Annotated in this window: 48 protein-coding genes; 16 read left to right on the top strand and 32 right to left on the bottom strand. The window is 64.8% G+C overall.

The window, feature by feature from the left end:
* From Q0D45_RS02905 to Q0D45_RS02895, 3 genes are all read right to left on the bottom strand, one after another.
* Nucleotides 1–888: FAD-binding protein (locus tag Q0D45_RS02905; RefSeq protein WP_293388250.1), on the bottom strand; the 888-nt coding region annotated here is incomplete at its 3' end.
* A gap of 61 nt (nt 889–949) precedes the next feature.
* Nucleotides 950–2,491, bottom strand: a complete 1,542-nt coding sequence (locus tag Q0D45_RS02900; RefSeq protein ID WP_293388247.1) for an FAD-binding oxidoreductase — start codon at nt 2,489–2,491, stop codon at nt 950–952.
* 72 nt (nt 2,492–2,563) lie between these two features.
* Nucleotides 2,564–3,604, bottom strand: coding sequence for a molybdopterin-dependent oxidoreductase (locus Q0D45_RS02895; RefSeq protein WP_293388244.1), 1,041 nt, complete (start codon nt 3,602–3,604; stop codon nt 2,564–2,566).
* Nucleotides 3,605–3,727: 123 nt separating this feature from the next.
* Here Q0D45_RS02895 and gshB point away from each other — a divergent pair, with 123 nt between their 5' ends.
* From gshB to Q0D45_RS02830, 13 genes are all read left to right on the top strand, one after another.
* Nucleotides 3,728–4,681: a glutathione synthase gene (gene gshB / locus Q0D45_RS02890; protein ID WP_366946325.1), complete on the top strand. Its 954-nt coding sequence runs from the start codon at nt 3,728–3,730 to the stop codon at nt 4,679–4,681.
* Nucleotides 4,682–4,827: 146 nt separating this feature from the next.
* Entirely contained in the window at nt 4,828–5,388 is a 561-nt protein-coding gene (locus Q0D45_RS02885) for a YqgE/AlgH family protein (RefSeq protein WP_022976097.1), read from the top strand.
* On the top strand, nt 5,381–5,902 hold the full coding sequence (gene ruvX / locus Q0D45_RS02880) for a Holliday junction resolvase RuvX (RefSeq protein WP_293388236.1): 522 nt from the start codon (nt 5,381–5,383) through the stop codon (nt 5,900–5,902). The genes Q0D45_RS02885 and ruvX overlap by 8 nt, the downstream gene beginning before the upstream one ends.
* Nucleotides 5,899–6,876 carry an aspartate carbamoyltransferase catalytic subunit gene (locus Q0D45_RS02875; protein ID WP_293388232.1) on the top strand — a complete coding sequence of 326 codons (978 nt, stop codon included), beginning with the start codon at nt 5,899–5,901 and terminating at the stop codon, nt 6,874–6,876. The genes ruvX and Q0D45_RS02875 overlap by 4 nt, the downstream gene beginning before the upstream one ends.
* The gene (locus tag Q0D45_RS02870; protein WP_293388230.1) at nt 6,873–8,129 is read left to right on the top strand and encodes a dihydroorotase; all 1,257 of its coding nucleotides are present in this window, start codon (nt 6,873–6,875) and stop codon (nt 8,127–8,129) included. Before Q0D45_RS02875 ends, Q0D45_RS02870 begins: the two co-directional genes overlap by 4 nt.
* Nucleotides 8,130–8,270: 141 nt before the next feature.
* Nucleotides 8,271–9,947 (top strand): phosphoenolpyruvate carboxykinase (ATP), encoded by a 1,677-nt coding sequence (locus tag Q0D45_RS02865; protein ID WP_293388227.1) that lies wholly within the window; start codon nt 8,271–8,273, stop codon nt 9,945–9,947.
* Between the two features lie 198 nt (nt 9,948–10,145).
* The gene (locus tag Q0D45_RS02860; RefSeq protein ID WP_293388224.1) at nt 10,146–10,730 is read left to right on the top strand and encodes a GspH/FimT family pseudopilin; all 585 of its coding nucleotides are present in this window, start codon (nt 10,146–10,148) and stop codon (nt 10,728–10,730) included.
* Nucleotides 10,702–11,178, top strand: a complete 477-nt coding sequence (pilV, locus tag Q0D45_RS02855) for a type IV pilus modification protein PilV (protein ID WP_293388221.1) — start codon at nt 10,702–10,704, stop codon at nt 11,176–11,178. The genes Q0D45_RS02860 and pilV overlap by 29 nt, the downstream gene beginning before the upstream one ends.
* A 25-nt stretch (nt 11,179–11,203) precedes the next feature.
* The gene (locus Q0D45_RS02850) at nt 11,204–12,298 is read left to right on the top strand and encodes a PilW family protein (RefSeq protein WP_293388218.1); all 1,095 of its coding nucleotides are present in this window, start codon (nt 11,204–11,206) and stop codon (nt 12,296–12,298) included.
* Nucleotides 12,295–12,885 carry a PilX N-terminal domain-containing pilus assembly protein gene (locus tag Q0D45_RS02845; protein WP_293388215.1) on the top strand — a complete coding sequence of 197 codons (591 nt, stop codon included), beginning with the start codon at nt 12,295–12,297 and terminating at the stop codon, nt 12,883–12,885. The genes Q0D45_RS02850 and Q0D45_RS02845 overlap by 4 nt, the downstream gene beginning before the upstream one ends.
* A gap of 19 nt (nt 12,886–12,904) precedes the next feature.
* The gene (locus Q0D45_RS02840; protein ID WP_293388212.1) at nt 12,905–16,075 is read left to right on the top strand and encodes a PilC/PilY family type IV pilus protein; all 3,171 of its coding nucleotides are present in this window, start codon (nt 12,905–12,907) and stop codon (nt 16,073–16,075) included.
* The gene (locus Q0D45_RS02835) at nt 16,072–16,476 is read left to right on the top strand and encodes a type IV pilin protein (protein WP_293388209.1); all 405 of its coding nucleotides are present in this window, start codon (nt 16,072–16,074) and stop codon (nt 16,474–16,476) included. The genes Q0D45_RS02840 and Q0D45_RS02835 overlap by 4 nt, the downstream gene beginning before the upstream one ends.
* A 212-nt stretch (nt 16,477–16,688) precedes the next feature.
* Nucleotides 16,689–17,216, top strand: a complete 528-nt coding sequence (locus Q0D45_RS02830; protein ID WP_293388206.1) for a hypothetical protein — start codon at nt 16,689–16,691, stop codon at nt 17,214–17,216.
* On the opposite strand, the gene glmU is transcribed toward Q0D45_RS02830, so the two are convergent.
* From glmU to Q0D45_RS02725, 21 genes are all read right to left on the bottom strand, one after another.
* Nucleotides 17,158–18,534, bottom strand: a complete 1,377-nt coding sequence (glmU, locus tag Q0D45_RS02825) for a bifunctional UDP-N-acetylglucosamine diphosphorylase/glucosamine-1-phosphate N-acetyltransferase GlmU (protein ID WP_293388203.1) — start codon at nt 18,532–18,534, stop codon at nt 17,158–17,160. The two genes, Q0D45_RS02830 and glmU, sit on opposite strands and share 59 nt — an antisense overlap.
* Before the next feature lie 130 nt (nt 18,535–18,664).
* Complete coding sequence (locus Q0D45_RS02820; protein WP_366946324.1) at nt 18,665–20,170, bottom strand: SulP family inorganic anion transporter; 1,506 nt, start codon at nt 20,168–20,170, stop codon at nt 18,665–18,667.
* A gap of 47 nt (nt 20,171–20,217) precedes the next feature.
* Nucleotides 20,218–20,967 (bottom strand): carbonic anhydrase, encoded by a 750-nt coding sequence (locus Q0D45_RS02815; RefSeq protein WP_366946323.1) that lies wholly within the window; start codon nt 20,965–20,967, stop codon nt 20,218–20,220.
* Between the two features lie 181 nt (nt 20,968–21,148).
* Nucleotides 21,149–21,625: a hypothetical protein gene (locus Q0D45_RS02810; RefSeq protein ID WP_293388194.1), complete on the bottom strand. Its 477-nt coding sequence runs from the start codon at nt 21,623–21,625 to the stop codon at nt 21,149–21,151.
* Nucleotides 21,626–21,880: 255 nt separating this feature from the next.
* Nucleotides 21,881–22,300, bottom strand: a complete 420-nt coding sequence (locus tag Q0D45_RS02805) for a F0F1 ATP synthase subunit epsilon (RefSeq protein WP_293388191.1) — start codon at nt 22,298–22,300, stop codon at nt 21,881–21,883.
* A gap of 91 nt (nt 22,301–22,391) precedes the next feature.
* The gene (gene atpD / locus Q0D45_RS02800) at nt 22,392–23,801 is read right to left on the bottom strand and encodes a F0F1 ATP synthase subunit beta (RefSeq protein ID WP_293388188.1); all 1,410 of its coding nucleotides are present in this window, start codon (nt 23,799–23,801) and stop codon (nt 22,392–22,394) included.
* A 48-nt stretch (nt 23,802–23,849) separates the two neighbouring features.
* The gene (atpG, locus tag Q0D45_RS02795; RefSeq protein ID WP_293388185.1) at nt 23,850–24,713 is read right to left on the bottom strand and encodes a F0F1 ATP synthase subunit gamma; all 864 of its coding nucleotides are present in this window, start codon (nt 24,711–24,713) and stop codon (nt 23,850–23,852) included.
* 38 nt (nt 24,714–24,751) lie between these two features.
* Nucleotides 24,752–26,305 (bottom strand): F0F1 ATP synthase subunit alpha, encoded by a 1,554-nt coding sequence (atpA, locus tag Q0D45_RS02790; protein WP_293388182.1) that lies wholly within the window; start codon nt 26,303–26,305, stop codon nt 24,752–24,754.
* Between the two features lie 84 nt (nt 26,306–26,389).
* Nucleotides 26,390–26,926 (bottom strand): F0F1 ATP synthase subunit delta, encoded by a 537-nt coding sequence (locus Q0D45_RS02785; RefSeq protein WP_293388180.1) that lies wholly within the window; start codon nt 26,924–26,926, stop codon nt 26,390–26,392.
* Entirely contained in the window at nt 26,926–27,399 is a 474-nt protein-coding gene (locus tag Q0D45_RS02780; protein ID WP_293388178.1) for a F0F1 ATP synthase subunit B, read from the bottom strand. Before Q0D45_RS02780 ends, Q0D45_RS02785 begins: the two co-directional genes overlap by 1 nt.
* A gap of 48 nt (nt 27,400–27,447) precedes the next feature.
* The gene (gene atpE / locus Q0D45_RS02775) at nt 27,448–27,723 is read right to left on the bottom strand and encodes a F0F1 ATP synthase subunit C (RefSeq protein WP_293388177.1); all 276 of its coding nucleotides are present in this window, start codon (nt 27,721–27,723) and stop codon (nt 27,448–27,450) included.
* Between the two features lie 98 nt (nt 27,724–27,821).
* The gene (gene atpB, locus Q0D45_RS02770) at nt 27,822–28,631 is read right to left on the bottom strand and encodes a F0F1 ATP synthase subunit A (protein ID WP_022976123.1); all 810 of its coding nucleotides are present in this window, start codon (nt 28,629–28,631) and stop codon (nt 27,822–27,824) included.
* A complete protein-coding gene (locus tag Q0D45_RS02765; protein WP_293388172.1) occupies nt 28,631–28,978 on the bottom strand; it encodes an ATP synthase subunit I in 348 nt (115 codons plus the stop codon). The genes atpB and Q0D45_RS02765 overlap by 1 nt, the downstream gene beginning before the upstream one ends.
* Before the next feature lie 325 nt (nt 28,979–29,303).
* Nucleotides 29,304–30,089 carry an SDR family oxidoreductase gene (locus Q0D45_RS02760; protein WP_293388169.1) on the bottom strand — a complete coding sequence of 262 codons (786 nt, stop codon included), beginning with the start codon at nt 30,087–30,089 and terminating at the stop codon, nt 29,304–29,306.
* Nucleotides 30,090–30,202: 113 nt separating this feature from the next.
* Entirely contained in the window at nt 30,203–31,048 is an 846-nt protein-coding gene (locus tag Q0D45_RS02755) for a ParB/RepB/Spo0J family partition protein (protein WP_293388166.1), read from the bottom strand.
* Nucleotides 31,049–31,840: a ParA family protein gene (locus Q0D45_RS02750; protein ID WP_293388163.1), complete on the bottom strand. Its 792-nt coding sequence runs from the start codon at nt 31,838–31,840 to the stop codon at nt 31,049–31,051. It lies immediately after the preceding gene.
* A gap of 35 nt (nt 31,841–31,875) precedes the next feature.
* Nucleotides 31,876–32,544: a 16S rRNA (guanine(527)-N(7))-methyltransferase RsmG gene (rsmG, locus tag Q0D45_RS02745; RefSeq protein WP_293388160.1), complete on the bottom strand. Its 669-nt coding sequence runs from the start codon at nt 32,542–32,544 to the stop codon at nt 31,876–31,878.
* 127 nt (nt 32,545–32,671) lie between these two features.
* The gene (locus Q0D45_RS02740; protein WP_293388157.1) at nt 32,672–33,124 is read right to left on the bottom strand and encodes a CoA-binding protein; all 453 of its coding nucleotides are present in this window, start codon (nt 33,122–33,124) and stop codon (nt 32,672–32,674) included.
* Nucleotides 33,125–33,138: 14 nt separating this feature from the next.
* Nucleotides 33,139–33,840 carry a response regulator transcription factor gene (locus Q0D45_RS02735; protein ID WP_366946322.1) on the bottom strand — a complete coding sequence of 234 codons (702 nt, stop codon included), beginning with the start codon at nt 33,838–33,840 and terminating at the stop codon, nt 33,139–33,141.
* A gap of 126 nt (nt 33,841–33,966) precedes the next feature.
* On the bottom strand, nt 33,967–37,275 hold the full coding sequence (locus Q0D45_RS02730) for a response regulator (protein ID WP_293388154.1): 3,309 nt from the start codon (nt 37,273–37,275) through the stop codon (nt 33,967–33,969).
* A 98-nt stretch (nt 37,276–37,373) separates the two neighbouring features.
* Nucleotides 37,374–39,317: a CocE/NonD family hydrolase gene (locus tag Q0D45_RS02725; RefSeq protein WP_293388151.1), complete on the bottom strand. Its 1,944-nt coding sequence runs from the start codon at nt 39,315–39,317 to the stop codon at nt 37,374–37,376.
* Nucleotides 39,318–39,592: 275 nt separating this feature from the next.
* On the opposite strand from Q0D45_RS02725, the gene Q0D45_RS02720 reads away from it, so the two are divergent.
* A complete protein-coding gene (locus Q0D45_RS02720) occupies nt 39,593–40,936 on the top strand; it encodes a choice-of-anchor Q domain-containing protein (protein ID WP_293388148.1) in 1,344 nt (447 codons plus the stop codon).
* A gap of 54 nt (nt 40,937–40,990) precedes the next feature.
* Here Q0D45_RS02720 and Q0D45_RS02715 read toward each other — a convergent pair whose 3' ends face one another.
* The 6 genes from Q0D45_RS02715 to gshA form a co-directional block, all read right to left on the bottom strand.
* A complete protein-coding gene (locus tag Q0D45_RS02715) occupies nt 40,991–43,087 on the bottom strand; it encodes a prolyl oligopeptidase family serine peptidase (protein ID WP_293388145.1) in 2,097 nt (698 codons plus the stop codon).
* Nucleotides 43,088–43,217: 130 nt separating this feature from the next.
* The gene (locus Q0D45_RS02710; protein ID WP_293388142.1) at nt 43,218–44,213 is read right to left on the bottom strand and encodes a hypothetical protein; all 996 of its coding nucleotides are present in this window, start codon (nt 44,211–44,213) and stop codon (nt 43,218–43,220) included.
* A 138-nt stretch (nt 44,214–44,351) separates the two neighbouring features.
* The gene (locus Q0D45_RS02705) at nt 44,352–45,242 is read right to left on the bottom strand and encodes a DMT family transporter (RefSeq protein WP_293388139.1); all 891 of its coding nucleotides are present in this window, start codon (nt 45,240–45,242) and stop codon (nt 44,352–44,354) included.
* 59 nt (nt 45,243–45,301) lie between these two features.
* Nucleotides 45,302–46,006, bottom strand: a complete 705-nt coding sequence (locus Q0D45_RS02700; protein ID WP_293388136.1) for an acetoacetate decarboxylase family protein — start codon at nt 46,004–46,006, stop codon at nt 45,302–45,304.
* 9 nt (nt 46,007–46,015) lie between these two features.
* Nucleotides 46,016–46,222, bottom strand: a complete 207-nt coding sequence (locus Q0D45_RS02695; protein ID WP_293388133.1) for a hypothetical protein — start codon at nt 46,220–46,222, stop codon at nt 46,016–46,018.
* Nucleotides 46,223–46,251: 29 nt separating this feature from the next.
* The gene (gene gshA, locus Q0D45_RS02690; RefSeq protein ID WP_293388130.1) at nt 46,252–47,580 is read right to left on the bottom strand and encodes a glutamate--cysteine ligase; all 1,329 of its coding nucleotides are present in this window, start codon (nt 47,578–47,580) and stop codon (nt 46,252–46,254) included.
* A gap of 210 nt (nt 47,581–47,790) precedes the next feature.
* Here gshA and Q0D45_RS02685 point away from each other — a divergent pair, with 210 nt between their 5' ends.
* Together Q0D45_RS02685 and Q0D45_RS02680 are read left to right on the top strand one after the other, a co-directional pair.
* On the top strand, nt 47,791–48,681 hold the full coding sequence (locus Q0D45_RS02685; RefSeq protein WP_293388127.1) for a DnaJ C-terminal domain-containing protein: 891 nt from the start codon (nt 47,791–47,793) through the stop codon (nt 48,679–48,681).
* Between the two features lie 119 nt (nt 48,682–48,800).
* Entirely contained in the window at nt 48,801–49,592 is a 792-nt protein-coding gene (locus Q0D45_RS02680) for a peptidoglycan DD-metalloendopeptidase family protein (RefSeq protein WP_293388124.1), read from the top strand.
* On the opposite strand, the gene Q0D45_RS02675 is transcribed toward Q0D45_RS02680, so the two are convergent.
* Nucleotides 49,589–51,064 carry an amidase gene (locus Q0D45_RS02675; protein WP_293388121.1) on the bottom strand — a complete coding sequence of 492 codons (1,476 nt, stop codon included), beginning with the start codon at nt 51,062–51,064 and terminating at the stop codon, nt 49,589–49,591. The genes Q0D45_RS02680 and Q0D45_RS02675 overlap by 4 nt on opposite strands.
* A gap of 69 nt (nt 51,065–51,133) precedes the next feature.
* Complete coding sequence (locus Q0D45_RS02670; RefSeq protein ID WP_293388119.1) at nt 51,134–51,478, bottom strand: DMT family protein; 345 nt, start codon at nt 51,476–51,478, stop codon at nt 51,134–51,136.
* Nucleotides 51,479–51,499 lie beyond the last annotated feature (21 nt).

Here is a 51,499-nt window from a genome sequence, read left to right as displayed (position 1 = left end):
CACTTCTTCCGGCGTGCCATCGCTTTCGGCGAGCAGGATTGCTTCGGCATCGAGTGGGTAACCGGCGTGGACGAAGTCCTCGACGGCAGCAATCGCCAGCTTGTCCATCATCTCCAGCCCGGCCGGAATGATGCCGGCGGCGATGATCGCGGCAACGCCCTGCCCGGCCTGCTCGACACTGGCGAAGCAGGCCATCACCACGCGCGCCAGCTGCGGACGCGGCAACAGCTTGACGGTGACTTCGGTGACCACGCCAAGCAGACCTTCGGAGCCGACCAGCAGCGCCATCAGGTCATAGCCCGGAGCATCCGGTGCTACGCCGCCCAGTTCCAGCAGCTCGCCATCGGCCATCAGCACGCGCGCGGCGACGACGTTGTGCACGGTCAGCCCGTACTTCAGGCAGTGCACGCCGCCGGAGTTCTCGGCGACATTGCCGCCGATCGAGCAGGCGATCTGGCTCGACGGATCGGGCGCGTAGTACAGGCCGTGCGGTGCCGCCGCTTCGCTGATCGCAAGATTGCGAACGCCGGGCTGCACGCGTGCGATGCGCGCCAGCGGGTCAAGCTCGACGATGCGATTCAGCCGCGCCAGCGACAGCAGCACGCCGCCTTCTTCCGGCAGCGCGCCACCGGCCAGCCCGGTGCCATGACCGCGAGCGACCACCGGCACGCCACGCGCATGACAGATGCGCAGCACGGCGGCGACCTGAGCTTCGTCGATCGGCAGCGCAACGCACAGCGGCAGCCGCCGATACATCGACAGGCCATCGCATTCATAGGGCCGCATCTGCTCGACCGTGGTCAGCAGCGCGCCTTTCGGCAGCACGGCCACCAGCGCGGCGAACAGCGCTGCGGAATCAATCGGAAGGTCGCGAGTCGGCGCGTTCATCGCCGGAGTCTAGCCGGCTGCTGCAACAAACCAAATATGAACGGAAAGCAGTTGGAACCGCTTACCCAACCAACTGCCGATCCAGTGCGAAGCTGCGCGGACTCAAGGTGCCGGCCGGATCATGGCGGTGCTTCGCGGCGATCAGCGCAGCACGTACTTCGGCGGGTGCGCGGGCGATGAACTCATCGCCCCACTTGGTGCCGACGCCGTGCTCGGCGCTGAAGGTGCCGCCGAAGTCCTGGGTCACGTCGAAGACGATCTTGACCAGCGCCTTGGCGTGCTGTGCGACCGGCGCGTCCTTAGAACCGAGGATGTGCAGATGCGCGCCACCGACGCCGGCGTGACCGAAGGCGATCAGCGCCATGTCCGGGTACTCGGCTTTCAGCTCGGCTTCCAGCACCTTGAGGTAATCGCCGAACACCGCAACCGGCGTCGCCGTATCGAAGCTCAGGCGACCTCCGCCGAGTGCGCGCATGCGGGCATTGCTGGCTTCGGTGATCGAGTGGCGGATTTCCTTCAGCGCCTTCAGCGGCGCGTAGCCGATCTGGTCCTCGGGCAGCGACACAGCGTCGGCCAGAAACTCATAGAGCATGCCGGCGAGATCGATGTGCGCCTTGTGCGATTTCACCTGCAGCAGCAGGTAGTAAGGCGCATCGTGACGGGCCAGCGGTGAGCGGAAGGCATCGCCTTTCAGATCGCGGACCAGTTCCAGCGCTGGCTTGCCGATGAATTCGAACTCCTCGACATCGTCACCGAACAGCGCACGCGCAGCGGCATGAATACGCATGGCCGCCGGCATGTCGGCGACCGGAATCAGTGCGGCTTCGCGCTGGCCGGGAATGGCATAGGCGCGGATCTTCGCGCGGGTGATCACGCCGAGCACGCCCTGGGTGCCGATCAGGCCCCACTCCGGGCGCGGCTGCGCCGAGTTGATCGCCAGCAAGTCCTCGGGCACCGCTTTCCAGGCCGGCGCATCGCTGAGCACCTCGCGACCGTCGCCCGAGTAGCCAAAGGCCTGGATCGCCAGATGCGCAGCGGTGCCGTAGCAGACCGCATTGGCGCCGGCCGAGGCATTGGCGATGCAGCCGCCGACGCTGGCGGCGCTCGACGAACCCATCTCCATCGGCCACATCAGGTTGAGCGGCGCCAGCAGCAGATTGACCGAGTCGACCGCCATGCCGGCCTGCACTTCGAGCACCGCATCCGCGCAAGGTGGCGCGCCGATGCCGCGCCACCAGGCGGCCAGCGCATCGGCATGCGCGGCCGGTGCGGCGCGTTCACCGAAGCGGAATACCTCGCCATCCGGCGTCGTGAAGCTCAGCGGCTGATCGAGCTTTTCCAGGCTCAAGACCACTTCGCCATCCGGACGCTGCGCTTCAACGAGACCGGTGCGGCCGGCGCTGATCACCAGCTTCACGCCATTGGCGCTGCAGGTGGCCAGCAGGCTGGCGACTTCGGCCTCGCTCTGCGGCACCACCAGACCACTGGCCTTGCCCGGTTCGCCGCGCTCGGGAATCTCGTAGCGGCGTAGGCGATCGGGATCGACCGTGCAATGTGGGCCGAGCAACGCGGGAAGTGCAGCGGAGGAAACGGCAGCGGTCATGGCAGCGAAATCACGGGCAGCGCGGCGGATTGGCCGGCGGGCATTGTAACGGCCGCGCTGGTGACGCTGACCTCAGAGCAGACGCACGCCCTGCTCGATCAGATACGCCGCCTGCGTTTCCAGCAGGCCCTGCGGGTTTTCGACCACCAGGCCATCGACCTGCGCCGCCAGCCGCTTGCCGTTGGCGAAGTCGCGGAAGAAGCGCGTTGCCGACAGCGCGACATCGATCATTCGAGCGCCCCTGAGATCGGCCCCGGCGAAGCTCGCGCCTTCGAGATCGGCAGCCGTGAAATCGGCATTGCGCAGGTCCGCGCCTTCGAGGTTCGACAGGCTCAGATTCGCGCCGCGCAGATTCACGCCGGCCAACCTGGCATTGCGGAACGAACAGGCCTTGGCCTGGATGCCGGACAGTTCGAGCGTTCGCGGCTGCCAGCCGCCGAGCCGGGCTTTCAGCAGCACGGTGTCACGCCAGCTTGTGAAATCCGTCGCCTCGCGAAACTGCGCAACGGTTTCCGCCGACGAGATGCGCGCTTCGTCGAAGCGCTGCTCGAGCCGGAAATCCGCCTCGTTGTGATAGGCACTGACCCGCTCCCAGTAACCGGGCCGGTCCTCGGCCAGCAGCTCGATCGCGACCAGCCACTTGAGGCTCTTGTAGAAGTAACGACCGGGCGTGACCGTGCGCAGCGGCCCGCCGTGCTCGGCCGACAGCGGCCCGCCATCGATCTCGTGGACCAGCCAGGTGTCTGCCAGCGCCAACGCCAGCGGCAACGAGGTGTCGTGTGCGCGATGGCTGTGGGCGATGAAGCGCACGTATCGGGCTTCGTCAGTAACGCCGGCCGCCGCCAGCACTTCGGTCAATGGCCAGCCGCGAAAGGCCAGAGCGCGTCGCGACCAGCCGGTGACGCAATGGATGTCGGCAACGCGCAGTTGCGATGGCCGCGCCAGCAATTCGGCGAACGTCACCGTCAGCGGCCGCGCGACACAGCCAGAGATGACGACCCGGCAGGTCTCGGGGCTCAAACCGGGCGCAGGCATCTGCTCGCCGACCAGCGGGAACTTGTCGGTCAGAGCCTGGCCAGGCGGCAGGACGAAATCATCGGCAGATCGACTCACCGGCGAATTATTGCGGCAAGCGCGCAAAGTCGCCGCAATCCTTCGGAGGGGGGCCATCCGTTACCATCTGCCGCCGGCCGCCGCATGGCGCCCCATGAACTCGAATCGCGCATGAAAACCCCGATCAAAACCCTCGGCATCGTCATGGACCCGATCGGGTCGATCAAACCCTACAAGGACACCACGCTGGCGCTGATGCTGGCAGCGCAGGCGCGCGGCTGGGCGCTGCGCTATTTCGAGCAGGGCGATCTCTGGCTGCGCGATGGCATCGCCTGGGGCCGCACGCGCGCAGTGACCGTGTTCGACGACAAGAAGCACTGGTTCGATTTCACCTCCGAGCCGGAAGTCGTGCGGCTCGGGGACCTGACCGCGATGCTGATGCGCAAGGACCCGCCATTCGACATGGAATTCGTCGCGACGACGTACATGCTCGAGCGTGCCGAAGCGCAGGGCGCGCTGGTGGTCAATCGTCCGGCCTCCTTGCGCGACTGCAACGAGAAAGCCTTCACTGCCTGGTTCCCGGAACTGTGCCCGCCGACGCTGTTCTCGCGCGACGACAAGACCCTGCGCGCCTTCCATGCCGAGCATCACGATGTCATCTACAAGCCGCTCGACGGCATGGGCGGCAGCGGCATCTTTCGCATCGGCGCCGACGCCATGAACCTCGGCAGCGTCATCGAACAGCTCAGCGACAACGGCCGGCGGACCATCGTCGCCCAGCGCTATCTGCCGGCGATCGTCGATGGCGATACCCGGGTGCTGGTGGTCGACGGCGTGCCGGTGCCGTTCGGGCTGGCGCGCATTCCGCAAGGCAGCGAAACGCGCGGCAATCTGGCGGCCGGCGGCAAGGGCGAGCCGCGGCCGCTGACGGCGGCGCAGAAGCGGATTGCCGAAACCGTCGGCCCGGAACTGGTGCGCCGCGGCCTGCTGTTCGTCGGGCTCGACGTCATCGGCGAAAGCCTGACCGAGATCAACGTCACCAGCCCCACCTGCGCGCGCGAGATCGACGCCGCGTTCGGCACCGACATCGGCGGCCTGCTGATCGACGCCATCGAGCGCCGTCTGACACCTCCGTAGGGCGGGCCATGCCCGCCGCCGCTTTCGACGATTCACCGCGTCGGCGGCCAAGGGCCGCCCTACCTTTGAACGACAGTCTCCGGGTGAGAAAAGCTTTACGCTTCGAGTGCTTGTCAGCCCCGACCATCGAACCCGATACTGCCCACATGGCCGACGAAAGCTACTTCAGCAACCAGTTTCTCGTGGCGATGCCCGGCCTCGATGACGACAACTTCCGGCATTCGGTGACCCTGCTCTGCGAACACTCGGAAAAGGGCGCGCTGGGTCTGGTCGTCAATCGGCCGACCGATCTGCGGCTGTCCGACATGCTCGACCAGATCGGCGTCGATCACGAAGCGATGCCGGGCGACCCGATCGTCTTCTGGGGCGGGCCGGTGCAGCCGGAGCGCGGCTTCGTGGTGCACACCGCGCCGGGCGGCTGGGATTCGACGCTGAAAGTCGACGAAAACCTTTACATCACCACGTCGCGCGATGTGCTCGGCGCGATCGGCCGCGGCGAAGGCCCGAGCGATTATCTGGTGCTGCTCGGTTACGCCGGCTGGGGTGAAGGCCAGCTGGAAACCGAGGTGCTGGCCAATTCCTGGCTCAATGCCCCGGTCGAACAGCGCGTGCTGTTCGCCACGCCGGCCGCCGAACGCTGGATCGCCGCGACCCGGCTGATCGGCGTCGACATCAGCCATCTCGCGAGCCGCGCCGGACATGCATGAACCGAACGGCGGCGCCCCGACCCCAAGCCCAGCCAAGACCCGCGTCTATCTGGGCTTCGATTACGGCCTGAAGCGCATCGGCATGGCGGTCGGCGACGACCTCACCCGCCTCGCCCGGCCGCTGCCGGTGGTCGCCAACGGCCGCGAGCCGGACTGGATCGCGATCGGCAAGCTGATCAAGGAATGGCGGCCGGATGTGGTGATCGTCGGCTTGCCGGTCGATATGGATGGCGCCGATCAGGCGATCACCGGGCCGGCGCGCAACTTCGCCCAGGAACTCGGCAGCCGTTACGGGCTGCCGATGTTCCTGGTCGACGAGCGCCTGTCGTCGCGCGCCGCCGACGACGAAATCCGCTCGGCTCGCGCCGATGGCCGCAAGAAGCATCGCGTGCAGAAAGGCGAGCGCGATGGCGTGGCCGCGCGGCTGATCCTGGAGCAATACCTGTCCGACTGCGGCCGCTCGACGCCAGCCGCATCGGCACCGTCCGAAATTCCCAAGGCCGAGGCCTCATGACGCATCCGCTGCAACTGACGCCCGATGGGCGTCTGCGCCACCTGCTGACCGTGGAAGGCCTGTCACGGCCTTTGCTGACCGACATTCTCGACCAGGCCGAGCGCTACGCCGGCCAACCGAGCAGCAATCGCGGCAGTCGTGGTCTCAAGGTGCCGCTGCTGCACGGCAAGACCGTGGTCAATCTGTTCTTCGAAGCTTCGACGCGCACCCGGATGACCTTCGAGCTGGCCGCCAAGCGGCTGTCGGCCGACGTGCTGAATCTGCAGATCGCGGCCAGCAGCACGTCGAAGGGTGAAACGCTGCTCGACACGCTGAAGACCATGGAAGCGATGCAGGTCGACATGTTCGTGATCCGTCACGAAGCCTCGGGTGCTGCGCATTTCTTCGCCCAGCACGCCGCGCCCGAAGTCGCGATCCTGAACGCCGGCGACGGCCGCCATGCGCATCCGACGCAGGCCCTGCTCGATGTGTTCACGATCCGCCGCCACCGGCCGGATTTCGAGAACCTGACCGTCGCCATCGTCGGCGACATCCTGCACTCGCGCGTCGCCCGCTCGGACATCCACGCGCTGCGCATCCTGGGTGCGAAGGAAATCAGAGTCGTCGGCCCGCGCACCCTGATTCCGGCCGGCATCGAAGCGATGGGCGTGACCGTGCACAACGATATCGACAGCGGCCTGGCCGACGCCGACGTGGTGATCCTGCTGCGCCTGCAGAAGGAACGGATGGTCGGCGCCTTCCTGCCTTCGACCGGCGAATTCCACCGCGATTTCGGCCTGACCAAGGCCCGTCTCGCCAAGCTCAAGCCGGAAGTGCTGGTGATGCATCCGGGGCCGATCAATCGCGGCGTCGAGATCGAGGGCGATGTCGCTTATGGCGAGCGTTCGCTGATTCTCGAGCAGGTCGAGCACGGTATTGCCGTGCGCATGGCGGTCATGGGGATGATCCTCGGCGACCAGGGAGACGCCGCATGAGCGCCTTCTTGAACAACTTGCTGATCCGCAACGCCCGCCTGCTCGATCCACTCGCCGGCACTGACAGCGTCGGTGACTTAGCGATTCGCGACGGCCTGATCGTCAGCGTCGACAGCGGCCCGTTCGAGGAAACCTTCGACGCCGCAGGCCGCTGGCTGATCCCGGGCATCGTCGATCTCTGCGCGCGAATGCGCGAACCGGGCGCGACGCAGAAAGGCACGATGCGCTCGGAAACCCATGCCGCGCTGGCATCGGGCATCACCGCCGTCTGCCTGCCACCGGACACCTCGCCGGTGATCGACAACACGGCGATGGTCAACCGCGTCAACCGCATCGCCAAGAAAGCGGCCGGTGCCTATGTGCACATGCTCGGCGCCTTGACCAAGGGCCTCGGCGGCGAAGCGCTGGCCGAGATCAGTGCGCTGAAAGCCGCCGGCTGCGTCGGCGTATCGAACGGCCTGAATCCGGTCGCCAGTCCGCTGGTCGCGCGCCGTGCGCTGGAATATGCGGCCAGCCTCGGCATGACCGTGCACGTGGTGCCGCTCGATGCAGCACTCGCCAACCACGGCTGCGCGCATGAAGGCGCGATCGCGACGCGTCTCGGCCTGGCGGCGATTCCGGTCGCCGCCGAAGCCTTGGCGATGCGGCAGTGGATTTCGCTGGTCGAGGACACGGGCGCGCGAGTGCATTTCGGGCGCCTGTCGAGCGCCCGCGCGGTGGAACTTCTAGCTTCGGCGAAACGTCTCGGCCTGCCGGTGACGGCCGATGTCGCAGCCCATCAATTGTTCATGACCGATGCCGATCTCGAAGGCTTCAACGCGATGGCCCACGTCATTCCGCCGCTGCGCGCGGCGAGCGATCGCGATGCGCTGCGGGCAGCCGTAGGCAGCGGCCTGATCGATGCGATCTGCTCCGATCACCAGCCGCACGAGCTGGATGCCAAGACCAATCCGCTGCCGCAGACCGAGCCGGGCATCTCGGCGCTGGAAACCCTGCTGCCGCTGAGTCTGCGTCTGGTCGAAGCCGGCCTGCTGACGCCGCTGTCCCTGGCCGCGCGTCTGGCCGGCAGTCCGGCACAGATCCTGGGGCTTTCTCAGGGCGGTTTCGCACTCGGCGCACGCGCCGATCTCTGCCTGATCGATCCGACCGAGGAATGGCGTCTGGACGGCCGCAACATGCTCAGTGCCGGCCGCAATACGCCGTTCATTGGCGAGACATTCAGCGGCCGCGCCATCAGGGTCTGGCGAGGATAGATCTGAGTATTGGGCTTCCCCCGGTCAAAATCACCCGTGTGATACGGATTGGTTCCGGTTTCCGTAAAATGTATCGATTCCGAGTCAGCCTTCTGCGCTGCCGGTGACCCTTCCCCTGCGAAAAAGTGGTAACGAAAACCAATGGATGATCAGAAAAGCGCCGCGACGAGCTTCCAGGCTGACCTCGAGAAGCTGTTCGGTCTCAAGTCCGTCACCTACAAGTACGAGCTGAGCAAGGAACAACTGTTCCATGAGGCGATCGCCAACGATCGTGGTCGGGTTTCTCGCGATGGCCCCTCGGATGCCCAGAAGGCGTTTCCGACCAAGCTCGGCGTTGCCGGCCCGCTGGTTTTCTACACCGATCCGGATTGCACCGGCCGCCGTACCAAGGACACGTTCGCCGTGAAGTGGCCGGAAGTGGCCGACGAGATCTGGTTCAAGGCCGATCTCACGCCGTACGACCCGGCCAAGTACGAAGGCTTGCTGAAGCGGGTCGTCGCCCATCTGAACGACAAGAAGGCGACCTTGTACGTCAAGGACCTGTTCATGGGTTCGGACGCCGATTTCGCAGTGCCGTACCGCTTCGTCGGCGAGTACGCGACCCATGCGTTCTTCTGCGACAACATGTTCCCGAAGAACCTGCCAGGCGTGAAGGACATCGATGCCCGCCGCTGGACCATGCTCAACGTGCCGAGCTTCGTCTGCGAGCCGGAGCGTGACGGCAGTCGCTCGGAAGCGGCCGTGATCATCGACACCAAGAACCAGATCTGCATCGTCGCCGGCCGCGCCGACTATTGCGGCGTCAACAAGAAGACCATCTTCACCGTCGGCAACTACCTGCTGCCGAAGCAGGGCCGCCTGAGCATGCATTGCTCGGCGAACGTCGGTGCCAAGGGCGACGGCGCCATCCTGTTTGGTCTCTCGGGTACCGGCAAGACAACGCTTTCGGCCGATGCTTCGCGCCGCCTGATCGGCGACGACGAAACCATCTGGTCCGACAACGGCCTGTGCAATCTCGAAGGCGGCTGCTACGCCAAGCTGATCAATCTCGACAAGTCCGCCGAGCCGGTCATTGCCGAAGCCCTGAGCAAGCCGGGCACCATCATCGAAAACGTGCCACCGCTGCCGGGCAAGACGATGGCCGAATGTCATCCGGACGAACTCGATCTGAACGACGGCTCGCTGGCCGAAAACACCCGCTTCAGCTATCCGCTGAGCGTGGTGCCGAACGTCATGCCGAACGGCCAGGGCCCGCACCCGGAAACCATCGTGCTGCTGACCGCCGATGCCTTCGGCGTGCTGCCGCCGATCTCGATCCTGGAGCCGGAAGACGTGATGTATCACTTCGTCTCGGGCTTCACGGCACGCGTGGCCGGCACCGAAGTCGGCGTCACCGAACCGCAGCCGACCTTCTCGGCCTGCTTCGGCGGCCCGTTCATGGCCCACAAGCCGAACGTCTACGCCAAGCTGCTCGCCGAAAAGATGACCAAGCACAAGGCGCGCTGCATCCTGCTGAACACTGGCTGGAGCGGCGGCCAGTACGGCACCGGCAAGCGCATGAGCCTGAAGGTGACCCGCGCGCTGCTCAACGCGGCCCTGAACGGTGAACTGGACGGCGTCGAAACCGAAACCCAGCCGATCCTCAACCTGAAGATGCCGAAGTCCTGCCCGGGCGTTGATGCCGCGATCCTCAATCCGCGCAACACCTGGACCGACAAGGAAGGCTACGACGCCACGGCGACCAAGCTGCGCGACATGTTCCGCAAGAACTTCGAGACCAAGGGCTTCGCCGCCTTCGGCATCGAACCGCGCATCTGAGCTTCGACTCGCGGTAAAAAGAACCCGGCCTGGTGCCGGGTTTTTTATTGATCTGGGCATCGACTGGCCCACTCGAACGAGACCAGGCACCACTCGTCAGTCTCTGGAAATTCACATCTAAAGGTTCATTGCAAGCTGCCGTTATTGCCTATGGCCGACGCACCGATTGCCGGGCGCCGCCATTTCCAGGACGCCGCCATGCCCCGAACCGAGAGTCGAACCAAGCGTCGAATCGCCCGCCGATCCGCCCGCGGTTTCTCGCTGCCGGAGATGATGACCACGCTGGCGATCGTCGCGATCACCGGCACCCTGGCAGCACCGGCGGTTGGCGATCTGATGCTCGGCAACCGCATGGCGACCGAAGCGAACACGCTGATCAGTGCGCTGAATTTCGCCCGCAGCGAGGCCGTCGGTGCCGCGCGGGTGGTGTCGCTGTGTCCGTATCGGGTGGTCGTCGGCGCTACCGACGTCAACGCCCGCTACCAGTGCGCCGACAGCCTGAACTGGTCCGGTGGCTGGATGGTAGTGCGGGCGACGGTCGATGAAGCCGGCACGGCCAGCGGCGGTCAGCAGGTGCTGAAGCTGTTCGGTTCGCTGGACCCCGGCGATGCGCTGACCGGCAGCGCCAACCGCATCAGCTATCTGCCGACCGGCTTCCTCGCCGATGCCAGCGAACCGAGCTTCCGCCTGCGGCCGTCGGCTTGCACCGAGGACCAGCAGCGCAACATCACGCTCAGTCTGCAGGGACACCCCTATGTCGCGATTTCGCCCTGCACGGCCTGAATCGCCGACATTTTCAGCCGCGCGACTTCAGCGCGGCGCCGGGCTGATCGAGATCCTGATCGCCGTCGTGCTGCTGTCGATCGGCCTGCTTGGCCTAGCGTCGCTGCAGGTGCTGAGCCTGCAGCACAGCAGCAGCGCGGCGTTGCGGACCGAAGCCGTGGGCCAGTCCTACGATCTGCTCGACCGCATGCGCGCGAACCGCGCTCAGGCAATCGGCGGCCGCTACAACCTCGCCTTTGGCGACGCCCCCAGCGCGGCCGATCTCGCGGCCACCGATCTGGCCAGCTGGAAGGCGGCGCTCGATGCTGCGCTGCCAGCTGGCGACGGCCAGGTGTTCGTCGAAGCGCAGGTGGTGACCATCACCGTGCGCTGGCAGGAACCGGGACGATCAGGCACTGGCGCCGGCAATGACGGCAGCGGCGTGGTCAATCTCCGCACCCAGCTGTGAACGCGCTGTGACTGGGCGGCGCCCGATGCGGAAGCTGGCCGGCCTGGGGCTGATCGAAGTGATGATCGCGATGGTCATCGGCCTGGTCTTGCTCGCCGGCATCTACCGCGTCTATCTGACCACCGCGCGCACCTCGGTCACCACCGAATCGCTGGCGGCGCGCCAGGAGGCGATCCGCTACATCAGCGAACGCATCGGCCAGGACGTGCGCATGGCCGGCTATCGCGGCTGCCTGAGCGATACCGGCGAGATCCGCAACGCGCTGAACCCGAATCCGGCCACCGCCGGCAGTGGGCGCACCGAGTTCACCCATAGCGATTTCCGTTACCGCTATGACCGCTACGCCGAAGGCTTCGATGCCACCGCCAGCGGCTGGTCGCCGGCACTGCCGAGCAGCCTGACCAACGTCGTGGCCGGCACCGATGTGCTGACCGTGCGCGCCAGCCTTGCCGCCGATGTCTTCGTGATCCAGGACATGACCAGCACCTCGGCCGATCTGCGGATCAATCCGCTGAGCCCAGCACCGCTGGCGGCCGGCAACATCGTGATGGTCGCCGATTGCTCGGGTGCTGCGATCTTCCAGCTCAGCGGCTACACGGTGGCCAGCAGCAACAATTCGCTGGGCGTGCCGGTGAGCTATGGCAACGTCGTTCACAACGCGATCAGCTCGCCGGCACCCGGCAACTGGACGCAGGACCTCGGCCGCAAGTTCAGCGCCGGCGCGCAGCTGATCCGCATCGGCACGGTCAGCTACCTGATTCGCAACAGCGCCCGCGGCAGCGGCCCGGCGCTGTGGCGGGTGGTCGACGATCAGGCCCAGACACAAGCACAAGAAATCGCTGAAGGTGTGGAAAACCTGCAGGTGCTGTACGGCGACGATAGCGACGGCGACCGGGTTCCCGATGTCTATCGCCCGGCCAGCGCCTTCTCCGGCAGCGACGCCTGGCGCCGCGTGGTCAGCGTGCGCGTGGCGCTGCTGGTGGCCGGCAGCAACCGTCGCGCCGGCGCCAATGATCCTCACGTCTACGATCTGCTCGGCGTCAGCGTCGGCCCGTTCAGCGATGGCCGCCTGCGCCGGGTCGTGACCTTGACTCTGGCGCTGCGAAATCGTCTGCCATGAGCAGGCTTGCGAAACCGCGTGGTGAGCAGGGCGTGGTGCTGATGGTCGGCCTCGTGGTGCTGGTGGTGCTGTCACTGCTGGCGGTCGGCTCGATGCGCGCCACCACGCTCGAAGAGCGGATGAGCCACAACAGCCAGGATCGCCAGATCGCCTTCCAGGTGGCCGAAGCGGCACTGCGCGAAGCCGAACTGACACTGACCCAACCGATGCTGCCGGCCTTCGTCGCCATCACCAGCCCGTCCGCCGACGGTTTCTATCTGCCCGATCCGCCCAACCCGGATGCGCCGAGCGTGGCCTACAAGCCGATGTGGCAGCGCACCTCTGCCGATGCAGCGTATCCGTCGTGGCGGCCGGCCTCGGTGACCAGCGATGCACCGCCAGCGCCGATCGATCTCGCCCGCGGTGAATACCTGATCGAGCAGCTCGAAGTGATCGACGAACCCGCGCCCGGCGAAAGCCTGCAGGCAGACGCCACCGAGGATCGCCGCGAACGGATCATCTATCGAATCAGCGCCCGCGCCTGGGGTGCCAATGCGGCTGCGGAACCAGCGCCGGTGGTGTTGCTGCAGTCGACGTTCAAGCGCTGAGCGCCCAGGCCGATAACTCATGACCATGCGTGCCTCCATCGTCCGTTGCACCACCGTCGCCCTGCTCGTCATCAGCGGTTCCGCGCAGGCGGTCATCCCGCTGTCGAATGCGCCGCTGTTCCTGTCCACTCCCGTATCGCCGAACGTGATGCTGCTGTTCGACAACTCCGGCAGCATGGAAAACATCATCTGGGCCGACGGCTACAACCCGTCGACCATCTACGCCGACTGGAGCCCGCGTACCTGCGGCAACAACAGCAACACCCAGTGCTGGACCGCCACCGATGGCAATGTCGGCATGAGCGACATCAAGGTCGGCGGCTGCTCCAGCGGCCGCCTCGAGGGTCGGCCGAGCGGTACCGGCACGCGCAAATGCCTGAGCCTGCCGACACCGTCCGGCGCCAATACCCGCTACACCGGCAACTACCTGAACTACCTGTTCGCGACCTACGCGAGCAACAGCAATCTCACCACCGGCACGATTCCGAACGAGACCCGGCTGAGCGCGGCGAAAAATGTGGCGACCGGCATCGTCAACGCCAATCCGACCTTGCGCTGGGGCCTGGCGCGCTTCAATCCACCCATCAGCGGTGGCGATCAGGGCCCGGGCGGCAAGATCGTCGCCAACTGCGGCAGCACGCCAGCCACGGTCACCAGCGCCATCAATGCGCTGGCCGCCAACAGCAACACGCCGCTGGCCGAAACCTTCTACGAGATCACCCGCTATTTCCGCGGACTGACTTCGTACTACAACACCGGCACCTACACGAGCCCGGTGCAGTACCGCTGCCAGAAGAACTTCGTCATCGTCGTCACCGACGGCTTCCCGACCTACGACAGCACGTTCCCGACCAACGACCCGGACGATCTCGCCAACAGCTTCCTGAGCCTGCCGAACTGGGATGGCAAGGCGCCGTCGACGACCTCGACCACCTATCCGTTCTTCCCGCGCTACTCAGACGGCTTTCGCGGCCAGAGCGGCACCAGCGAAAGCCAGGAAGCCTGGACGCTGTATCTCGACGATCTGGCCAAGTTCGCCTACGACACTGATCTGAAGAAATCCGGCAACGATCTCACTGGCGTCAGCTACGAAGATGCGACGTTCAAGACCCAGCGCATCCAGACTTATTCGATCGGCCTGGCGATCAACAACCAGATGCTGCAGGACGCCGCCGAGTACGGACAGGGCAAGTCGTACACGGCAAACAACGCATCGCAGTTGCAGATCGCGCTGCAGAACGCACTCAACGACATCGCCGCGCGAACCAGCGCAGCCGCATCGATTGCGACCAATTCCACGCGCCTGACCGCCGATACCGCGATCTACCAGGCGCGTTTCGCCACTGGCGACTGGAGCGGCCAGTTGCTGGCGCTGCCGGTACGGCTAGACGGCACCGTCGGCACGCCGATCTGGGACGCCGCCCTGCGCCTGCCGGCCGCCGCGAGTCGCAATATCCTGACCTACGACCCGACCCGTTCCCTCGGCAATCGTGGCCGCAGTTTCCTCTGGACCCAGCTGAACAGCACGCAGATCGCGGCGCTGAACAAGGACGGCGCCGGCACCACCGACAACAACGGCCAGAACCGCCTCGGCTGGCTGCGCGGCGATCGCAGCAATGAGGGTGACGTTGCCCCCGCACTGCGCCGCCGCAGCGCCACGACCGTGCTCGGCGACATCGTCAATTCCGATCCCGCTTTCGCCGGCCAGCAGGACTACGGCTACGCGCGCCTGCCGGGCACCGAAGGCACCAGCTACACGGCGTTCCGCGACAGCGCTGCCTACAAGGCCCGCCCGACGATGGTCTATGTCGGCGCCAACGACGGCATGCTGCATGGCTTCCGCGCCACCGACGGCGTCGAGCAACTGGCCTACGTGCCGGACGCCGTCTACAGCGGCCTGAGTGCGGTGAGCGATCAGGCCTGGAACCAGAACCATCGCTATCTCGTCGACGGCGCCGTGCGCCTGCTCGATGCCCGAGTCAACGGCAACTGGAAAACAGTGTTGCTCGGCACGCTGGGCGGCGGCGGCCAATCGGTGTTCGCGCTGGACGTGACCGATCCCACCAGCTTCGGCACCAGCAACGTCCTGTGGGAGTTCACGCCGAGCAGCGATGTCGACATGGGCTACTCGTATCCGCAAGCGGCGATCGTGCGGCTGGCCAACGACCAGTGGGCGGCGCTGATCGCCAACGGCTACAACAGCACCAATGGCAAGGCCGTGCTGTATCTGGTCAAGCTCGACGACGGCAGCGTGATCCGCAAATTCGACACCGGTGTCGGCAGCGACAACGGCATGTCGGCGCCGATCCCGGTCGATGTCGACGGCGATCGGGTCACCGATCTGATCTACGCCGGCGATCTGAAAGGCAACCTGTGGAAGATCGACCTGCGCGGCACCAACCCGGCGGCCTGGGATTTCGCCTTCAAGAGCGGCACCACGCCGGTGCCGCTGTATCGCGCCTGCAGCGCCGACCCCTGCACCACCAGCAATCGCCAGCCGATCACCGCCCGGGCAGAAGTCGGCATCCATCCGGACGGCGGCTATCTCGTCTACTTCGGCACCGGTTCGTACTTCCGCAGCGACTACAACACCGCCGGCACGGTCGGCAACACGTTCTACGCGATCCGCGATGCCGACAACGGCAGCGCGCCACCGAGCAGCCGGGCTTCGCTGCTCGGCCAGCAGGTGATCGCCACCGTGACGCAGGCTTTCGGCAGCCAGACCGAGAAGGTCCGTGCCACCACCAACAACACGCCGACCGCCAGCCAGCTCGGCTGGTATCTGAACCTGCCGGATGCCGGCGAGCGTCAGGTGTCGACGCCGATCCTCCGCGGCGGCGCGGTGATCTTCACTACGCTGATCCCGAACACCGCCGCCTGCGGCTTCGGCGGCGACAGCTACCTGATGGAGATCGACGCGGTCAGCGGCTCACGACGCGCCACCACGCCGTTCGATCTCAACCGCGACACCGCGTTCAACAGCGAGGACCAGATCGTGGTCGGTGGCGTGCGGATGGCGGTCAGTGGCCGGCAATCGAAGGAGGGCATCATCAAGACGCCGGCGATCATCACCACCGGCGCCTTCGAGGTGAAGCTGGCCAGCGGCACCACCGGCGGCATCGACACCACCATCGAGCCGCCGCCCAGCTTCGAGCCCGGTGGCCGGCTGTCGTGGAGGCAGATGCGATGAAGCGCAAGCAAAGCGGCTTCACGCTGATCGAGCTGATGGTGGTGGTCACGGTGATCGCGCTGCTCGCGATGATTGCCCTGCCCAGCTACCAGAACAGCGTGCGCAAGAGCCGGCGTACCGATGCCCGGATCGCGCTGACCGAACTGGCCCAGACGCTGGAGCGCTGCCAGACCCAGTTCGGCCGCTACGACGATTCCGCCTGCGTGATCACCAGCCCGCAGGACAGCGCCGACCATCGCTACAGCGTTACCGTGGCTCGCGACGCGAGCAGCTACACCCTGAGCGCGACCGCTCAAGGCGTGCAGGCCGATGACCTGGCCTGCCGCAGCCTCAGCCTGAACCAACTGGCCGAACGCAGCGCCGTCGATAGCAGTGGTGTGGTGACCAGCGCCTGCTGGTAGCCCCGCCCCACGCCATCCGTCATTCCCGCGCAGGCGGGACCGATTCGCCGGGAGCGAATCGGAGCGTAAGCCTGCGCAAGCAGGTTGAGCGCAGGGATGCGCTCAACAATCCAGTTTTGGCCTCAGCGCGCCACCTCAGAACTGGATACCCGCCTGCGCGGGCATGACGGAATTTATCAATCCCATCAGCCGAAAAACGTTCTAATTCGCGGATGGTCACGCCCTGCTCCGCCCTGCCCGATCACGCCCTCGCCGACCTGCTCGGCCCCTGGGGCTTGAGCATCGTCTGGCTGCCAGCCGACGCCACGATTCCCGGCAGCTACTGGGGCGAGCCGGAAGCTGGTCTGGTCGGCGCGCAGCTCTATCTGCGGCCGGACACGCCTGTGCATTCGGCGCTCCACGAAGCCTGTCACTGGATCTGCATGGACGACGCCCGCCGCGCCGGCCTGCACACCGATGCCGGCGGCACCGACACCGAGGAAAACGCGGTCTGCTATCTGCAGTGCCTGCTGGCCGAGCAGCTGCGCGGCTACTCACGTGCTCGGGTATTCCTCGACATGGATGCCTGGGGCTACAGCTTCATCCTCGGCTCGGCAGCGGCCTGGTTTGCAGGCGATGTCGACGACGCGCGGCGCTGGTTGCTCGCCAATCGCCTGATCGACGACGACGACCGCGTGCAGCTCAACCCTTGGTCGGCCGCTTCCAGCCCGGCAACGAACGCTGCTCTCGCGAACGGTTGATGGTCAGCTGATCGGCCGGCGCGTCCTTGGCGATCGTCGAACCGGCGGCGATGTAGGCGCCACGGCCGATGGTCACCGGCGCGACCAGTTGGCTGTCGGTGCCGATGAAGGCGTCATCGCCGATCGTCGTCGTGAACTTGTTGGCGCCATCGTAGTTGCAGGTGATCACGCCGGCACCGATGTTGACCCGCGCGCCGACCACCGCATCGCCGACATAGGCCAGATGGTTGGCCTTGGAACCAGCGCCGACCGTGGTCTTCTTCAGCTCGACGAAATTGCCGATGTGCACGCCGTCACCGAGCACGGTGCCGGGCCTGAGCCGCGCATAGGGGCCGATGATGCAGGCGCGGCCTGCGCTCGCTTCATGGAGCACCGAGAAGGCATCGATGCGGGTGCCGGCGGCGATGCTGACATCGCGCAGCAGGCAGTACGGGCCGATCTGCACGTCATCACCGAGTTCGACCTTGCCTTCCAGCACGCAGCCGACATCGATGCGCACGTCGCGGCCGATGCTCAAGCTGCCGCGCAGATCGAAGCGCGCCGGATCAGCCAGATACAGACCGTCGCGCTGCAGGCGCTCGACGTTGCGGCGCTGGAAGGCGCGCTCGGCGCGCGCCAGCTGCAACGGGTCGTTGACGCCTTCAACTTCCTCACTGGCAGCCGCACTGACCGTGCGCACGACGATGCCGTCCTTGGCCGCAAGGCTGACGACATCGGTCAGGTAGTACTCCCCGTTGGCGTTGTCATTGCCGACATGGCTCAGCCAGCGGCGCAGCCGGCGCGCAGACGCTGCCATCAAGCCGGTATTGACCTCGCGAATCTGGCGCTGCTCCGGTGTGGCGTCTTTCTCTTCGACGATGCCGGTAACCCGCCCGGCGGCGTCGCGCAGGATACGGCCGTAGCCGCGCGGCTGATCGAGGGTGACGGTGACCAGTGCGAAGCCATCCTTCGCGGCCGTGATCAGCGCCGCCACCGTTTCCGCCGTGATCAGCGGCACGTCGCCATAAAGCACGACGACCAGCGCGGTATCCGGCACCTCCGGCATCGCCTGGGAGACTGCATGCGCGGTGCCGAGCTGCTTCTGTTGCAACACGGAGCGCGGCGGTTCTGCCGAGCGCGAGGCCAGCCAGGCGCTGACTTTCTCGGCGCCATGACCGAGCACGATGTGCGACAAAACGATGCCGGCGGACGCTGCGGCATCGAGCACGTGGCCGAGCATCGGCTGGCCGCCAACCGGGTGCAGCACCTTCGGCAGTGCGCTTTTCATGCGCGTACCCTGGCCTGCGGCGAGAACGATGGCGTGGACTCTGTCTGTCATGGCATGAACGCTGGAATTCAGCGGCGATGATAAGGCCATTGCAAGGGCCACAAAAAAGCCCGCCACGCGAATCGCGAGGCGGGCCAGAGTTGATCAGCCGGTCTCGAAAGACCCGCCGATCAGCCGGTTTTCAAGCCGTGACCTGAACCAGTTCGCGGCGCTCGTCGCCACCTTCGGAACGGCTCTTCAGCAGTTCCCAGTCGACCAGCAGCGCGGAACCGTTGACCGGCGCCATGCGCGCCCAATCCTGCAACAGCACCAGTACCGCGTAATCGACGTGACGCAGACGTTCGATGTCCAAACTCAGCTCGGTGCCTGGTTCGATCTCGTCGAGAATCTTCACGATCCACGGAATGTTCAGGAAGGTGGCGAAGCCGACCATGCGCAAGGTCTTCTGGTTCGGCTGATTGCCGGCCTTGAGATTCAGGTGCAGCCGTGCCGAACGCAGTGCCAGGCGCAGCAGCGCGAAGCCGATACCGACCATCACGCCCATCAGCAGATCGGTGGCCACGATCACCAACGCAGTGACCGCGTAAACGGCGACATTGCCGCGACCGAACTCGGCCAGTTCCCTGACCTGCGAAGGCTTGACCATCTTGAAGCCGGTGTAGACCAGGATGCCGGCCAGTGCTGCAACCGGAGCCATGCGCAACAGCCACGGCAGCAGCAGCACGAAGGCGAGAATCCAGGCGCCGTGCAGGATCGTCGACAGCCGCGAAGTTGCACCTGCCTGCACGTTCGCCGCGCTGCGCACGATCACGCCGGTCATCGGCAGTGCGCCCATCAGGCCGCAGAGCGCGTTGCCAACGCCCTGCGCTGCCAGCTCGCGGCTGTACTTGGTGCGCGGGCCGTTGTGCATGCGATCAACTGCGGCGGCTGACAACAAGGTTTCGGCACTGGCAATGAACGCGAAGGCGAATGCCGAAACCAGCAGCGTCGGCTTGGAGAACAGCAGCATCGCGTCCTTCGGCAGCACCCAGTCGATCCCCGCGACCAGATTGTCCGGCAGCGCGACTCGGTTGATCGGCAACTGCATCAGTTCGGCGATCGCCGTCGCCGCGACGATTGCGAACAGCACGCCGGGGAACAGCCTCAGTTGCTTCGGCCGCAGCTTGTCCCAGGCCAGGATCATCGCGATCGTTGCCAGACCCAGCAGCGCCGCCTGGGCCCCTGCGCCGTTGGTGATCGAGTTGAAGATCAGCTTCGGTGCCGCGAAGAAGTTCTGGAAACCGGTTGGCAGCGGCTTGGCATCGAACATCACGTGGAACTGCGAGGCGATGATCAGCACGCCGATGCCGGCGAGCATGCCGTTGACCACCGCCGGCGACACCATGCGGAACCACATGCCGAGGCCGGTGATACCGGCCACGACCTGGATCAGTCCGGCCAGCAACACCACCGGGCCGAGTGCCACGATGCCGTGTGTCTGCACCAGTTCGAACACCAGCACCGCCAAGCCGGCAGCCGGACCGCTGACCAGCAGCGGCGAACCGGCAATGGCGCCGACGGCGAGGCCGCCGATGATGCCGCTGATCAGGCCTGCCGCTGGCGGCACGCCGGACGCGATCGCGATGCCCATGCACAGCGGCACGGCGACCAGGAACACCACGATCGACGCCAGGAAGTCAGCGAACAGATTGCCGCTGCGGGCTGGGCTGCTCGCCGCCGTGTTCGGAACGGCGCTCACAGATCGGTTCCGGCATAGACCACGGCGCGAATGCCATTGGCGCGCGAGGCCGCCGTCGATGGGCGCCGCTTGCCCTCGGCAAGCGCATCGGCTGCCGCCACCGGAAGCTTTGCGGTGATGGTGTCATCCTGAATTTCCAGGGTGACGAACTTGCGCTCATCCGGATCGAAAACCCGGATGTCGGCCGTTTCAATGTCGTAGATCCAGCCATGAATGCCGAGCTTGCCGGACGCGATGCGGGCGGCGACCGACGGATGGGTCCGCAGGTGGTCCAGCTGGGCAATGACGTTTTCTTCGGTCAGTGCGTACAGACGGGAGGCGTTGCTGTCGAGCGTGTAGTTCTCATCGAGCACATGCTTGGCCACTTCGGCGTGGCGCAGCCAGGCCGCGACAGCCTGCATCTCGCTGACGCTGGCCGGATTCAGCGTTGCCTTCATCGCGCCGCAATCGGAATGGCCGCAGATGACGATGTCCTTCACGCCGAGCGCCACAACGGCGTATTCGATCGCCGCCGACACGCCGCCGGTGAACTGCGCATACGGCGGCACGATGTTGCCGACGTTGCGAACCACGAACAGCTGGCCCGGATCGCTTGAGGTGAAGTACTCCGGCACCACGCGCGAATCCGCACAGGTGATCACCAGCGTGTGCGGCGCCTGGGCCGAAGCCAGCTTTTTGAACAGGCGCTGCTTAGTCGGATACGTGACCTTGCGAAACAACTCGAAACCCTTGATCAGCTTTTCCATCTCGTCACCTTGAATGTCGTCGGCCGAGACTGCAGCGCGCATCTTCGATGCGGACACAGTTTGCTCGACACGTTGGAATATCGGATTGCACTACTTGCTCGATCCTCATGCGGCATCACGCCGCTTACGGATGGGCTCTGGAGACTTCTGGCAACCGCTCAAAACGCGGTTGCCGGTGGACTCAGGCTTGGAGCAAACGCCCCTGCACCCCGATCCGGATGTCCGGGGGGCGGAAGGTTTCCGACGACATGCGCGTGATGGCGCCAAAGTCCCTGTTGCGGGGAACGCGGCCAACCGCAGGTTGCAGCAGATGCGTGAACTCACGCAGGAAGAACAGCTTGATGTCATGCGTTTCGTCGAGGGCCACCAGGGCCATGACGTCGGCTTCGCATTCATCGCCTTCACTACCGGCAGAGCAGTCGACAGCTTCGTCGTCGACCTGCACGGCAAGCGCTTTCGCTGCCGCGAGATCCACAGATTTCGCCGCAGCCATGATTGCCGCAGCCTCGGAGCCGGGCACGCGCGGGTTGTCCTGAATCGCCGATACCGATTGCGCCACCCAAGTCACCGTGCACATCGCGAACACGAACAAAGACACAATCCGCATGGCGCGGGTCGCGACGAGTCGTCGGATGGTGGGGAACAGGGACGGTTGCATCGCTCTGGTTTCGGTTACCTGTGCTTACGACATTGGAGAACGCAAAAAGTGCGCCCTCGGTTGCTTAACCGCTCAATAGACCATCACTGAGCCTATGTTTACGGCCTTGCCGCTTCACTTTCAAGACAATCCTAGCGCCTGATCGACCAGCGGCTGCGCGCGAAGGCTGTGGGGCAACTCTGGGGCGATTCGGAAACACCATGAAAAACGCCGACTCGGAGTCGGCGTCATTTTCCAGCAGCGTTCTCGCCTGGATCAGTGCGTCGACTTCTTGATCTTGGTCAGGAAATCGGCAAGCGCGACAGCCTGAATCAGCTCGGCCTGGGCTTTCGCCAGATCGACATCGCTCTTGGCGTTCGACAGCTTTTCTTCGGCACGACGCTTCGCTTCAGTTGCCAGCGCTTCGTCGCAGTCCTTGGCACGGATGGCGGTATCGGCGAGCACGGTCACGAGGTGCGGCTGCACTTCGAGAATGCCGCCGCCGACGAAGAACGCCTGCTCGCTGCCGTCGGCTTGCTTGACACGCACTGCGCCCGGCTTCAGACGGGTCAGCAGGGGTGCATGACGCGGCGCAATGCCGACTTCGCCCATTTCTGCCGGGGCGAACACCATCGATGCCTGACCGTGGTGGATCTGGCCTTCGGCGGAAACGATGTCGATTTCAATGGTTGCCATATGCAGTGCTCAGTGGCTCGTGATCAGTGGCTAGTAAAAGCAGCGGCTGTTTCAACTGGCCACTGGCCACCAGCCACTGACCACTGCTTCATCACAGCTTCTTGGATTTCTCGACCGCTTCGTCGATGGTGCCGACCATGTAGAACGCCTGCTCCGGCAGCGCGTCATGCTTGCCGTCGACGATTTCGCGGAAGCCGCGGATCGTTTCCTTGAGCGACACGTACTTGCCCGGCGAGCCGGTGAACACTTCGGCAACGTGGAAGGGCTGCGACAGGAAGCGCTGGATCTTGCGCGCGCGGCTGACGGCCTGCTTGTCGGTTTCCGACAGTTCGTCCATGCCGAGAATCGCGATGATGTCCTTCAGTTCCTTGTAGCGCTGCAGCACGCCCTGCACGTCGCGGGCGGTGTTGTAGTGCTCCGAACCGACGACATCCGGATCGAGCTGGCGCGACGTGGAATCGAGCGGATCGACGGCCGGGTAGATACCGAGCGACGCGATGTCACGCGACAGCACGACCGTGGCATCGAGATGCGCGAAGGTGGTTGCCGGGGACGGATCGGTAAGATCGTCGGCCGGCACGTAGACGGCCTGGATCGAGGTGATCGAGCCGGTCTTGGTCGAGGTGATGCGCTCCTGCAGGGCGCCCATTTCCTCAGCGAGCGTCGGCTGATAACCCACGGCCGACGGCATGCGGCCGAGCAGTGCCGACACTTCGGTACCGGCCAGCGTGTAGCGGTAGATGTTGTCGACGAAGAACAGCACGTCGCGGCCTTCGTCGCGGAAGTACTCGGCCATGGTCAGGCCCGAGAGCGCGACGCGCAGGCGGTTGCCCGGCGGCTCGTTCATCTGGCCGTAGACCATCGCGACCTTCGATTCCGGCAGGTTGTCGCGAACGATGACCTTGGAATCCGACATCTCGTGATAGAAGTCGTTGCCTTCGCGAGTACGCTCACCGACGCCGGCGAACACCGACAGACCCGAGTGTTCCTTGGCGATGTTGTTGATCAGTTCGAGCATGTTGACGGTCTTGCCGACGCCGGCACCGCCGAACAGACCGACCTTGCCGCCCTTCGCGAACGGGCAGAGCAGATCGATGACCTTGATGCCGGTCTCGAGCAGTTCGGTCGAGCCGGACTGGTCTTCGTAGCTCGGCGCATCGCGGTGGATCGGCCAGTGGTGCTCGGATTCGACAGGACCGACTTCGTCGATCGGCTCGCCGAGCACGTTCATGATGCGGCCGAGCGTGGCACGACCCACCGGCACCGAAATCGGCGCCTGCGTGTTGGTCGCGATCAGGCCACGCTTCAGGCCGTCCGAGGAGCCCAGCGCGATGCAACGGACCACGCCGTCGCCGAGCTGCTGCTGCACTTCGAGCGTCAGCTCGGTGCCGGTGACCTTGAGCGCGTCATAGATCTTCGGAATCGCGTCGCGCGGGAACTCGACGTCGATGACGGCGCCGATGATCTGTACGATTTTGCCGTTGCTTGGGCCAGTGCTCATCGCTGTTTCTCTATCCAGAATTCTTGGGTTACTGCTTGAAGGATTTGCTTAGACTGCTGCGGCGCCGCCGACAATTTCCGCCAGTTCCTTGGTGATGCTGGCCTGACGGGCCTTGTTGTACGCGAGCTGCAAGCCGTTGATGATCTTGCCGGCGTTATCGGTGGCTGCCTTCATCGCGACCATGCGGGCGCTCTGTTCGCTGGCCACGTTCTCGACCACGGCCTGATAGACCTGCGATTCGACATAGCGCTGAAGCACGGTATCGAGCAGTTCGGTGGCGTTCGGTTCGTAGATGTAATCCCAGTTGTCGGCCAACTTGACCGCGTTGGCATCGACTTCGACGGGCAGCACCTGACGCACACCCGGACGCTGGGTCATGGTGTTGACGAACTGCGTCGAGGCCAGATACAGGCGATCGATACGGCCTTCGCGGTAGGCATCGGTCAGTACCTTGATCGAGCCGAGCAGCTGGTCGAGATGCGGCTTGTCGCCGAGCTGCGAGTTCTGCGCCACCACCTTGCCACCGACCCGGCGGAAGAAGCCGAGGCCCTTGCTGCCGATGACGGCGTACTCGACGTCGAGGCCCTGATCGCGCCATTCGCGGATCGAGCGGGTCAGTGCACGGAACAGATTGGTGTTCAGACCGCCGCACAGGCCGCGGTCGGTCGACACCACCAGCACGCCGATCCGCTTCACCGGCCGCTCGGCCATGAACGGATGGGTGATCTCGGTGTTCGCCTGCGACAGATGGGCGATGGTGCGGCGGATCTTCTCGGCGTACGGACGCGCTTCAGTCATGCGGACCTGGGCGCGGCGCATCTTCGAGATCGCCACCTTTTCCATCGCGCGCGTGATCTTCTGCGTGTTCTTCACGCTTTTGATCTTGGTGCGGATTTCCTTTGCGCCTGCCAATGTAGTTCTCGGTCGTGCCTAGAGGTGGACTGGCGGACTCAGATCGCGGACTGCTTCTTGAACGCCGTGATCGCGGCCTTCAGTTCGCCTTCCAGCGCATCGTTCCAGTCGCCCTTGACGTTCAGCTTGTCGAGCAGCGGCTTGTGGCTGGTCGCCAGGAACTGCTGCATGGCGACTTCGAAAGCGCCGATCTTTTCGACCGCAACGTCATCGAGGAAGCCCTTTTCGGCGGCGTACAGCGAAGCGGCCATTTCGGCGACCGACATCGGCGCGTACTGCTTCTGCTTCATCAGTTCGGTGACGCGCTGGCCACGCTCGAGCTGCTTGCGGGTCGCCTCATCCAGATCCGACGCGAACTGCGCGAACGCCGCGAGTTCACGGTACTGGGCGAGCGCCAGCTTGATGCCGCCCGACAGCTTCTTGATCACCTTGGTCTGGGCCGCACCACCGACGCGCGACACCGAGATACCGGCGTTCATGGCGGGACGGATGCCGGCATTGAACAGATCGGTTTCGAGGAAGATCTGGCCGTCGGTGATCGAGATCACGTTGGTCGGCACGAAGGCCGAGACGTCACCCGCCTGGGTTTCGATGATCGGCAGCGCGGTCAGCGAGCCGGTCTTGCCCTTCACCGCACCGTTGGTGAACTTTTCGACGTAATCGGCGTTGACGCGGGCCGCACGCTCGAGCAGACGGGAGTGCAGATAGAAGACGTCGCCCGGGTAGGCTTCACGGCCCGGCGGGCGCTTCAGCAGCAGCGACACCTGACGGTAGGCAACGGCCTGCTTGGAGAGATCGTCATAAACGATCAGCGCATCTTCGCCACGGTCACGGAAATATTCGCCCATGGTGCAGCCGGAGTACGGCGCGACGAACTGCAGCGCAGCCGCATCGGACGCCGCAGCGGCGACGACGATGGTGTGCGCCAGCGCATTGTTCTCTTCCAGCTTGCGGACGACGTTGGCGATCGACGAAGCCTTCTGGCCGATGGCGACGTAGACGCACTTAATGCCGGTGGACTTCTGGTTGATGATCGCGTCGATCGCCATCGCGGTCTTGCCGGTCTGGCGGTCGCCGATGATCAGTTCGCGCTGGCCGCGGCCGATCGGGATCATCGCGTCGACGGCCTTGTAGCCGGTCTGCACCGGTTCATCGACCGACTGACGGGCGATGACACCCGGAGCGATCTTTTCGATCGGGCTGGTGCCGTCGCTGACGATCGGACCCTTGCCGTCGATCGGACGACCGAGCGCATCGACGACGCGGCCGAGCAGGCCACGGCCGACGGGCACTTCGAGAATGCGGCCGGTGGTCTTCACCGTGTCGCCTTCGGTGAGGTGCTTGTAGTCACCGAGGACGACGGCGCCGACCGAGTCGCGCTCCAGATTCAGCGCCAGACCGTAGGTCGGCTCGCCGCCGACGCCCGGGAACTCGAGCATTTCGCCCTGCAGCGCGTCGGACAGACCGTGGATGCGGACGATGCCGTCAGCCAGCGACACGATCGTGCCGGTATTCCGGGCCTCGGTCGCGGCCGCGAAATTCTGGATGCGGCTCTTGATCAGGTCGCTGATTTCGGAAGGATTCAGTTGCATGTCATGTGCTCGGTTCTAGCTCGCCGTTTTGGGCCACGGCAGGCCGGGAAATTAGTTCGAATCCGCCGAATGAGGTTCGGGGATTCAGGCAATCAGCTGCTGACGCAAACGATCCAGTTCGCCGACGGCCGAGCCGTCGATGACCAGATCGCCAGCGCGGATCACGGCACCACCCAGCAGGCTTTCGTCGACCTTGGTGGTCACATTCAACTTGCGGCTGAGGCGCTTGGCGACTGCATCGATCAGCTCGGCCAGACGCGCCGGCTCGACCACCGATGCCGTGGTGATCTCGACATCGATCGTCGCCTCGGCCTCGGCGCGCAGCGCTTCGAACTCGGCAGCGATCGCCGGCGCCAGCTTCAGGCGGCCGTTGTCGATCAGCAAATGCAGCAGGTTCGAACCGTCGGCGCCGATCTGCGGGCCGATGGCCTCGACCAGCGCCTGCGACAGCTGACCCTTGCTGACCGCCGGATGGCCGATGGCAGCAGCCACCGCCGGATCGCTGACCGCGTCAGCCAGTCCGCGAAGAATCGCCGACCAGTCGCCGAACCGCGATGCATCGCGCGCGAGCTCGAACACCGCTTTCGCGTACGGCCGCGCCAGTGTGCTCAGCTCGGCCATCAGACTTTCGCCGCCAGCTCAGCAATCAGCTCGGCGTGGGCGCCGGCATTGATCTCGCGCTTCAGGATCTTCGAGGCACCGGCAACCGCCAGCTCACCGACCTGCTTGCGCAGCGCATCCTTGGCCTGCGTCACTTCGCGAACGACTTCGGAGTGGCCGGCGGCGACGATGCGAGCCTTTTCGGACTCGGCATCGGCACGCGCCTGCTCGACCATCTGGGTCGCCTGCTTGTTCGCGGCGGCAACGATGTCCTGAGCCTGCGTACGCGCAGCCTTCAGAGTTTCGTCACCGCGCGAGGAGGCTTCGATCAGCGCTTTCTGACCCTTCTCCGCCGCAGCCAGACCGTCGACGATGCGCGCGCGGCGCTCGTCGAGGGCCTTCGTGATCGGCGGCCATACGAACTTCATCGTGAACCAGACGAAGATCGCGAACACGATCATCTGGCCGACGATGGATGGAATACTGGCCTGCATCGCTTAGGCTCCGTAAAAGAGGATCAAACAGCCTTCAGACAGCGCGCTTTACTGCGCGGCGGTCGTGACAACGGCGAGCAGCGGGTTCGCAAACATCATCAGCAGGCCCATGGCAACGCCGATGATCGCGACCGCGTCGAGCAGGCCGGCGATGATGAACATCTTGGTCTGCAGCATGTTCGCGAGTTCCGGCTGGCGAGCGGCGCCTTCCAGGAACTTGCCGCCCAGCAGGCCGAAGCCGATGGCGGTACCGAGGGCTGCCAGACCGAAGATCAGACCGATGGTCAGCGCGGTGTTGGCTTGGATTTGGGCGACGAGTTCCATGAAGTGCTCCGTTGGGGTTCTGCGTTGAAAAGCGTTGAGGTTTTTACTGAGTGAGGTGCTGCGGCAGCTACAGAAAGCTACTGCTTGAAAGCGACTGCTTAATGGTGCTCAGCGTCGTGATTCTCGTTGGCCATGCTCAGGTACACGATGGTCAGCGTCATGAAGATGAACGCCTGCAGGGTCACGACGAGAATGTGGAAGATCATCCAGCCCATGCCGGGAATGACCTGCGCCCACCAGGGCAGCAGCGCGATCAGGATGAAGATCAGCTCGCCTGCGTAGAGATTGCCGAACAGTCGCAGCGCCAGCGACAGCGGCTTGGCGAGATATTCGACGGTGTTCAGGATGATGTTGAACGGCAGCAGCTTGGCGCCGAACGGATGAGTCAGGAATTCCTTGGCGAAGCCGACCACACCCTTGGACTTGAAGCTGTACCAGAAGATGAAGAAGAACACCGACAGCGACAGCGCGAAGGTGGCGCTCATGTCGGCGGACGGCACCACACGCAGATGCTCAAGGCCGAGGACATGCTCGCTGAACAGCGGCAGCAGATCGACCGGCACCAGATCCATGCAATTCCACAGGAACACCCAGCAGAAGATGGTCAGCGCGAACGGAGCGACGAAGGAACGATCGCCCTTGAAGCTGTCCTTCACCGAGTTGTCGACGAATTCGATGATGACTTCGACGAAGTTCTGCAGCTTGCCCGGCACGCCGCTGGTGACTCGCACGGCAGCGATACGGAACAGGGTCAGAAAAATGAGGCCGAGTACCGTCGAAAACACTAGGGTATCGATGTGCCAGTTCGTCATAGAGACGAAACCCGCATCGTGATTCGACGTCAGATGCATCAAGTGATGCGAGACGTATTCCGCTGGAGTCTTGGCTGCGCCGCTTTCTGCTGACATCACGAATCCCAGGTCAGAGCCCACCAGTAAACCAAAAGCGCAACCGCAAACGTCGTAATCAACGGTGCGAAATTGCTGCCAAATATTTTCACTGCCATCACGAACAACACTGCTGCCAACGCAAACTTACGCATCTGCGCGCGGAAAAAATTCGTGACCACCAGATTGGGGTCATCGGAATGTTTACCGAACGTCTTGAGCGCTGCATAAAACGTCAACGTTGCTGCAATTCCCCCGCCCACCGCGGCCGCCAGTCCCGAATGGATTCCACCGATCCAAGTCCAGATCACAGCTCCCAGCAAGGCGATGAAAAGCTGCTGCTGGGCGATTCGTCTGGCTGTTTTCATGCGAGCTATGAGCTCCGCAATGAGCGCCGGGAGGCGTCGAAGCGCGCGGAGTATACGCAGCAACAACGCCGATCTTCAACCATTACGTCCTGAAATCCCTGCAATCGTCGCGCATTACGTTTTTCATAGGCTCCGTCATGCCGATGCAAATTGTCACCGATGTGAGACTTCTGGTGCAGATCAGAACCATGTCCAAAGGACGCCAAATAACCGTAAAGGCGAGAAATGGTGCGTTGCGGCAATCAGGCTGCCGTGATCGATACCGTCGAACTGCACCAGCTTCGTGACAGACGACGGCTTGAAGACCGGCGCTCGGCAGCAGGTTTCAGCGCTTCATCAAGCGGCCGACCAGGCGGGTCATCAGCGCACGCGGCACGAGGGCGCTCGCCGCCGCGCTGATTTTCATCAATCCGCCCGGCACCACGAGGCGGCTGCGGCCCGCCAGACCATCGAGAGCGGCATCGACCACGGTTTCCGCCGACACCATGGTTCCGGCTGGCACTTTCTTGCGCAGGTTGTGAGCGCCGGTCGCTTCAAAGAAGCCGGTATCGACCGGTCCCGGGCAGACCGCCATCACGTGCACGCCGCGGCCGCGCACTTCTTCCCACAGCGCATCACTGAACGAATAGACGAAGGCCTTGGTCGCAGCATAGACGGCGAAGTACGGCATCGGCTGGAACGCGGCCGATGAGGCGATATTGATGATGCCGCCGTGCTTGGCTTCCAGCATCGCCGGCAGGAAGGCATGGGCGAGATCGACAACCGCGGCCGCATTGAGGCGGATTTCTTCGGCTTCACGGCCCGCGTCCTGCTTCTCGAACGCACCGGTGGTGCCGAAGCCGGCGTTGTTGATCAGCAGATCGACGTGCATTTCCAGTGCATCGACCGCCTTCTTGAGCTTGGACCCGCATTCCGGCTTCGACAGATCGGCAGCGATTACCTGGATGTTGCGACCGGTTTCGCGGGTCAGCTCGCCGGCCAGTGCGCGCAGCTTGTCTTCGGAACGGGCGACCAGGATCAGATCGGTACCGGACCGGGCGAGTGCTGCGGCGAAGGCAGCACCGATGCCGCTGGAGGCTCCGGTGATCAGAGCGGTCTTGTATGGCGACATGGGCGAGTCTCGTATCGGTTCAGCGCGGGATGCTGCGCCGCCGCAGTGTACGCAGTGCCTTGCGAAACGAGAGATTACCTTTGGGCCAGTGTGCTTCGGCCCCACTGCAGACTTCAGCGCAGCAGCTTCAACACCTGCTGCAGCTGCGCGTTGTTGTCGAACGAGATCACCAGCTTGCCCTTGCCACGCGGAGACTGGGTCAAGGTCACCGGCAAGCCGATGCGTTCGCCGATTTCGCTGGCGATCGGCGACGGCGGCAGCGGCGCAGGTGCAGCCGCCGGCGGTCGCGAGGTAGCCATCAGCAGGGCTTCGGTCTGGCGCACGGTCAGTTCGCGTTCGACCACCTGCTTCGCCAGTTCCGCCTGCCGGCTGGCCGTGGCGCCCATCAGCACCTTGGCGTGGCCGAGCGAGATCAGGCCGTTGCGAACCATCATCTGAACGCCTGCATCGAGATCGATCAGGCGCAGCAGGTTCGAGATCGAAGCGCGTGACTTGCCGACCGCTTCGGCCGCCTGTTCATGAGTCAGACCGCAATCATCGATCAGCCGGCGCAGCGCTTCGGCTTCTTCGAGCGGGTTCAGATCGGCGCGCTGGATGTTCTCGACCAGCGCCACCGCCATCGCCGCGCGGTCTTCCATCTTGCGGACCACAGCCGGAATGACCGACAGACCGGCCAGCTTCGCCGCCCGCCAGCGCCGTTCACCGGCCACGATCTCGTGCTGGCCGCCTTCGATCTCGCGAACGATGATCGGCTGCACCACACCCTGCGCCTTGATCGATTCGGCCAGCGCTTCGAGCTGGCTCTGATCGAAACTGCGCCGCGGCTGATGGCGGCCGGCGACCAGACTATCCAGCGCCAGTTCGCGCAGCTCATCGCCCGCCGTTTCCACCGCCTGCGGCTGCGAACTGCCGAGCAGCGCGTCGAGACTGCGGCCCAACCCCCGTTTCTTGACCGACATTTATTGATTTTCCAGAGACATCTGACCGCCATCATGGCGACGCAGCAATTCCCCGGCCAGCGCCAGATAAGCCTTGGCCCCGGCCGAAGAAGGATCGTAGGTGATCGCCGGCAGACCATGACTGGGCGCTTCGGCCAGGCGCACGTTGCGCGGCACCAGGGTGCGATAGACCTTGTCGCCGAAGTGCTGCAGCAACTGGGCCGAAACATCGTTCGACAGGTTGTTGCGCGGATCGAACATGGTCCGCAGCAGGCCTTCGATCTCCAGCCGCGGATTGATCACCCGCTGGATCTTCTTGATCGTGTCGACCAGCGCGGTGAGCCCTTCAAGCGCGTAGTACTCGCACTGCATCGGGATCAGCACGCCGTCGGCGGCGACGAAAGCATTGACGGTGAGCTTGGAAAGCGCCGGCGGGCAGTCGATCAGGATGTAGTCGTAATCGACGGCCACCGATTCCAGCGCCAGCTTCAGCGCGAAATCACCCGCGGGCATCTCGCGCAGCTTGATTTCGGCTTCGGTCATGTCGGCATTGGCCGGCATCACGCCGAAGCCGAGGCCTTCGGGATGAATGATCACCGCCTGCGGCGTGACCGCTTCGAGCAGCACGTCGCGAACGCTGTAGAGCAGGCGGTACTTGTCGACGCCGCAGCCCATCGTCGCATTGCCCTGGGCATCGAGATCGACCAGCAGCACGCGCCGCCGCGTCGCCGCCAGCGAAGCCGCGAGGTTGATGGTCGTCGTGGTCTTGCCGACGCCGCCTTTCTGGTTGGCGATCGCGATGATGCGGGTCATTGAGTTCGGTGAACGGAGAGCGGGTGCGTAACAGGCTACAGCACGGCGTCGGCAGCAGGCCTGCGGCCGATGATCAGCAACTGGCGCATCTCATCGAGGCCGGGCACCAGCAGGCGATGGGTCGACTCGATCGCGAAGCCCGCCGGCAGGCCGGCTTTCTCTGCCGTATCGACATGCGCCTTCATCGATAGCCAGCGGGTGTCAGCGCCACCGAGATGCTCGGTCACGCCGATATAGTCGGCGAGGCTGGCGAACGCGCGGCTGATGATCAGCGGGTACGGCTCGGCCGGCTGATGATCCTCGGCGCGGCCTTCGAACACTTCGGCATTCGGCAGTGCCATGGTGCGGATCACATGGCGCATGAAGCGGGCTTTCTTGCCGGCGGAATCGAGCGTCGTGACGTTCAAATCAGGCCGGACGATCGCCAGGATCAGGCCCGGAATGCCGGCGCCGCTGCCGGCATCGAGCATCCGCGCACCGGGCGCGTAAGCCGGCAGCGCCTGCAACACCGCGAGCGAATCGAAGACATGGCGGGTAACCATCTCGTCGACGAACTTGATGCCGCTCAGGTTGTAGGTGGCGTTCCATTTCTCCAGTTCGCCGAGGTAACGCATCAGCGGCTCGGTCAGGCCCACGTCCAACCCGAAGCGTTCCAGCCCTGCGCGCAGGCGCTTTTCGCTGTGCGGATGCTTGCTGTCGCTCATCGGCGAGACCGGGGCACAGCGAATGGCGATGGGTTCGAACAGCAGGCGGGCATGGCACAGGCACGGGAATCAGGCCGCGCAGTATAAGCCCGAGGTTCCGGCCACCCCGCCCGCGTCGTCCCGGGCGTCAAATTGCCGGCCGCGCGCCGCGCCGCTGCTGCTCGACCATCAGGCAGCGATCCTGCACGACCAGGATGCCGGCCTCGGCCAGCGTCATGGCAAAGACATCGTCGCGAATGCCGGTCTGCAACCAGACCGCGCGTGGCTTGGCAGCGAGCAGATCGTCGAGATGACCAGGCAAGGCGGCCGGCAAGCGGAACACGTCGACCAGATCGATCGGCCCCGGCACATCGACCAGCCGCCGATAGACCGGCTGACCGAGGATGCTGGTGACGTCGCGGTAATAGACCGGCACCGGCACGATCTGGTAACCGGCCGCCGCCAGTGCTGCCGGCACGTAATGCGCTGGCTGATCGTCATGCGATTCCGGCTTGATGCCGAGCACGGCGATGCGCCGCGTCGCCGCCAGCAGCGCGCTGATGTCGGCAGGAGTGTCGAGCAGGTTCGGGTGGCGGTTCATGGTCAGTGTCAGTATCAGTGGCCGTGGTTGGGGCCGTTCGAGAGCAGGTACTGGTAGCCGCCGCCGTGGCCGCGCACAGTGCGGATCACGGTCGGGTCGCCGGGGATCGGTTCGATCTTCCTGCGCAGCCGGGTGATGCGCAGATCGATCGCGCGATCGAACACTTCGCCGGGATCGGTGCCGGACAGCATCAGCAGCTTGTCGCGCGACAGGATCACGTTCGGATGCTCGGCGAACGCGCACAGCAGGCCGAACTCCGCGCCGGTGATCAGCAGGATATCGCCCGTCGAATCAACCAGGCGGCGCCGTGCCCGATCGAGCCGCCAGCGGCCGAACCAGCGCGCGCTGTCTTCCGCCAGCATGCCCTGCGCCGCGTCTGATGCTGGCGGCGCGGCCACCGCCGGCCGATGCCGGCGCAGCACGCTGCGCACGCGGGCCAGCAGTTCACGCAGATCGGCAGGCTTGGCAACGTAATCGTCGGCACCGAGTTCGAGACCGACGATGCGATCGGCCAGCGCATCGCTGCTGGTCAGCATGATCAAGGGCACATCGGAGCCGGCGCGCAACCAGCGCAGCACGCTCAGGCCGTCTTCATCGGGCATCACCAGATCGAGGATCACGCAGTCCGGCGGGCTGCTCGCGAACAGGTCGCGCAGGCTGGCGCCACCGTCGCAGGGCAACGCCGAATAGCCCTGGCCCGCCAGGTAATCGACCAGCAGTTCACGCAGCAGCGGGTCGTCGTCGACGATGGCGATCCGGGGTGACAGGGTCAGGCTCCTCTGGGCGAACGCAGGCTTGCGCTGCGCATGCAGAGATTAGCGTGTCATTGCTTCCAGGCGGGATCAGCCGGCGTCGAGCTGCTGGCGGATGGCGTTACGAAGGCCCACGTCGAGCCGATCGAGCACGATCAGCCGCAGCCGGATTTCGTCCGCTGCGGCATCGCTCAGCAGCGCCTGCTCGAGCTGGGCCGAGACATCGGCGACGTCGACGGCACCCAGCGTTGCCGCCACACCCTTGATCGTATGGGCCGCCCGTTTCGCCGCACCGGCAAAGCCTGCGGCGAGCGCCTGTTCGATCTCCACTGCAGCGCGCGGCGTATCGAGATAGCGCCGCGCCAACTTCGTCCACAGATCCCGGCTGCCGCCCAGACGTTCGATCGCGGTGGCGAAATCGCAACCATCATCGCCGGCCACCGAGACGTTCGACGGCGGGGTTGCAGGCACCCATGGCAGCGCTGCCGGCGCCGACGCGAGTACCGGCCCGGTCTGGCTCCAGTGCGCCAGCAGCGCATACAGGCGGCGCACATCGATCGGCTTGCCGAGATGGTCGTTCATGCCGGCGGCCAGGCAGCGCGCGCGGTCCGCAGGCATCGCGTTGGCGGTCATCGCGATGATCGGCAGATACGCCAGCGCGCCGCCGATCTCGCGCAGGCGGCGGGTGGCTTCTAGGCCGTCCATCAGCGGCATCTGCAAATCCATCAGCACGGCATCGAAGCGCTGGGCGCTCGCCATTTCGACGGCAACGCAGCCGTTTGGCGCAATGCACACCTCGACCCCCGCCGCTTCGAGCAGTTCACTGGCGACCTGCTGATTGATCTCGTTGTCCTCGGCCACCAGCACCTTCAAGCCGCGCAGCGATACCGGTCGCGGCAGTTCCTCGCCAACCGCCGGCGCAGACGACGACGCCGGACTGCCGAAGGCATCGAGAATGGCATCGAGCAGCAGCGATGGGTTGACAGGCTTGACCAGGAATCCATCGAGTCCGACGTCGCGCGCCTCGTGCTCGATTTCCTCGCGACCGAACGCGGTGACCATGATGATCAGCGGCGGTTGCGGCGGGCCGAGGGCGCGAATCCGTCGCGCCGCTTCGATGCCATCGATCTGCGGCATCTGCCAGTCCATCAGCACCAGGCCGAAGGGATCGTGGCGCGAACCCCGGACCCGCGCCACCGCTTCGATCCCATCGCCGGCAACGGTGACGCGGAAGCCGAAGTCCGTGAGATGGCTGTCAAGAATTTCACTCGCAATCGGGTTGTCATCGACCACCAGCACACGCAGATCGCGCAATGCTTCCGGCACGACGCGCGCCGCCGGCGTGGCGGCGACTCCGAAGCGCACCGTGAAGCGGAAACAGCTGCCCTGCCCCGGCTGGCTGTCGATGCTGATGTCGCCCTCCATCATCTCGACCAGACGCTTGCAGATCGTCAGCCCCAGCCCGGTGCCGCCGTAGCGGCGCGTGGTCGAGGAATCAGCCTGCGAGAACGCCCGGAACAGTCGGCTGATCTCGTCCTGGCTCATGCCGATGCCGCTGTCCTCGACGGCAAAGCCGAGCCGCACCTCGTGCTCGCTGCGTTCGACCACGCCGACTCGCACCACGACGTCGCCAGCATCGGTGAACTTGATCGCGTTGCCGGTGAGGTTGGCGAGAATCTGGCCGAGCCTGAACGGATCACCGATCAGCGCATCGGGCGCACTGGCGTCGATATCGAACGACAGCTCCAGGCCTTTCTGCGCGGCATGCACGCTGAGCATGCCGGACAGGTTTTCGAGCACCGCATGCAGCTGGAACGGTGTCGCTTCGAGCGATAGCTTGCCGGCTTCGATCTTCGAGACATCGAGCACGTCGTTGAGCAACTGCAACAGCGATCGCGCCGAGCTGTGGATCTTGGCCAGATAATCGCGCGCCTGCGGCAGATCGCGCGAGCGATTGCCAAGCTGCGACAAGCCGAGAATCGCATTCATCGGCGTGCGGATCTCGTGACTCATGTTGGCCAGAAACTCGCTCTTGGCGCGGCTCGCGGCCTGTGCCGCTTCGGTCGCCGCGGTCAATTCCAGTTCCAGCGCCTTGGCGTGGCTGATGTCCTGCCAGACGCCGGTGAACGCGGTACTGCCGTCAGCCTGGCGACGCGGCATGCCGATGGTGCGCAGCCAGCGCAGTTCGCCGGTCTTCAGGTGGCGGATCCGGAAATCGCGGCGCATCTCGGTCTGGGTCTTGATCGACTCTGCCGTCGCCGCCAGCATCGCAACCAGGTCGTCCGGCATGATCGCCTGGATGATCTGGGCGTTGAGCCGCACAGGATCGCTGGACGGTTCGATGCCGGCCAGTTCGCGGATACCTTCGCTGACGAAGGTGGTTTCAAACTGGTTGTCGCCGAAGGCCCGGAAGCGATAGACCAGCCCCGGCACCGCCTTGACGATCTCGCTCAGGCGCTGCTCGGTGGCTTCCAGTTTCTGCCGGGTGGCAACTTCGGCGCTGACATCGAGCGTGAAGCCGCTCCAGGCGACCGAGCCATCGTCCTGCGGCACCGGCTTGGCGAAGGTGCGCAGCCAGGCTTCGCGATCGCCCGCCACCTTCGAGCGATAGGTGACTTCGATGTTGCGCTGCTCCTTGGCACCGAGCATGAAACCGCCGACCAGCTTCGCCCGGTCCGCGCCGCTGACCAGGCCGATCAAGCTCATCGGATTGTTCAGCACCTCGTCGCGGGTCTTGCCGAACAGGGCGGCGCCCTGATCGCTGATCATCGTGTAGCGGCCGACTTCGGTCGGCGCCATGCGGTACTGGTAGACCACGCCGGGCAGCGAATCGGTGATCGTGCGCAGCTGCCGCTCGGCGCGCTCGGCGACATCGCGCAGCGAGCGTTCGGTGGCGATCAATCGTTCGCGGCTTTCGATCTCGTCGGTGACATCGTTCCACCAGCCGTTCCAGAGAAAACCGTAGTCGGTCTTGCGCGGCGTGGCCGAAGTGCGCATCCAGCGCTGCACGCCATCAGGCCGGACGATGCGGACATCGACCGAGAACGGCTTCACGTCGACCGCCGACTGCACATAAGCCTGGTAAAGCGGCGCCGAATCTTCCTGCAGCACCAGGCTCGGCGGAAGCATGGGATCGTCGAGTACCGCTTGAGACTCGATCCCCAGCACCTCGCGAACCCGGCTGCTGACGTAGTGATAGCGGATGCGCCGATCACGATCCATGCTGAGCTGGAACACCGCGCCGGGCAGCGATTCGGCGAGATCGGCCCAATCGGCCAGATTGGCCTGATGCCCGTCGCCCACCGCCGCACTCAGCCGGCTGAGGTCTGCGTCTGCTGGCGTTTCAGCGGAGAACGGTGGTTCGGCATCGGTCATCGCAACGCTTCGGTCCGGGTTCATCACAGCACTTGCTTCTATCCGCCCAGCGTACGCAGCGCCGGTATCAGTCTGATGTCACCGCGCTGACACATGATGTCAGCGCGGTATCAGCGGCAGTTTCAGCGGCGCAGCGACGCGCCCGGATACTCGGCCGGAATCAGGATCGGCAGTTCGATGCCGGTCGCCACGGCGTCATAGGGGTTCGGCGCGGAGAGCAGGCTGCCGTCCAGCGATGAACCGAACGCCGGCAGCGTAGTGCCCAGCGCCACATTGACGACATTGGTCAGGTTCGGGGCGCTGGTTGCGCTGAGGATCGCTGCGTACTGCACCTGCTGCTCGTAGAACAGCAGGCCAACCTCGTCACCATCCAGCAACTGCTCACCGATCGCCGGCAGCTCGATGATGCTGTTCTGGTGGCCACGATTGAAGGTGTGCAGGCCTTCGACGAATGGCGTGATCTGATCATCGACGAGGATCAGCGAACCATTGCGACGGATGCCGACACCGACCAGGGCGATAGCTGCACGCGGCAGCACGTTGGGCCCACCGACGACGCTGATCGAACTCATACGAGGCACGCCGGCCAGCACTCGGCCGCTGCCTGCGATCGTGGTCACCGGCACGAAGGTCGGTGCGCTGGACAGCACCGCGCCAACGTTGACCGTCGCCGTTTCCAGTCGCGCCGGCACGCCGCCGGCACCGGTCTGCGAGCCGACCGGCATGGCATCGAGCGCCAAGCCTGCGGGCGTGCCACCGGGCTGGCCGGCGACCGTATCCGCCACCGAAATGCAGACTTTCGGAATGCCGTCGAAGGCGGCGGAGTCGACGCCCTTCAGCCAGCGGTCGTACCAGGCGAGGATGCTGTCGAGGCCGATCACCGTGCCGCAGTTGGCGGTGCCTTCAATCTGGTTGGCGAGCGGATTCATATGCCCGCCTTCGGTCGACAGCAGGCGCACATCGGCGCCCGTCGCCGCGAAGTAGTCGGCGTTGCGCTTGGCTTCGGTGAGGTTGAACAACACGTCGCGATTGCCCTGCAGGAACAGCGCCGGCACCCGCCGCAAGGTTGCACTCGTTTCACCGAAACCCCAGGGCTGGCCAGCCGCCTGCTGAGTCTCGAAGTAGCGCGTGCTGTGGCTGTAGAAGAACGGATTGACCTCGGCCTCCTCGATCGTCCGCGGCTGCGTCAACGGCCGGCCGAGGGCGGCAACCAGATCGTCGCGGGTACGCACCGTCGACGCGAACAGGTTCTGCACGCCCACCTGATTGCACAAAGCCGCGACGATCGGCGTGTTCTCGACACCACCGGTGGCGCCGAGCAGACACAGCAGGCCATCGAAGCCCAGCTTCACGCCATCACCGGGCAGCAGGCTGTACAGCAGATTGTTCCAGGTGCCGTTCGGCACGATGGTGTCGATGCGCGGATCGAGCGCGGCAAGCGTCATCTGGTAGCCGCCACCATAGCTGTAGCCGATGGTGCCGACCTTCAGATCGCGGTCGATACCGGTGCCGGTCTCGGTCTGGAAGTTGTAGGCCGCGGCGTTGTCGTAAGCCCAGTCGAGGATGCGCCGCAGATCCTGGATTTCCAGCGCCGGATCGATGATCCGCGCCTTGGTGTTGGCAGCGGATTCGCCGTGACCGCGCTGATCGACACTGATCACCGCATAGCCATGGCGCGGCAAGGCCTGGGTCAGCGCGTCGATCGACGGGAAGTGCGGGTCACCGGTCGGCAGGCTGCCGGTCGCCGCCAGGGTGCGCAGCCGCTTGCCGCCGTAGCCGTGGCTGTGCAGCACCAGCGGATAACCGGCGCCCGGGCAGCGCTCGGGCAGCAGCACGGTGAAGTAAATCGTCGAGGTCGGCGTCGGGTGGGTCGAAGGATCGGAATCCGACGGGCTGTTGACGACCAGAGAACGGTCGAAGGCCCCGGCCGGCAGCGGATTGCTGCACGCGACCACCGGCGGCGGAGTGCCGGGGTCGACAGGATCGGTCGCCGACGAACTCTTGCTGTTGCAGGCGGACAGCAACAGCAACAGGCCTGGCAACAGCGCCCGCATCAACTTGTTCATGACTCGCTCCTCGATCGAATTTTTCTGGTTGTGCTGCGGAGTTTAGGGAATTCGCCGCCAACGATGCGGGCCATTCCGTCAGACCGCCGGCAGACCACCACCAGCATTTATCGACCACCCCTGGAGCGCTTGAATTCGCGCAAGCACTCATGCGAGCTTGTTTCCAGCGATGTCACGATCGCGATTACTAGAAAACTGCGGAGGTAGATCGCAGCGGCGGAATTCCGTGCCATCCCGATCGGGAGGCACAGACAAACACTCGGGGAGACAAACCAATGACGACTTTACTCAGAACAGCGCTGGCGATGCTCGCCTGCACAGCGGTCATGCCAGCCATGGCAGCGACTTACACGGTGACCAAGACCGACGATACTTTCGACGGTGTCTGCAACAGCGATTGTTCGCTACGCGAAGCAGTACAGGCCGCGAACCTGCATCCCGGTGCCGATCTGATCCGCTTGCCGGCAGGCCGGTATGTACTGAGCTTGGGCACTGCCGGCGTGGGCGACGAGCAGGACAACTCGGTGGGCGATCTCGACGTCGGCGGCGCACTCGACATTGCCGGAGCCGCTCGCGACACCACGATCATCGACGGCGGCTACCGTGACCGCGTGTTGGAGATTCTTTCTGGCGCCAGTTTCAGAGCCACGAGCCTGACGATTACAAAAGGAGCCAATTCAAGTGCCCCGAACGGCGGCGGCAACATTCTCAATGCCGGCACGGCGATGCTGCGCAACACTAGAATTACTGCAGATTTTTTGATCTCGAATGCAACACGCGGTGGTGGCATCGCCAACCAAGGCACGATGACACTGGAGAACTGCCTGATCGAGAATGTCAATTCTTCAAGCTCAGGCGGAGGACTGTTCAACTCCGGAACGCTGTTCCTGCGGCGCAGCGAAGTCCGCGCCAACGGAAGCAGATCCGGTGGCGGCCTATACAACGCGGGCAGCGCCTACATCGAGCAATCGCTGTTTTCTAGCAACAGCGCTAGTCAGTACTCCGGCGGCTTTGCCATTTACAACGTAGGCGTGTTGGAGGCCAGCAGTTCAACCATCTCTGGAAACTTCAACAAGATCGCTGAAGATTTTGCCTTCGACCTTGTTGGTGCCGTGGCCAACTTCGGCACCATGAACCTGTCGTTCGTCACCATCACCAACAACATCGGCGGAGGCCTGTACAACTCAGGAACAGTTTCGCTGTATGGATCGTTGATGTCCGGCAATCTTTCCGCTCATTTGATGCGGGAACCGCCTGATGAAGATGAACCGCCGTACGATCTGGATATTCCGCCTGAAGTCTCGAACACCGATTGCGTGAACGACGGCAGCTATACGTCGCAGAACACCATCGTCAGTCTCTCGAACTATTTCTGTCCGGGGCAATATCAGATCGACAGCAACTCGATCGGAACACTGATCGAACCCCTGCGTCTCGGCGGCGGCGTGACCGCCACCCATAAGCCGCGCCGCGGCAGCTTGCTCGTCGATGCGATCGATCCGTCGTCAGCAACCGACGCCTGCGCAGCCGTCGACCAGCGCGGCGCACGCCGCCCACCGAACGATGACGGCCGTCGTGGTCTGCGCTGCGATATTGGCGCCTACGAGCTACTTCAATAGCGCCAACGAGACCGGGACGGCCACAGTGCCAGCCCGGTCTCGTCACGTTGGCCGCTAGCGCAGCTGCTTCCAGAAGAAGGTGTAGGCCAGCGCATTCATGTAGGCCTGCTGCTGGTTGTTCGCCGCGCCGCCGTGGCCGCCTTCGATGTTTTCGTAGTACAGGAAATCATGGCCCTGCTCGGCCATGCGAGCGGCCATCTTGCGGGCGTGGCCGGGGTGTACGCGGTCGTCGCGGGTCGAGGTGGTGAACAGCACTCTCGGGTACTTCGCGTCCTTCTTGAGGTTCTGGTACGGCGAGTATTTCGAGATCCAGGCCCATTCCTCGGGAATGTCCGGATTGCCGTATTCGCCCATCCACGACGCACCGGCGAGCAGCTGGTTGTAGCGGCGCATGTCGAGCAGCGGCACCTGGCAGACCACGGCGCCGAACAGGTCCGGACGCTGAGTCAGCATCACGCCCATCAGCAGGCCGCCGTTGGAACCGCCCTGGATGCCGAGATGCCTGGGGCTGGTCAGCCTGCGCTTGCTCAGGTCTTCGGCGATGGCGATGAAATCGTCGTAAGCACGCTGGCGGTTCGCCTTCAGCGCCGCCTGATGCCAAGCCGGGCCAAACTCGCCGCCGCCGCGGATATTGGCCAGCACATAGACGCCGCCGCGCTCCAGCCAGGCCGCGCCCATGCCGGCGCTGTAGCCCGGCTGCATCGACACTTCGAAACCGCCATAGCCGTAGAGCAGCGTGGGATTGTTGCCGTCGAGCTTGAGGCCCTTCTTCGACACCTGGAAATACGGCACCTTGGTGCCGTCCTTCGACTTCACCTCGTGCTGGCTGATCTCCAGTCCTTGGGCATCGAAGTAGCTCGGCAAGGCTTTCAGCTTGTCGCTGCCCGGCTTGCCGAGTGCGGCGTAGTGCAGGCTGGTCGGGGTCAGGAAATCGGTGATGGTCAACCAGTAGTCATTGGACTCGTCATCGTCGACAGCCGAGACCCCGAGCGCACCAAAGGCGGGCGCGTCGATTGCCGTGCGCGTCCAGATGCCATCGACCTGCTTCAGCTCGTAGAGCTTGCTGCGGACGTTGTCGAGTTCGTTGACGATCAGCGCGGACTTCAGCTTGGCGAGGCCGCTCAGCGATTTGCGCGACCCCGGCGTGTACAGACTGGCAAACGCGCGCTTGCCGCCGAGGAAATCGGCGAGACCGATGACCAGCAGCGAACCACCGGGATAGGTCTTGCCGCCGATCGCCCAATCGCTGCGCAGCTCGACGGTCAGCTGGTCCTGCCACAAGCCAACCTGGGCGTCCTCCGGCACCTCCAGACGCTTGAATTCACCGTCGACCCGCAGCCAGCTTTCGCCGCTGTAGAAGGTGGTGGCACGGCGCATCAGCTCATGATGATGGCCGCCGGAATCGACGACCATGGCGCCGCTTGCGACGTCTTCCCTGGCGCCAGCGAACACCTGCACCGCATCGGCCAGCGGCGTGCCGCGCTGCCATTCGCGAACGATGCGTGGATAGCCGCTGTCGGTCAGCGAGCCGGCACCGAAATCGGTGGCAACGAGCACCCGGTCGCGATCGGCCCAGACGACGTCGGACTTCGCTTCCGGCAGCTGGAAACCGTCGGCAACGAAGCTCTTTTTGCTGATATCGAACTCGCGGATCACCACGGCATCGCCGCCGCCGCGTGACAGACTGAGCAGGCAGCGGTCGTTGTCCGGATGCACGCAGGACGCGCCCTTCCAGACCCAGTTCTCTTGCTCGGTGGCGGCCAGCGCATCGAGATCGAGCACCGTTTCCCAGGCCGGTTCCGGCTTGCGATATTCGGCCAGGCTGGTACGCCGCCAGACGCCACGCACCTGCTTCGCGTCGCGCCAGAAGTTGTAGTAAAGCGGGCCGATCTTGGTGACGAACGGGATGCGCGTGTTCGAGTCGTAGATCTTCAGCAGCCGCTCGTGGATCGGCTTGAAATCGGCCGAGGCTTCCAGCTCTTTCTGCGAGACCGCATTGCGGGCGCGGACCCAGTCCAGCGCCTGATCGCCATCGACGTTTTCCAGCCAGAGGTAGGGATCGTCGCCTGCCGTTTCCGCCGCCGTGCTGGCCGTGATGCCGCTACCGAACAAGGTCAAAGCCATCACCGCTCCTGTCAGCCACTGATTCATCCGATCGACTCCAGCCCGTGATTGGCCTGCGGGCTATATCGCGCAGGAGTCTGACGCCAAGCTCGCTGAAACGTTCCGGAATCGCTCGTGAAGCGCAGCGGCGGCAGCGCTCCCCGAGTGGCGCGGGATTTCAGCGCCGATAGGCGCTGACGAAACTCCAGATCACGCCGGTGGCCTTGAGGTCCTGGCTGGTGACGTACTGCGCGCTGGTCAGGCCGCCGGACCAGGCGTGGCCGCCGCCGGTGATCGTGTACAGCCGGTTCTCGAGCGTGCCGCCATTGCAGCCGGTGTAGCGCGTCAGCTGCGCCGTGGTGCCGTCGGCGGCGCGGTCCGGAAGCGAGCTGGCCAGGACGCCACCGCAGCCCTGCTTGCTGTTCCAGTAGGCCATCGTCGACAGCGCCGACTTCATGTTGAAGGCGCCATCGTAGGGAACGATGGTGTCGGCGGTGCCAAGCAGATAAACCTTGGCGCGGGGCTTGGTTGGCGCGCAGACATTGGCCAGGCCGGTGCGCAGGGTTGCGGCATTGATGCCGAACGCGACGATCTTGTCCGACAACTCGCAGGCCAGTCGCTCGGCCATGAAACCGCCGTTCGAATAGCCGCCCGCGTAGACGCGGCTGGCATCGACACCTTGTGTGACCAGCGTATCGATCAGCGCCGAGATGAATAGCGTGTCGTCCTTGTTGCTGGTGCTCGGATCATCCTTCCAGGTGCCGCCGATCGCGGCCGGCAGCACGGCCCAGAAGCCCTGGGTCTGCACGTAGTCGGCCACTTCGGTCAGGTTTGCCATGTTCTCCGGCGTCACGCCGTTGGCATGCAGCAGCAGCAGCACCGGCGCGCCTGCAGGCGCCGGGTTGGGCCGCACGATGATGTAACGGCGGCTGACGCCGGCTACCTTGATCGTCGCCGCAACGGCCGTAGTGCCGGAGGTGGTTTGCACGTAGGTGCCATTGAGCAGCGTCCAGACCCGCTTCAGGCTGCCACTGAGCGTCTGATAACCGCTGATGGGATCGATGCTGCCGGACACGGCGGTGGCCTTGGCGGCCGCCGCGGCAGCATTCCAGGACAGGGCCAGCAGCAGTCCCGCAACGCAGCGACCCAACCAGGCTGAGTAGTATTTTTTCACGGCTTGCTCTTTTATTAACGAGAAATCTCGTGACGACTTTGCGACCGCCGCCGGCCCTTCGCAATCGAACCGCGATGGGCGGCGCCGGCCTCGCGACAGCCGCGAAAATCATTGAGAAGCGCGCCGTATTTGCGTCGCTCAGCGCAGCACCACCAGCGCAACACCGAGCATGGCCAGCGCGATTCCGGCGTACTGCCGAGACCGCACGCGCTCGTGCAGGAACAGCACCGCGAACAGCACGATGAACACGGCCGCCGTCTCGTTGAGCACCGCCGATACCGAAGCGCTCGTGTACTTGTAGCCGGCCAGCCACAGCAGCATCGACAGATAGCTGCCGGCAATCGAACCGGCGATCACCTGCGGCCAGTGACGCACGCTGCGGAACTCGGCGATCACCGCCGGCCCGTTGCGACGCCAGGCCACGATCAGCGCCATGCCGATCAGGCCACCGATCAGGCGCAGCCAGACCACCCAGAGGAAATCGTGCAGTGCCAGCATCGGCTTGGCGATGACGATGCCGATCGCCATCAGCAGTACCGACAGCACGCCGATCGCGGTGCCGACTCTCAGGCTGCGGGTGTCGATCGCGCTGCGCGTCGGATCGCGGCTCCAGGTCACCAGCACCACGCCGAGCAATATCAGCGACGCGCCCAGCCATTGCGGCCCGCGCAGATGCTCGCCGAGGAACAGGGCCGACAGGCCGATCACGAATGGCGAGTACAAGGTCTGCGCGACCGCCATGCGGCTGGCGCCGATCTGGTTCAGCGCACGCAGGTAGTAGGTATCGCCAAGGCAGATGCCGAGCCAGCCGGACAGCAGGATCAGCAGCAGCGACAAGGGCGGCAGCGCCGGCACGGCGGGCGACACGAACAGCACGGTCAGGCCGAGCAGGCTCGCCGCCAGCGTGTTCTTGAACAGGTTCAGCGCGAACGGGCTCAAGGATTCGCCGGCCTTCTTGAACAGCACGACCGCAATCGCCCAGACCAGCGCGCAGCTCAGGGAATAGAACTCGCCGATGCCGAAGTTCATCGTCTGGCTACGGCATTCATGCGCGGGAAACCTGCGGCCGCCAGCAAACGGCCGCTATCTCAGGCCGGCGTCACTACCGACACCGGAAAGCCCATCGTGAAGCGCGCCACCTTGACGCAGGCCACAACCTTGCCTTGGCTCAAGTCCGGGAACAGCGTGCTGTCGAACGACCAGTCCAGCAGCTTCGCGAACTGCAGCTTGCCGCTCGCCGAAGGTGCATAGACGAACTGCTGGCCACCGTGCAGCTGCGCCAACTGCAGCAGGGCATTGGGCACGATCGCGGTCGAGAACGGCCACTTCAGCTTGCCGGGCTTGAAGGTGAAGCTGGCGAACGGCTTGCCGTCGAGGCGGGTATCGAAGCGATCGATGCCATCAACGCCATAGCGGTAGTCGAAGCTGGCCACGTCCTTCGGAATGCCCCAGTTGCGGCGACCGTTGACCACCGATTCCATGCTCGACACATAGATGCGGGTGATCGATTGGTAATTCTTTTTCTTGGGCCCACCCTTGAACGGAAACTTGCCCGGGATGTACAGCAACTCTCGGTACGGGCCGACTGCGGAATCCTCGTAGTCGACCAGCATCACCGTCGCGTACTTGCCACTGCGCTTGCCGCGCAGTTCCTGCGGCACGTGGCGCGGATCGTCGAGCACCGTCGACGGCAGCTTGACCATCAGGATGTAGCCGCTGCCGGTCAGCGACCAGGGTGCCGGCGCCAGCGGGACGGTCGGCAAATCGCGGTCAGGGGTGAGCAGGATGGACATGATGCGGATTCAGGTTGAACTGCGCGGGCCGCCGCCGAGCAGACGCGCCGGCAACATCAGCACGGCGCGCAGCAGCGCGAACAGAGCTTCGAAAGTGATGCCGACCAGCCGGAACGGCAGCGCGATCAGCCAGAACAGCGGGTACAGCACCAGGGCCAGCAGCGCGAGCGGCCAGCACAGCACGAACAGCAGCAGCCAGAGCAGGAGCTTGATCATCGGATCAAAGTCTCAGGCCCGGTGAGGCTTCAGGCCGCGACTTCGGCAACGCTCGGCTCGCGCATCTGGGCGTTGGCGGTTTCCCGCGCCGCCGCCACCAAAGCTAGGCGAGCGACCACGCCGTAAGCGTAGAAGCGGTTCGGCGAGGCGTCCGGGTTCTGCGCGGTGTCCGGGCAGTTGCAGGGTTCGGCGAACGCCAGCGGCTGGAAGCTGGCACCGGGCGCGTTGAGATTCTCGATGTTCGAACGGCCGCCGTGCACACGGTAGAAGCCGCCGACCACATGGCGATCGATCATGTAGACCACCGGCTCGGCGGTCGATTGCTCATCACCCCAGCGCTCGAAGGTGTAGACGCCTTCCTGGATGATCGCGCCGGTGACTTCGTTGCCTTCCTTGGCCGAAGCCATCTTCTTGCGCGCGTCACGATTCATGTTGCGGATCTCGTCGGCGCTGCGCACAGTCATCACGCCCATGCCGTAGGTGCCGGCGTCAGCCTTGACGATCACGAACGGCTCGTCCTTGACGCCGTACTCACGGTACTTCTCGGCGATGTCTTCGAGCAGCAGTTCGACGTTCGAGGCCAGACAGTCCTCGCCTTCTCGCGTCTTGAAGTTGATCTGACCACAGTTGCGGAACAGCGGATCGACCCACCAGGGATCGATGCCGAGCAGCTTGCCGAACTCGGCCGCCACTTCGCGGTAGATGCCGAAGTGCTGGGTCTTCAGGCGCGTGTTCCAGCCCACGCCGAGCGGCGGGATCACCGGCTGGGCGATCTGGTCGAGAATCGGCGGCCGGCCGGCCGACAGGTCGTTGTTGAGCACCACGACACAGGGCCGGAAATCACCGACATAGACCTGATCGCCGTCGCGATGGATCGGTTCCAGATGCAGGGTGCGGCCGGAATCCAGTGTGATGGTCTCCGGTTCATTCAGATCGCTGCGCAGCGAGCCAAGACGCACCGTATAGCCAGCCTTCTGGATCAGCCCCTGCAAGGCGGCAACGTTTTCCAGATAGAAGCGATTGCGGGTGTGGTTCTCGGGCACCAGCAGCACGTCGCAGGCGGTCGACATCACCCGATCGAGCGCCGATTGGATCGCCTGCACGCACAGCGATTCGAACGCCGGGTTCAGATTGTTGAAGCCGCCGGGAAACAGGTTGGTATCGACCGGCGCCAGCTTGAAGCCGGCGTTGCGCAGATCCACCGAACAGTAGAACGGCGGCGGCGTGGTCGCCCATTGATTGCGGAACCAGCGTTCGATCTCGGCCGCGCGCTCGAGCAGCAGGCTTTCGAAACGCAACAGGGGCGCCGTCTGGGCGGTGGTCAGGTTGGGAACGGCGTGGTGCGAGAGCGAAGGCATGACGGCATCTGCCGGCTGGCGCGAGGGTGCGCGCGGGAGACGTAGCGTAACCGATCGTTAACATCGTCCAGACCTCTAATCCTTCACTTCGCGCGGCGGCCGCGAGCGCTGTCGCCATGGCCGGGCTCTTGAACGATCGGCGCTCGCCCCCAAGCCATTGAGCGACGCCTTGACAGGTTTTCGACATCCCGCCGCCGCTTTCGGAAAACGATGGAATACAAGGATTACTACAAGATTCTGGGCGTGCCGCGTACCGCCAGCGAGGCCGAGATCAAGCGCGCCTATCGCAAGCTGGCGCGCGAATTCCATCCGGACCGTAACCAGGCCAAGGACGCCGAGGATCGCTTCAAGGCCGCCAATGAAGCCAACGAAGTGCTCGGCGACCCAAAAAAGCGCGCCGCCTACGACCAGCTGGGTCCCAACTGGCAGAACGGTCAGCGCTTCACGCCGCCCCCCGGCTGGGGCGGTGGTGGCCGTGGCGGCATGGGCGGTGGCGCCGGCGGTGGCGATTTCTCCGATTTCTTCTCGACGCTGTTCGGCGGCGCCGGTGGCGCGGGCGGCGGCTTCGATCAGGGCGGCGGCTTCGGCGGGCCACCGCGCGATCAGCAGGCCTCGCTGTCGATCGCACTCGAAGATTCCTACAGCGGCGCCACCCGCAACATCTCGATCGGCAATCGCACGCTGAATGTGCGCATCCCGAAGGGCGTGGCCTCCGGCCAGACCATTCGCCTGCCCGGCCAGGCGCCGCGTGGCGGCGACCTGCTGCTGGATGTGACGTTCTCGCCGCATCCGCTGTTCAAGCCGGAGGGTCGCGATCTGCACATGAACCTGAACGTGGCGCCCTGGGAAGCCGCGCTCGGCAAGGCGGTGCCGGTGCAGACGCTCGGCGGCACCGTCGAGTTGAACCTGCCACCGGGCACGTTGTCTGGACGACGCCTGCGCCTGAAAGGACGCGGCCTGCCCGGCAGTCCGGACGGCGATCAGTTCGTCACCATCCAGGTGCAGACACCGGCACCGGAAACCGATGCCCAGCGACAGGTTTACGAGCAGATGCAGGCGCAATTCCCGAACTTCGACCCTCGCACACGGGGCACATCGTGAAAATCGGGGGCGACTTGCGGCGCGCTACGCGGCACAATGACGGTTTGCCGTTGCCAGCTCCGGGTTCAGCCCGCGCAGCGCTCGGCAATGACAGGGTTTATGGACGGGGCCTGAGCACGATGGCACGCGACACCTTCAGCAAGTTACTGGCGACGACGCCGGCCGCGAGCCCGCTATCGTTCGCGCTGAATACGAAGCGCTGCCTGCCGCTGATCCTGGGCCCCGGCCCGGACGCCCTGGAAGGCACCGACCCGGCCGATGCCGCCGCGTTCCATCGCTGGATCCTGCGCAAGCTGCGCGTCGCCAATGCCGATTTCGCCGCGGGCGGCTACGGTGAGGATCGCGCGCTGTACCGGATGAGCGATCTCTACGGCACCGGCTCGGAAGAACCACGCACCGTGCATCTCGGCGTCGACCTGTGGATTTCGGCCGGCACCGTGGTGCACGCGGTGCTGCCGGGGGTCGTTCATTCGACGCGCGACAACAAGGAATTCGGCGACTACGGCCCGACCCTGATCCTCGAACACGAGCTGCAGGGCATCCGCTTCCACACGCTGTACGGGCATCTGTCGCGGCAGTCGCTGCAGTTGTCGCCGCGTGGCCGCAAGGTCGGCATCGGCGAACCGCTGGGCTGGCTCGGTCAGCCGCACGAGAACGTCGGCTGGGCGCCGCATCTGCACTTCCAGATCATCCGCGAACTCGATGGCCGCGAAGGCGACTATCCAGGCGTCTGCCGAGCCTCGGAAAAAGCCACCTGGATGGCCCGCTGCCCGGATCCGAATCTGCTGCTGCGCATCGATGCGCTGAAGAAGCCGGTGCGCCGGCCACGGGTTGCCGCCGCTGCGCCGAAGCCGGTGGTCGAGGCGCCGAAGCGTCCTCGGCGCGCCTCGTCCGGTGTCAGTAGAACCTAGATCGCAGCTCGCCGCCCTGCCCAGGGCTGCGCCTGTTCCAGCTGTGAAGCGAGCCTGATCAGCAGCCCTTCACCGCCGGTGGCGGCAACGAACTGCACACCCAGCGGCATGCCGTCGGCGAAGCTCGCCAGCGGCACCGACATGCTCGGCGTGAAAGTCAGGTTCGACAGCTGCGTGAACGACACGCGGCCCAGGCTCTTGGCGGCGATCCTGTCGACCACGCCGCTGTCCAGCAGGCGCCGGGCAAGGCCGAGCTTGAGCACCGCACGCAAGCCGATCCTTTCCGCCAACGGCGTGTCCTGCGCACCGATGCCCGCTGCCGGCTGCGCTACGGTGGGCGTCAGATACAGATCGAAACGGCTGTGGAAGCGGCCCATCGCGCGCATGAAATCATTCCAGCGCTGACGACTGGCCACGTACTCGCCAGCGGTCAGGCTGCGGCCGAATGCGGCCAGCACGCGAGTATCGAGTTCGAACGCGCTTTCTTCCGCACCGCTCAGTTCGCGGGCGTGGTCGACGGTCGCCGCGGTCTGGCCGTAATACATGGTCAGGTAGCAGTGGGCGAGCGCCTCGCCGTCGATCTCGGGCGCGGCTTCCTCGACGTGATGGCCGAGGCTTTCCAGCAGCTTCGCGGTCTCGTGCACAGCGCGGACGCAGTCGAGATCGACCGGCTGGTTGATCGGCGATGCGGTCGAAAAACCGATCCGCAGCCTTCCCGGATCGCGACCGACTTCCTCGGCATACGGCCGCTCGGGCCCGGCGATGCGGAACGGGCTGCCTTCATCGGCACCGTGAATGGCATCGAGCATCCGCGCCGAATCACGCACCGTGTGGCTCAGCACGTGCTCGCTGGAAGCGCCTTCCCAGAACTCGTCGTGGCTCGGCCCCGGCGGCACCCGACCCCGGCCGGGACGGAGACCGAACAGGCCGCAGTACGAAGCCGGAATGCGGATCGAGCCACCGCCATCGGAAGCACTGGCTGCCGGCACGATGCCGGCTGCGACAGCCGCAGCGGCGCCGCCGGACGAACCGCCCGGCGTGCGCGACAGATTCCAGGGATTGCGGGTAGCGCCGAACAGCAGCGATTCGGTGCAGCCCTTCAGCGCCAGCTCGGGCGTGGTGGTCTTGCCGAAGCTGACCAGGCCGGCGCGCTCGAAACGCAACACGATTTCGGAGCTGACTTCCGGGCACCAATCCTTCAGCACACGGCTGCCGGCGCTGGTCGGCACGCCGGCCACATTCTGGGCGATGTCCTTGATCAGGAACGGTACGCCGGCAAACGGGCCACTCAGCGGACCGTTGGCGCGCCGCCGGGCGGCGTCGATCATCGGCGCGCAGAAGGCGTTGATCTTCGGGTTGACCGCATCGAGACGGGCAAGCGCGGCATCCAGCAACTCGCCGGCACCCAGCTCGCGCCGAGCGACCAGTTCGGCGAGGCCGGTGGCGTCGTACGCCGGATATTCCTTGAACATGATGGGAAGAAAAGTGGTTGTGCGATCGGCGGGAAATGCCGCCGCGATCTGCGGAAGATGCCGCAGCGATCAGCGAAAGATGAAGTAGACGGCGCCACACATGCACAAACCGGCCCACAGGAAATCGAGCTTCAGCGGCTGCTTCATCACCAGCAGGGCGAACGGCATGAACACCAGCAGCGTGATGACCTCCTGCAGGATCTTCAGCTGCGCGAGGCTCAAGGTACCGAAGCCGATGCGGTTGGCCGGCACCATCAGCGAGTACTCGAACAACGCGATGCCCCAGCTGGACAGGATCGCGATCCACAGCGGCTTGTCGCCGAGCGTCTTCAGGTGGCCGTACCAGGCCCAGGTCATGAACAGATTCGACAGCAGCAGCAGGCCGGCAGTCTGAGCGACAACGGAAAAATTCATGAGACGTCCGTGACTGGAAAC

The sequence above is a fragment of the Nevskia sp. genome, assembly GCF_023266035.1.
In the GTDB taxonomy this organism is placed as follows: Bacteria; Pseudomonadota; Gammaproteobacteria; order Nevskiales; family Nevskiaceae; genus Nevskia.
Note: the sequence above shows the minus strand (reverse complement) of the source record. Positions and strands in the feature narration are given on the sequence as shown.

What these genes read in the sequence shown, in the direction of transcription:
- Q0D45_RS02900 (WP_293388247.1), bottom strand. Translation starts at nt 2,491, where the DNA reads ATGACCGCTGCCGTTTCCTCCGCTGCACTTCCCGCGTTGCTCGGCCCA.
- Q0D45_RS02885 (WP_022976097.1), top strand. Translation starts at nt 4,828, where the DNA reads ATGGCCGACGAAAGCTACTTCAGCAACCAGTTTCTCGTGGCGATGCCC.
- ruvX (WP_293388236.1), top strand. Translation starts at nt 5,381, where the DNA reads ATGCATGAACCGAACGGCGGCGCCCCGACCCCAAGCCCAGCCAAGACC.
- Q0D45_RS02875 (WP_293388232.1), top strand. Translation starts at nt 5,899, where the DNA reads ATGACGCATCCGCTGCAACTGACGCCCGATGGGCGTCTGCGCCACCTG.
- Q0D45_RS02870 (WP_293388230.1), top strand. Translation starts at nt 6,873, where the DNA reads ATGAGCGCCTTCTTGAACAACTTGCTGATCCGCAACGCCCGCCTGCTC.
- Q0D45_RS02865 (WP_293388227.1), top strand. Translation starts at nt 8,271, where the DNA reads ATGGATGATCAGAAAAGCGCCGCGACGAGCTTCCAGGCTGACCTCGAG.
- Q0D45_RS02860 (WP_293388224.1), top strand. Translation starts at nt 10,146, where the DNA reads ATGCCCCGAACCGAGAGTCGAACCAAGCGTCGAATCGCCCGCCGATCC.
- pilV (WP_293388221.1), top strand. Translation starts at nt 10,702, where the DNA reads ATGTCGCGATTTCGCCCTGCACGGCCTGAATCGCCGACATTTTCAGCC.
- Q0D45_RS02850 (WP_293388218.1), top strand. Translation starts at nt 11,204, where the DNA reads ATGCGGAAGCTGGCCGGCCTGGGGCTGATCGAAGTGATGATCGCGATG.
- Q0D45_RS02845 (WP_293388215.1), top strand. Translation starts at nt 12,295, where the DNA reads ATGAGCAGGCTTGCGAAACCGCGTGGTGAGCAGGGCGTGGTGCTGATG.
- Q0D45_RS02840 (WP_293388212.1), top strand. Translation starts at nt 12,905, where the DNA reads ATGACCATGCGTGCCTCCATCGTCCGTTGCACCACCGTCGCCCTGCTC.
- Q0D45_RS02835 (WP_293388209.1), top strand. Translation starts at nt 16,072, where the DNA reads ATGAAGCGCAAGCAAAGCGGCTTCACGCTGATCGAGCTGATGGTGGTG.
- Q0D45_RS02830 (WP_293388206.1), top strand. Translation starts at nt 16,689, where the DNA reads ATGGTCACGCCCTGCTCCGCCCTGCCCGATCACGCCCTCGCCGACCTG.
- glmU (WP_293388203.1), bottom strand. Translation starts at nt 18,534, where the DNA reads ATGACAGACAGAGTCCACGCCATCGTTCTCGCCGCAGGCCAGGGTACG.
- Q0D45_RS02815 (WP_366946323.1), bottom strand. Translation starts at nt 20,967, where the DNA reads ATGGAAAAGCTGATCAAGGGTTTCGAGTTGTTTCGCAAGGTCACGTAT.
- Q0D45_RS02810 (WP_293388194.1), bottom strand. Translation starts at nt 21,625, where the DNA reads ATGCAACCGTCCCTGTTCCCCACCATCCGACGACTCGTCGCGACCCGC.
- Q0D45_RS02805 (WP_293388191.1), bottom strand. Translation starts at nt 22,300, where the DNA reads ATGGCAACCATTGAAATCGACATCGTTTCCGCCGAAGGCCAGATCCAC.
- atpD (WP_293388188.1), bottom strand. Translation starts at nt 23,801, where the DNA reads ATGAGCACTGGCCCAAGCAACGGCAAAATCGTACAGATCATCGGCGCC.
- atpA (WP_293388182.1), bottom strand. Translation starts at nt 26,305, where the DNA reads ATGCAACTGAATCCTTCCGAAATCAGCGACCTGATCAAGAGCCGCATC.
- Q0D45_RS02785 (WP_293388180.1), bottom strand. Translation starts at nt 26,926, where the DNA reads ATGGCCGAGCTGAGCACACTGGCGCGGCCGTACGCGAAAGCGGTGTTC.
- Q0D45_RS02780 (WP_293388178.1), bottom strand. Translation starts at nt 27,399, where the DNA reads ATGCAGGCCAGTATTCCATCCATCGTCGGCCAGATGATCGTGTTCGCG.
- atpE (WP_293388177.1), bottom strand. Translation starts at nt 27,723, where the DNA reads ATGGAACTCGTCGCCCAAATCCAAGCCAACACCGCGCTGACCATCGGT.
- atpB (WP_022976123.1), bottom strand. Translation starts at nt 28,631, where the DNA reads ATGTCAGCAGAAAGCGGCGCAGCCAAGACTCCAGCGGAATACGTCTCG.
- Q0D45_RS02765 (WP_293388172.1), bottom strand. Translation starts at nt 28,978, where the DNA reads ATGAAAACAGCCAGACGAATCGCCCAGCAGCAGCTTTTCATCGCCTTG.
- Q0D45_RS02760 (WP_293388169.1), bottom strand. Translation starts at nt 30,089, where the DNA reads ATGTCGCCATACAAGACCGCTCTGATCACCGGAGCCTCCAGCGGCATC.
- Q0D45_RS02755 (WP_293388166.1), bottom strand. Translation starts at nt 31,048, where the DNA reads ATGTCGGTCAAGAAACGGGGGTTGGGCCGCAGTCTCGACGCGCTGCTC.
- Q0D45_RS02750 (WP_293388163.1), bottom strand. Translation starts at nt 31,840, where the DNA reads ATGACCCGCATCATCGCGATCGCCAACCAGAAAGGCGGCGTCGGCAAG.
- rsmG (WP_293388160.1), bottom strand. Translation starts at nt 32,544, where the DNA reads ATGAGCGACAGCAAGCATCCGCACAGCGAAAAGCGCCTGCGCGCAGGG.
- Q0D45_RS02740 (WP_293388157.1), bottom strand. Translation starts at nt 33,124, where the DNA reads ATGAACCGCCACCCGAACCTGCTCGACACTCCTGCCGACATCAGCGCG.
- Q0D45_RS02730 (WP_293388154.1), bottom strand. Translation starts at nt 37,275, where the DNA reads ATGAACCCGGACCGAAGCGTTGCGATGACCGATGCCGAACCACCGTTC.
- Q0D45_RS02725 (WP_293388151.1), bottom strand. Translation starts at nt 39,317, where the DNA reads ATGAACAAGTTGATGCGGGCGCTGTTGCCAGGCCTGTTGCTGTTGCTG.
- Q0D45_RS02720 (WP_293388148.1), top strand. Translation starts at nt 39,593, where the DNA reads ATGACGACTTTACTCAGAACAGCGCTGGCGATGCTCGCCTGCACAGCG.
- Q0D45_RS02715 (WP_293388145.1), bottom strand. Translation starts at nt 43,087, where the DNA reads ATGAATCAGTGGCTGACAGGAGCGGTGATGGCTTTGACCTTGTTCGGT.
- Q0D45_RS02705 (WP_293388139.1), bottom strand. Translation starts at nt 45,242, where the DNA reads ATGAACTTCGGCATCGGCGAGTTCTATTCCCTGAGCTGCGCGCTGGTC.
- Q0D45_RS02700 (WP_293388136.1), bottom strand. Translation starts at nt 46,006, where the DNA reads ATGTCCATCCTGCTCACCCCTGACCGCGATTTGCCGACCGTCCCGCTG.
- Q0D45_RS02695 (WP_293388133.1), bottom strand. Translation starts at nt 46,222, where the DNA reads ATGATCAAGCTCCTGCTCTGGCTGCTGCTGTTCGTGCTGTGCTGGCCG.
- gshA (WP_293388130.1), bottom strand. Translation starts at nt 47,580, where the DNA reads ATGCCTTCGCTCTCGCACCACGCCGTTCCCAACCTGACCACCGCCCAG.
- Q0D45_RS02685 (WP_293388127.1), top strand. Translation starts at nt 47,791, where the DNA reads ATGGAATACAAGGATTACTACAAGATTCTGGGCGTGCCGCGTACCGCC.
- Q0D45_RS02680 (WP_293388124.1), top strand. Translation starts at nt 48,801, where the DNA reads ATGGCACGCGACACCTTCAGCAAGTTACTGGCGACGACGCCGGCCGCG.
- Q0D45_RS02675 (WP_293388121.1), bottom strand. Translation starts at nt 51,064, where the DNA reads ATGTTCAAGGAATATCCGGCGTACGACGCCACCGGCCTCGCCGAACTG.
- Q0D45_RS02670 (WP_293388119.1), bottom strand. Translation starts at nt 51,478, where the DNA reads ATGAATTTTTCCGTTGTCGCTCAGACTGCCGGCCTGCTGCTGCTGTCG.